57 protein-coding genes, 1 pseudogene and 2 riboswitches are annotated in these 55,700 nt (G+C 36.4%); of the genes and pseudogenes, 44 read left to right on the forward strand and 14 right to left on the reverse strand.

Features of this window, described 5'->3' with window-relative positions; genetic code table 11:
- Positions 1 to 83: 83 nt before the first annotated feature.
- Positions 84 to 430, reverse strand: a pseudogene (locus WKT09_RS07100) (transposase); the annotation flags it as partial.
- A gap of 351 nt (positions 431 to 781) precedes the next feature.
- Here WKT09_RS07100 and WKT09_RS07105 point away from each other — a divergent pair.
- The 19 genes from WKT09_RS07105 (at position 782) to WKT09_RS07190 (ending at position 14,415) form a co-directional block, all read left to right on the forward strand.
- On the forward strand, positions 782 to 1,300 hold the full coding sequence (locus tag WKT09_RS07105; protein WP_340415381.1) for a hypothetical protein: 519 nt from the start codon (positions 782 to 784) through the stop codon (positions 1,298 to 1,300).
- Positions 1,301 to 1,500: 200 nt separating this feature from the next.
- Positions 1,501 to 1,692, forward strand: coding sequence for a helix-turn-helix transcriptional regulator (locus WKT09_RS07110; protein ID WP_340415382.1), 192 nt, complete (start codon positions 1,501 to 1,503; stop codon positions 1,690 to 1,692).
- Positions 1,685 to 2,266, forward strand: a complete 582-nt coding sequence (gene def / locus WKT09_RS07115; protein ID WP_061184386.1) for a peptide deformylase — start codon at positions 1,685 to 1,687, stop codon at positions 2,264 to 2,266. Before WKT09_RS07110 ends, def begins: the two co-directional genes overlap by 8 nt.
- 282 nt (positions 2,267 to 2,548) lie before the next feature.
- The gene (locus tag WKT09_RS07120) at positions 2,549 to 2,914 is read left to right on the forward strand and encodes an ArsR/SmtB family transcription factor (RefSeq protein WP_340415383.1); all 366 of its coding nucleotides are present in this window, start codon (positions 2,549 to 2,551) and stop codon (positions 2,912 to 2,914) included.
- Positions 2,907 to 5,087: a heavy metal translocating P-type ATPase gene (locus WKT09_RS07125; protein ID WP_340415384.1), complete on the forward strand. Its 2,181-nt coding sequence runs from the start codon at positions 2,907 to 2,909 to the stop codon at positions 5,085 to 5,087. The genes WKT09_RS07120 and WKT09_RS07125 overlap by 8 nt, the downstream gene beginning before the upstream one ends.
- 306 nt (positions 5,088 to 5,393) lie before the next feature.
- The gene (locus WKT09_RS13805; RefSeq protein WP_445324002.1) at positions 5,394 to 5,531 is read left to right on the forward strand and encodes an LPXTG cell wall anchor domain-containing protein; all 138 of its coding nucleotides are present in this window, start codon (positions 5,394 to 5,396) and stop codon (positions 5,529 to 5,531) included.
- A gap of 158 nt (positions 5,532 to 5,689) precedes the next feature.
- Complete coding sequence (locus WKT09_RS07130; protein ID WP_340415385.1) at positions 5,690 to 6,532, forward strand: tyrosine-type recombinase/integrase; 843 nt, start codon at positions 5,690 to 5,692, stop codon at positions 6,530 to 6,532.
- 88 nt (positions 6,533 to 6,620) lie between these two features.
- Positions 6,621 to 6,791, forward strand: a complete 171-nt coding sequence (locus WKT09_RS07135; protein WP_336268295.1) for a hypothetical protein — start codon at positions 6,621 to 6,623, stop codon at positions 6,789 to 6,791.
- A complete protein-coding gene (locus tag WKT09_RS07140) occupies positions 6,781 to 7,110 on the forward strand; it encodes a type II toxin-antitoxin system PemK/MazF family toxin (RefSeq protein ID WP_340415386.1) in 330 nt (109 codons plus the stop codon). Before WKT09_RS07135 ends, WKT09_RS07140 begins: the two co-directional genes overlap by 11 nt.
- Positions 7,111 to 7,218: 108 nt before the next feature.
- Positions 7,219 to 8,001: a class I SAM-dependent methyltransferase gene (locus WKT09_RS07145; RefSeq protein ID WP_146938713.1), complete on the forward strand. Its 783-nt coding sequence runs from the start codon at positions 7,219 to 7,221 to the stop codon at positions 7,999 to 8,001.
- Positions 8,002 to 8,112: 111 nt separating this feature from the next.
- Positions 8,113 to 8,991, forward strand: a complete 879-nt coding sequence (locus tag WKT09_RS07150; protein WP_122910653.1) for a putative RNA methyltransferase — start codon at positions 8,113 to 8,115, stop codon at positions 8,989 to 8,991.
- An 88-nt stretch (positions 8,992 to 9,079) separates the two neighbouring features.
- Complete coding sequence (locus WKT09_RS07155) at positions 9,080 to 9,688, forward strand: transglutaminase-like domain-containing protein (RefSeq protein WP_340415387.1); 609 nt, start codon at positions 9,080 to 9,082, stop codon at positions 9,686 to 9,688.
- Between the two features lie 104 nt (positions 9,689 to 9,792).
- Positions 9,793 to 10,056: a hypothetical protein gene (locus tag WKT09_RS07160; protein WP_245301612.1), complete on the forward strand. Its 264-nt coding sequence runs from the start codon at positions 9,793 to 9,795 to the stop codon at positions 10,054 to 10,056.
- 130 nt (positions 10,057 to 10,186) lie between these two features.
- Positions 10,187 to 10,387: a hypothetical protein gene (locus tag WKT09_RS07165; protein ID WP_340415388.1), complete on the forward strand. Its 201-nt coding sequence runs from the start codon at positions 10,187 to 10,189 to the stop codon at positions 10,385 to 10,387.
- Between the two features lie 344 nt (positions 10,388 to 10,731).
- Complete coding sequence (locus WKT09_RS07170; RefSeq protein WP_340415389.1) at positions 10,732 to 12,585, forward strand: heavy metal translocating P-type ATPase; 1,854 nt, start codon at positions 10,732 to 10,734, stop codon at positions 12,583 to 12,585.
- A 192-nt stretch (positions 12,586 to 12,777) separates the two neighbouring features.
- Positions 12,778 to 13,011: a heavy-metal-associated domain-containing protein gene (locus WKT09_RS07175; protein ID WP_340415390.1), complete on the forward strand. Its 234-nt coding sequence runs from the start codon at positions 12,778 to 12,780 to the stop codon at positions 13,009 to 13,011.
- 33 nt (positions 13,012 to 13,044) lie between these two features.
- Positions 13,045 to 13,344, forward strand: coding sequence for an iron-sulfur cluster repair di-iron protein, ric (locus WKT09_RS07180; protein ID WP_340415391.1), 300 nt, complete (start codon positions 13,045 to 13,047; stop codon positions 13,342 to 13,344).
- A gap of 65 nt (positions 13,345 to 13,409) precedes the next feature.
- Entirely contained in the window at positions 13,410 to 13,643 is a 234-nt protein-coding gene (locus WKT09_RS07185) for a heavy-metal-associated domain-containing protein (protein WP_026907428.1), read from the forward strand.
- Positions 13,644 to 13,707: 64 nt separating this feature from the next.
- Positions 13,708 to 14,415: a Crp/Fnr family transcriptional regulator gene (locus WKT09_RS07190; RefSeq protein WP_340415392.1), complete on the forward strand. Its 708-nt coding sequence runs from the start codon at positions 13,708 to 13,710 to the stop codon at positions 14,413 to 14,415.
- A 482-nt stretch (positions 14,416 to 14,897) separates the two neighbouring features.
- On the opposite strand, the gene WKT09_RS07195 is transcribed toward WKT09_RS07190, so the two are convergent.
- Both WKT09_RS07195 and WKT09_RS07200 read right to left on the reverse strand, forming a co-directional pair.
- Positions 14,898 to 16,100 carry an IS110 family transposase gene (locus tag WKT09_RS07195; RefSeq protein ID WP_340415393.1) on the reverse strand — a complete coding sequence of 401 codons (1,203 nt, stop codon included), beginning with the start codon at positions 16,098 to 16,100 and terminating at the stop codon, positions 14,898 to 14,900.
- Positions 16,101 to 17,021: 921 nt separating this feature from the next.
- The gene (locus WKT09_RS07200) at positions 17,022 to 17,564 is read right to left on the reverse strand and encodes a thioredoxin family protein (protein ID WP_340415394.1); all 543 of its coding nucleotides are present in this window, start codon (positions 17,562 to 17,564) and stop codon (positions 17,022 to 17,024) included.
- 131 nt (positions 17,565 to 17,695) lie between these two features.
- On the opposite strand from WKT09_RS07200, the gene WKT09_RS07205 reads away from it, so the two are divergent.
- Both WKT09_RS07205 and WKT09_RS07210 read left to right on the forward strand, forming a co-directional pair.
- Positions 17,696 to 18,157 carry a GNAT family N-acetyltransferase gene (locus tag WKT09_RS07205; protein WP_340415395.1) on the forward strand — a complete coding sequence of 154 codons (462 nt, stop codon included), beginning with the start codon at positions 17,696 to 17,698 and terminating at the stop codon, positions 18,155 to 18,157.
- A gap of 73 nt (positions 18,158 to 18,230) precedes the next feature.
- Positions 18,231 to 18,376, forward strand: a riboswitch (FMN riboswitch).
- Between the two features lie 172 nt (positions 18,377 to 18,548).
- On the forward strand, positions 18,549 to 19,136 hold the full coding sequence (locus WKT09_RS07210) for an ECF transporter S component (protein WP_340415396.1): 588 nt from the start codon (positions 18,549 to 18,551) through the stop codon (positions 19,134 to 19,136).
- Positions 19,137 to 19,268: 132 nt separating this feature from the next.
- Here WKT09_RS07210 and WKT09_RS07215 read toward each other — a convergent pair whose 3' ends face one another.
- From WKT09_RS07215 to WKT09_RS07225, 3 genes are all read right to left on the reverse strand, one after another.
- Positions 19,269 to 20,036 (reverse strand): NRDE family protein, encoded by a 768-nt coding sequence (locus WKT09_RS07215; protein ID WP_340415397.1) that lies wholly within the window; start codon positions 20,034 to 20,036, stop codon positions 19,269 to 19,271.
- Between the two features lie 8 nt (positions 20,037 to 20,044).
- Positions 20,045 to 20,431, reverse strand: a complete 387-nt coding sequence (locus WKT09_RS07220; RefSeq protein ID WP_340415398.1) for a hotdog fold thioesterase — start codon at positions 20,429 to 20,431, stop codon at positions 20,045 to 20,047.
- 87 nt (positions 20,432 to 20,518) lie between these two features.
- The gene (locus tag WKT09_RS07225; RefSeq protein ID WP_340415399.1) at positions 20,519 to 21,454 is read right to left on the reverse strand and encodes a 1,4-dihydroxy-2-naphthoate polyprenyltransferase; all 936 of its coding nucleotides are present in this window, start codon (positions 21,452 to 21,454) and stop codon (positions 20,519 to 20,521) included.
- A gap of 187 nt (positions 21,455 to 21,641) precedes the next feature.
- Between WKT09_RS07225 and WKT09_RS07230 the strand changes: the two genes are divergently transcribed.
- The 19 genes from WKT09_RS07230 (at position 21,642) to hxlA (ending at position 40,321) form a co-directional block, all read left to right on the forward strand.
- Positions 21,642 to 23,036: an isochorismate synthase gene (locus WKT09_RS07230; protein ID WP_340415400.1), complete on the forward strand. Its 1,395-nt coding sequence runs from the start codon at positions 21,642 to 21,644 to the stop codon at positions 23,034 to 23,036.
- Entirely contained in the window at positions 23,033 to 24,766 is a 1,734-nt protein-coding gene (menD, locus tag WKT09_RS07235) for a 2-succinyl-5-enolpyruvyl-6-hydroxy-3-cyclohexene-1-carboxylic-acid synthase (protein WP_340415401.1), read from the forward strand. The genes WKT09_RS07230 and menD overlap by 4 nt, the downstream gene beginning before the upstream one ends.
- Positions 24,756 to 25,580 carry a 2-succinyl-6-hydroxy-2,4-cyclohexadiene-1-carboxylate synthase gene (gene menH, locus WKT09_RS07240; protein ID WP_340415402.1) on the forward strand — a complete coding sequence of 275 codons (825 nt, stop codon included), beginning with the start codon at positions 24,756 to 24,758 and terminating at the stop codon, positions 25,578 to 25,580. The genes menD and menH overlap by 11 nt, the downstream gene beginning before the upstream one ends.
- A gap of 124 nt (positions 25,581 to 25,704) precedes the next feature.
- On the forward strand, positions 25,705 to 26,520 hold the full coding sequence (gene menB, locus WKT09_RS07245) for a 1,4-dihydroxy-2-naphthoyl-CoA synthase (RefSeq protein ID WP_340415403.1): 816 nt from the start codon (positions 25,705 to 25,707) through the stop codon (positions 26,518 to 26,520).
- A 589-nt stretch (positions 26,521 to 27,109) separates the two neighbouring features.
- Complete coding sequence (locus WKT09_RS07250; RefSeq protein ID WP_340415404.1) at positions 27,110 to 28,552, forward strand: o-succinylbenzoate--CoA ligase; 1,443 nt, start codon at positions 27,110 to 27,112, stop codon at positions 28,550 to 28,552.
- A 56-nt stretch (positions 28,553 to 28,608) separates the two neighbouring features.
- Positions 28,609 to 28,935, forward strand: coding sequence for a hypothetical protein (locus tag WKT09_RS07255; protein WP_340415405.1), 327 nt, complete (start codon positions 28,609 to 28,611; stop codon positions 28,933 to 28,935).
- Positions 28,936 to 29,005: 70 nt separating this feature from the next.
- Positions 29,006 to 29,500 (forward strand): RNA deprotection pyrophosphohydrolase, encoded by a 495-nt coding sequence (gene ytkD / locus WKT09_RS07260; RefSeq protein ID WP_340415406.1) that lies wholly within the window; start codon positions 29,006 to 29,008, stop codon positions 29,498 to 29,500.
- 170 nt (positions 29,501 to 29,670) lie between these two features.
- Entirely contained in the window at positions 29,671 to 30,672 is a 1,002-nt protein-coding gene (locus tag WKT09_RS07265) for a LacI family DNA-binding transcriptional regulator (protein WP_340415407.1), read from the forward strand.
- 18 nt (positions 30,673 to 30,690) lie between these two features.
- The gene (locus tag WKT09_RS07270) at positions 30,691 to 31,647 is read left to right on the forward strand and encodes a sugar kinase (protein ID WP_340415408.1); all 957 of its coding nucleotides are present in this window, start codon (positions 30,691 to 30,693) and stop codon (positions 31,645 to 31,647) included.
- A gap of 12 nt (positions 31,648 to 31,659) precedes the next feature.
- Positions 31,660 to 32,196 carry an SIS domain-containing protein gene (locus WKT09_RS07275; protein WP_340415409.1) on the forward strand — a complete coding sequence of 179 codons (537 nt, stop codon included), beginning with the start codon at positions 31,660 to 31,662 and terminating at the stop codon, positions 32,194 to 32,196.
- Positions 32,197 to 32,204: 8 nt separating this feature from the next.
- Positions 32,205 to 33,215 carry an ureidoglycolate dehydrogenase gene (gene allD / locus WKT09_RS07280; protein WP_340415410.1) on the forward strand — a complete coding sequence of 337 codons (1,011 nt, stop codon included), beginning with the start codon at positions 32,205 to 32,207 and terminating at the stop codon, positions 33,213 to 33,215.
- A gap of 25 nt (positions 33,216 to 33,240) precedes the next feature.
- Entirely contained in the window at positions 33,241 to 34,245 is a 1,005-nt protein-coding gene (locus WKT09_RS07285; protein ID WP_445324005.1) for a TRAP transporter substrate-binding protein, read from the forward strand.
- 70 nt (positions 34,246 to 34,315) lie between these two features.
- A complete protein-coding gene (locus tag WKT09_RS07290) occupies positions 34,316 to 34,813 on the forward strand; it encodes a TRAP transporter small permease (RefSeq protein WP_340415412.1) in 498 nt (165 codons plus the stop codon).
- Positions 34,810 to 36,084 carry a TRAP transporter large permease gene (locus WKT09_RS07295; protein ID WP_340415413.1) on the forward strand — a complete coding sequence of 425 codons (1,275 nt, stop codon included), beginning with the start codon at positions 34,810 to 34,812 and terminating at the stop codon, positions 36,082 to 36,084. Before WKT09_RS07290 ends, WKT09_RS07295 begins: the two co-directional genes overlap by 4 nt.
- A 12-nt stretch (positions 36,085 to 36,096) precedes the next feature.
- Positions 36,097 to 37,116 carry a zinc-binding alcohol dehydrogenase family protein gene (locus tag WKT09_RS07300; RefSeq protein ID WP_340415414.1) on the forward strand — a complete coding sequence of 340 codons (1,020 nt, stop codon included), beginning with the start codon at positions 36,097 to 36,099 and terminating at the stop codon, positions 37,114 to 37,116.
- A gap of 10 nt (positions 37,117 to 37,126) precedes the next feature.
- Entirely contained in the window at positions 37,127 to 37,744 is a 618-nt protein-coding gene (locus WKT09_RS07305) for a bifunctional 2-keto-4-hydroxyglutarate aldolase/2-keto-3-deoxy-6-phosphogluconate aldolase (RefSeq protein WP_340415415.1), read from the forward strand.
- 14 nt (positions 37,745 to 37,758) lie between these two features.
- A complete protein-coding gene (gene uxuA, locus WKT09_RS07310; protein WP_340415416.1) occupies positions 37,759 to 38,832 on the forward strand; it encodes a mannonate dehydratase in 1,074 nt (357 codons plus the stop codon).
- On the forward strand, positions 38,832 to 39,668 hold the full coding sequence (locus tag WKT09_RS07315) for an SDR family oxidoreductase (protein WP_340415417.1): 837 nt from the start codon (positions 38,832 to 38,834) through the stop codon (positions 39,666 to 39,668). The genes uxuA and WKT09_RS07315 overlap by 1 nt, the downstream gene beginning before the upstream one ends.
- A 26-nt stretch (positions 39,669 to 39,694) precedes the next feature.
- A complete protein-coding gene (hxlA, locus tag WKT09_RS07320) occupies positions 39,695 to 40,321 on the forward strand; it encodes a 3-hexulose-6-phosphate synthase (protein ID WP_340415418.1) in 627 nt (208 codons plus the stop codon).
- A gap of 55 nt (positions 40,322 to 40,376) precedes the next feature.
- Here the strand turns inward: hxlA and WKT09_RS07325 are convergent, their stop codons facing one another.
- The 4 genes from WKT09_RS07325 to pckA form a co-directional block, all read right to left on the reverse strand.
- Positions 40,377 to 41,186 (reverse strand): ABC transporter permease, encoded by an 810-nt coding sequence (locus tag WKT09_RS07325; RefSeq protein ID WP_340415419.1) that lies wholly within the window; start codon positions 41,184 to 41,186, stop codon positions 40,377 to 40,379.
- The gene (locus tag WKT09_RS07330) at positions 41,170 to 41,961 is read right to left on the reverse strand and encodes an ABC transporter ATP-binding protein (protein ID WP_340415420.1); all 792 of its coding nucleotides are present in this window, start codon (positions 41,959 to 41,961) and stop codon (positions 41,170 to 41,172) included. Before WKT09_RS07330 ends, WKT09_RS07325 begins: the two co-directional genes overlap by 17 nt.
- Positions 41,962 to 41,973: 12 nt before the next feature.
- Positions 41,974 to 42,963 carry an ABC transporter substrate-binding protein gene (locus tag WKT09_RS07335; RefSeq protein WP_340415421.1) on the reverse strand — a complete coding sequence of 330 codons (990 nt, stop codon included), beginning with the start codon at positions 42,961 to 42,963 and terminating at the stop codon, positions 41,974 to 41,976.
- A gap of 635 nt (positions 42,964 to 43,598) precedes the next feature.
- On the reverse strand, positions 43,599 to 45,188 hold the full coding sequence (pckA, locus tag WKT09_RS07340; RefSeq protein WP_340415422.1) for a phosphoenolpyruvate carboxykinase (ATP): 1,590 nt from the start codon (positions 45,186 to 45,188) through the stop codon (positions 43,599 to 43,601).
- Between the two features lie 414 nt (positions 45,189 to 45,602).
- Here pckA and WKT09_RS07345 point away from each other — a divergent pair, with 414 nt between their 5' ends.
- From WKT09_RS07345 to asnB, 3 genes are all read left to right on the forward strand, one after another.
- Positions 45,603 to 45,899: a hypothetical protein gene (locus tag WKT09_RS07345; protein WP_340415423.1), complete on the forward strand. Its 297-nt coding sequence runs from the start codon at positions 45,603 to 45,605 to the stop codon at positions 45,897 to 45,899.
- Between the two features lie 155 nt (positions 45,900 to 46,054).
- Positions 46,055 to 46,161, forward strand: a riboswitch (SAM riboswitch).
- A 152-nt stretch (positions 46,162 to 46,313) separates the two neighbouring features.
- Entirely contained in the window at positions 46,314 to 47,516 is a 1,203-nt protein-coding gene (metK, locus tag WKT09_RS07350) for a methionine adenosyltransferase (protein ID WP_340415424.1), read from the forward strand.
- Positions 47,517 to 47,765: 249 nt separating this feature from the next.
- Complete coding sequence (gene asnB / locus WKT09_RS07355) at positions 47,766 to 49,577, forward strand: asparagine synthase (glutamine-hydrolyzing) (protein ID WP_340415425.1); 1,812 nt, start codon at positions 47,766 to 47,768, stop codon at positions 49,575 to 49,577.
- 33 nt (positions 49,578 to 49,610) lie between these two features.
- On the opposite strand, the gene WKT09_RS07360 is transcribed toward asnB, so the two are convergent.
- The 3 genes from WKT09_RS07360 to WKT09_RS07370 form a co-directional block, all read right to left on the reverse strand.
- A complete protein-coding gene (locus WKT09_RS07360) occupies positions 49,611 to 50,495 on the reverse strand; it encodes a C39 family peptidase (RefSeq protein WP_340415426.1) in 885 nt (294 codons plus the stop codon).
- A gap of 18 nt (positions 50,496 to 50,513) precedes the next feature.
- The gene (locus tag WKT09_RS07365) at positions 50,514 to 51,032 is read right to left on the reverse strand and encodes a gamma carbonic anhydrase (RefSeq protein ID WP_340415427.1); all 519 of its coding nucleotides are present in this window, start codon (positions 51,030 to 51,032) and stop codon (positions 50,514 to 50,516) included.
- Between the two features lie 64 nt (positions 51,033 to 51,096).
- Positions 51,097 to 51,666, reverse strand: a complete 570-nt coding sequence (locus WKT09_RS07370) for a class I SAM-dependent methyltransferase (protein ID WP_445324003.1) — start codon at positions 51,664 to 51,666, stop codon at positions 51,097 to 51,099.
- 268 nt (positions 51,667 to 51,934) lie between these two features.
- Here WKT09_RS07370 and leuS point away from each other — a divergent pair, with 268 nt between their 5' ends.
- Positions 51,935 to 54,346: a leucine--tRNA ligase gene (gene leuS / locus WKT09_RS07375; protein WP_340415428.1), complete on the forward strand. Its 2,412-nt coding sequence runs from the start codon at positions 51,935 to 51,937 to the stop codon at positions 54,344 to 54,346.
- Between the two features lie 266 nt (positions 54,347 to 54,612).
- On the opposite strand, the gene WKT09_RS07380 is transcribed toward leuS, so the two are convergent.
- Positions 54,613 to 55,359 (reverse strand): hypothetical protein, encoded by a 747-nt coding sequence (locus WKT09_RS07380; protein ID WP_340415429.1) that lies wholly within the window; start codon positions 55,357 to 55,359, stop codon positions 54,613 to 54,615.
- Positions 55,360 to 55,700 lie beyond the last annotated feature (341 nt).

Raw genomic sequence — 55,700 nt, forward strand, 5'->3', positions numbered from 1 at the left:
ATTTCTCCCGCAAATCAATGCTTTTTAATGCGGTTAAATGCATAGTAGTATTTTAAAGGCTCTGTTAAAGTCTGTTGTTGTTAGAGTTGAAGGACTTCGCACATTGCTGATATAGAGTATTTGTGAGCGTTATTTCGAATCACATCTACTTTCGTCCCATTATCAGCGCGGCTTGCTTTAAAATATCATTTTCCATTGCTAAACGTTGGTTTTCTTTGCGAAGCTTAATTAGTTCTTCCTGTTCTGGTGTGCGATTGTCCCTCTCTTCAAACGAACCAGATCCATTATGCTGGCGAACCCATTTATCAAAAGCAGAAGGCGTTAGATCATATTCTTTGATAATTTCATTTCTTGGCTTTCCAGTAGCGTGTAGTTTGACAACCTGTTCTTTAAACTCTTTCGTAAACGTTCTTCTTTTTCTTTTAGTCATTATTGATTCTCCTCCGATTTCTGTTGAATCAAGTTTATATGACCTTAATGAAACTGTCTAATTAAGTGTAGCCTATCCATATTTTCCTTAAATAGAACTATAAGAAGACAAATGTATGATAAGGGTATTGAAAACACCAAGAGTGAAGAAGATATGGTTACTTTAGAAGTCTTAGCAATTTATCAGTAAGAAACTTTTAAAGTACCTTCAAAATTATATTCGATAAGGGCGTAATTGTTGAATAAGCACTGTATCTGAATCAGGCCATTTAATCGAATAACCTGTGTTGAAACTTGGTTATGTATTATCTTACTAAATTAAGTTGGGATTTTTAAAGGGAGAAGGAACATTATGATTGGTGTTATTTTTATAGCTATTTCAATAATAGGTTATTTTTTGATACTTAATAGCCAAGTAAAAAATAAAGGTGCTATTCTCTTGGAAAAAGCCATTACAGCGTTGCTTTCTGCCCTGTTGTTTTCTCTACTATTAGCGTATTTGCAATATACACCAGTTGAAGAACAAGAAGTCAATGTTGGATACTTCTCTTTTGGAAGTCTATTTGTGGTATATTTTATGTATTCGTTGCCTGTATTTTTAATTTGTGGAGGGCTCTATTCCTTTTTTGCAGACATATATCTAAATAATGTTCATTATTGTAGCATACTTCTAAAGTACATTATTGGATTCCTAACATATTTGGTGGGTGGCTTATTAATTGTTGGATTGTTTTTTGGAATTATATTACTAATTGATGGAAGTATTAACGAATGGTTTATATTAAGTATTTTCAAAGTTAGTGCCCTACCATCTTTATTGTTTTACCACATTTCTTTGCTCTACAAAAAGACATTAAATTTCGTTAAATAGAAAAGTTTCATCTTCCGTTAACGGACGCAGTTGTTGAAGAATCGCTGTGCCAGAATTGGGCCATATTACGGAAGATAGGGTAGGGTCAAATTTGTATAATTTTAATAAGAATGTTAATTAAAATGTCCAATATACTGGACATTTTTTATTATTATTATACAATATATATGTCCAATACTTTAGACAAATGTGGTGATAATTTGAAAAATAAAATTAAAGTATTACGAAAAAAATTAGGAATTACACAAGAAACTCTTGCTAAGGAATGTGGAGTGGTAAGACAAACGATTAATTGTATTGAAAATGATAAGTATGACCCTACTCTAGAATTAGCTTTTAAAATTGCAAAAGTTTTAAATAAGAAAGTAGATGAGGTGTTTATTTATGAGTAAATATCATTCAAATTACATGATTACGATGAAAGATATAGTAAAAGAAGGGGCTGAAGTATTACAAATAAAGACGCTCGAAGTTAATACTCCTGTATCTGAGGAAGATAAAGAAGCATTATTATGTATGCTTCAATATTTAAAAAATAGCCAAAACCCAACTATCTCAAGGAAATACAAATTACGTCCTGGTTCAGGATTATCTGCTAATCAAATTGGCCTTGATAAATGTATGTTTGCTGCACTTTTTAAGGATGACAAGAATGAAGATCATGAATATATGTTGATTAACCCAAAAATAATTAGTCATTCTGTTAATATGGTTTATCTACCTGAAGGTGAAGGTTGCCTTTCAGTGGATAGAGAAGTTAAGGGATATGTACCGAGATATGAACGAATTAAGGTAAAAGCGTATGACATAACGGGGAAAGAAGTAGTATACAAATTTAAGGGATATGGTTCAATAGTTATCCAACATGAAATAGATCATTTAAACGGTGTTATGTTTTATGATCGTATGAACAAAGAAAATCCATTTAAACTACCGGATCATGTTCCTGTAGAAAGTTTGTATTAATTGGTTAAAAATACACTAAAATAGGACTCTCATTTCAAGACCTAGGATTTCATTTAGATAAATGATATTTAAGTTCTTCCAGAAAAGGGCGCGATAATTGCATAATGGTGTTCCAGAATCGGGCCATTTTGTCGAGGAGAGTTTTTACGTATTTATGTAGAAGAATCGGATTACGTACCCCGATTCTTCTTTTTATTTTCATTCAACTATTCGCTTGAATGATAAACGTAAAATGGTTACACTATATTCAAGTGTAAGCTTGAATGAAAAAGGAGTGAGAAAATGAATAAAGATTCTTGTGAAATTTATTGTTATGACGAAGAAAAAGTTAATCGAATACAAGGAGAACTAGAAAAAGAAGACATTTTTAGTGTTGCCCAATTATTTAAGGCTATTGCTGATGAAAATAGGGCAAAAATTACCTTTGCTTTGTATAAAGGTGAAGAGTTATGTGTTTGTGATATAGCAAATATTATTGGTGTCACGGTTGCAAATGCTTCCCACCACTTACGCACACTCCATAAGCAAGGAGTTGTGAAATTTAGAAAAGAAGGTAAATTGTCATTTTATTCGCTTGATGATGAGCATGTTGAACAGTTATTTGTTATCGGATTAACGCATATGAAAGAGGTGCAAGTAAATGTCTGATCAACAAGCTAAATTATCTGAACAAGAAATGAAAACATATCGCGTTCAAGGATTTACCTGTGCAAACTGTGCAGGGAAATTTGAAAATAATGTAAAACAGCTTTCTGGCGTTGAGGATGCAACAGTAAATTTTGGTGCGTCTAAAATTTCTGTCTACGGTCATGCAACAATTGAAGAACTAGAAAAAGCCGGTGCATTTGAGAATCTTAAAGTAACTCCTGAAAAGTCTGCCCACAATGTTTCGCAAGAGGCAACTGATGATACGAAAGAAGAAAAAGTTCCATTTTATAAAAAGTATAGTACACTGCTTTATTCAACTTCGTTCCTTGTTTTCGGTTATCTCTCTTACTTTGTAAATGGAGAAGAGAATCTTCTTACAACCCTATTATTTTTAGCATCAATGGTGGTAGGTGGATTGTCGCTTTTTAAAGTAGGTTTGCAAAACTTATTACGCTTTGAATTTGACATGAGAACCCTTATGACAGTAGCTGTTATAGGTGGAGCCATTATTGGTGAATGGGGTGAAGTTGCTCTTGTTGTCATTCTCTTTGCTATCAGTGAAGAGCTTGAACGATTCTCCATGGATCGGGCAAGAAATTCGATTCGTTCTCTTATGGGTATCGCCCCTAAAGAAGCACTCGTTAGACGTAATGGGCAAGAAATGATGATTCATGTCGATGATATTGCTGTTGGGGATATCATGATTGTAAAGCCTGGTGAAAAGATTGCGATGGATGGTGTAGTCGTAAATGGCTACTCTGCTGTCAACCAAGCAGCGATTACAGGTGAATCAGTACCCGTTGGAAAAACGGTTGATGATGAAGTATTTGCAGGTACTTTAAACGAAGAAGGATTACTTGAAGTAAAAATAACAAAACTTGTAGAAGATACAACAATTTCTAAAATTATTCATCTTGTAGAGGAAGCACAAGGAGAACGTGCTCCAGCGCAAGCATTTGTCGATAAATTCGCGAAATATTACACACCGATCATTATGATCATTGCAGCATTAGTCGTTGTAGCCCCTCCTTTACTCTTTGGTGGCAGTTGGGAAACATGGATCTATCAAGGATTAGCTGTTCTAGTTGTTGGTTGTCCTTGTGCGTTGGTCATATCGACTCCGATTTCTATCGTTTCAGCAATTGGGAATGCTGCGAAAAAAGGCGTTCTTATTAAAGGTGGGGTGTATTTAGAAGAAATGGGTGCCTTAAAGGCAATCGCATTCGATAAAACAGGGACATTAACAAAAGGTGTTCCAGTTGTAACTGATTTTACTGTATTCAATAATCAAATGAATGAAAAAGAATTATTGGCAATCATCACTGCATTAGAATATCGTTCCCAGCATCCTCTTGCTTCGGCCATCATGAAAAAAGCAGAAGAAGAAGAAAATATTTCATATTCTGATATGCTTGTTGAGGATTTCTCTTCTATTACAGGTAAGGGAATCAAAGGTATTGTAAACGGAATGACTTATTACATCGGTAGCCCGAAACTCTTTAAAGAATTGTTGACTACTGATTTCGATAAAGACCTAGAACAAAACGTTACTACTCTTCAAAACCAAGGTAAAACAGCCATGATTATTGGAACTGAAAAAGAAATTCTTGGAATTATTGCAGTTGCTGATGAAGTTCGTGAATCAAGTAAGGAAATTATTCAAAAGTTACATCAACTTGGCATTAAAAAGACTATTATGCTCACAGGTGATAACAAAGGTACTGCGAATGCAATAGGCAGTGATGTTGGGGTATCTGATATCCGAGCTAATCTGATGCCTCAGGACAAATTAGACTATATAAAACAATTAAGATCCGAATACGGAAACGTAGCTATGGTAGGAGATGGTGTCAATGATGCACCTGCATTGGCGGCCTCAACAGTGGGTATTGCAATGGGTGGAGCTGGTACAGACACGGCTTTGGAAACAGCAGACGTCGCTTTAATGGGAGACGATTTGAGAAAACTTCCGTTCACTGTAAAACTTAGTCGAAAAGCTTTAAATATAATTAAAGCTAACATTACTTTTGCAATTGCTATTAAATTTATTGCCTTATTACTAGTCATTCCGGGCTGGTTAACACTTTGGATTGCTATTCTCTCGGATATGGGTGCAACTCTTTTAGTAGCACTAAATGGTTTAAGGCTTATGCGCGTGGATGAAGATGAATAGGTTTAAGAGGTTTAAAACAGAACAATAAAATCACGCTTGCGAATAACTTTTTAGTATATCTATATAGGGGTGCATAATTTAAGGGCTTTTCAATTTGAAGAAAAAGTCCTTATCCCAAAACAAATCATGTAAGATAAACAATCGGTCTTCCGCAATCGGGCGCAAGAATGGAATAAAAACTGCACCGATTCTTGCTTAACTGGTCCGTTTTGATGGTTATATGGAGCACTACTTTGAAAGAATTGCAGAACCCAACTGATTGGGCAGAAAATAATAGATGGATAAGACAAGGGGGGGACGGAAACGATGGGTACAAGCGTCTGGGTTGCTATAGGTATTGCCATAGCAGCTGCATTAGGCTTATTTGGGAAATCAAAAAAGAAAAATAACATCTCTAGGATAATTTTTTATAAAGTTAACGGGCGCAGATTGTTTAGCAAGTAGCTGACAAACAGGCACCATTCTTTAATTAGGGTTGTGCCTATTTCTGTTATAGAGCGTTTGCCACTACATAACTTTACATTTCGATTGTTGAATAAACGTTTTTCATTGTGTCTATACTGGAATCAAGATAATTGATTCATAATATGGAGCGTGAAATTATGTTGTTATCGGAAGCATGGGAGAGGTACCAGTCTGATAAAAAGATCGAGGGCTATTCCCCTCTCACTTTGAAGATGTATAGTTTTCAATACAAACTACTAAAGCGTTATTTAGGTGATATTAAAATAGATGAATTTACAACTGAAAAATTAAAGCAGTATCTAATTGAGTCAGGCGGACATTTGAAACCTTCTAGTTTGGGTCATCGCATCCGTTTCATTAAATCGCTTTTTAAGTCGATACATGAAGAAGGATATATTCTGAAAAATCCAGCAGCGAAGTTAAAAGAACCTAAGTTAGGACAGCGTATTCTGAAATTTCTTTCCAAGTATGAAATTGAACATCTACGTGAAGGGTGTCATACACCGATGGAGAATGCTTTGTTTGAGTTTTTTTATTCAACTGGCTGCAGAATTGGAGAAGTTGCAAAGTTAAACAGAGAAGATATTAATTTCATGGAGAACTCCGTCATCGTGCACGGGAAAGGTGATAAGGAAAGGGAAGTTTATTTTAATATTCGCTGTGCAATTTGGTTACAAAGATATTTGGAAAAGCGTGATGATGATGAGCCCTGTTTATTTGTCACAGAACGTAACCCTAAAAGACGAATGAGCATAGATTCGCTTAGATACATTATTAAACGTATTTCTAATCGAGCTGGAATCAAAAAAACAATTCATCCTCACCAATTACGTCACAGTTATGCAACGCATATGGTTGATAATGGCGCTCCACTTGACATAATTCAAAGTCTTCTTGGTCATGAAAAAAGTGAAATAACAAGGATCTATGCGCATCTTAGTGGGAAATTAAGACATGACTTTTATAGTAAATATTTTTAACGTATTTTTTAGGTTAAATCAAATTGAACATTTATGTTACCGAAAAAATAAGGTATAATAAGTAGATAGAGTAACGGAGGTGACTTATATGTCTATTCCTGATAAAATCATAAAAGAAATTGACATGTTAAGTGAACAAGAACGTAAAAAGGTACTTGATAAAATTAAAGAAAAATATATGACCGAGGACGTTATTTTATTGGGGGAAAACTATACTTGGTGGGATAACGAAGAGGATGATATATACAATGAGCAGTAAAAAGAAGCAGGGTGAAGTTTGGTTGGCAGATGTTGTATTTAAAGGTACACGGCAAACTAAACAGCGCCCTGTTGTTATTGTTGGAAACGAATTAGCTTTGGATATAGATGTTATTGTTGCACCAGTTACTAGTCAGAAACCAAGAAATCAATTTGACATTGTCTTAGAGTATTGGGAAGAGGCTGGATTATTAAAACCGTCTGTTGTACATACTTCCAAAATTACTTCCATTCATGGCACAGAATTGAAACGTTATTTGGGAGAATTACATAACCATGATCTTGAAAACGTATTAAATATGTGTAGAAAGTTATTTTAATGTTTAGTTATTAATTCAACAATAGGGCCAAATGATTGTTGAGAAGAACTTAAACTAAAACAGATATGTTAAGAAGGTTAGTTTCTTTACTATTGGGGGAGAAAAATAATGGATTTAATAAAACATAATAGTGATGCTTGGGATAAGAAAGTTGATGAAGGTTCTAGATATACTCAACGAGTGAGTAGTGAAACTATTGAAAAAAGCAAAACTGGTAAATGGGAGATTTCTGTTACAACAGAAAAGTCAGTACCAAGAGATTGGTTTCCAGAAGTTATAGATGGATTAAAGATATTATGCTTGGCATCTGGTGGTGGTCAACAAGGACCTATTTTGGCTGCTGCTGGAGCAGATGTAACCGTTACCGATATTTCTAAAAAGCAATTAGAACAAGATGAAATCGTGGCAGAACGTGATGGATTAACTTTAAGAACGGTACAGGGTGATATGTCAGACCTAAGTGATTTCGGGGATGAATATTTTGATGTTGTTGTTAATCCAGTTTCCAATTTGTTTGTCAAGGACGTTAAACCTGTATGGAATGAAATATCGAGGGTATTAAAAAATAAAGGTATTTTAATTGCTGGATTTACTAATCCATTACTATGGATTTTTGATGATAATCAGGAAAGAAAAGGCATCCTTGATGTTAAAAATTCCATACCTTCATCGACATTAGATTATTTGCCCAAGGATGAAATTCAAGATTATATCAAATCAAACAACACCATAGAATATGCTCATACTTTAGAAGACCAAATCCAAGGGCAGATTGATGCTGGCTTTGTGATTTCAGGTTTTTATGAAGATGATTTTGGCGGCACAAGAATTTTAGATAAGTACATTAAAACATTTATTGCTACAAGAGCAATAAAACTAAAGAATATTTGAAGCTGTGTTCCATTAACGGGCGCGATAATTGCATAATGATGTTCCAGAATCGGGCCATTTAACGGAATAAGGTTCAAAGGATGTATTGATTTGTAGAAAGGGAAAGATGGTATGACCAATAAAGAAAAAAGTGCAAAAGTGGTAAGTGAGATAGTGGACATATTTAGATGTCCGATTTGTCATCGTTCAATGAAAGTCGTTGATTTTAAAAGCCTCATCTGTTCGAATAACCATACATTTGACTTTGCAAAACAGGGCTATGTCAATATGTTAACTCGCCCCTCCAATCAACATTATGATAAAAATTTATTTGAAGCTAGACAAAAAATAATTATGGAAAGTAACTTATACTCCTCATTACACAAGAAAGTTTCAGAAATAATTGGTAAGCATTTAGACGAATTCCATTACCCAACTATTATTTTCGACGCAGGAAGTGGCGAGGGTTCACATTTACAAAAAATTATAAATGAATGTCGCGATAGGGCAATCACTGGGATTGGATTAGATATTGCAAAAGAAGGCATTATAATGGCTTCTAAAAATTATCATAATCCGATTTGGCTTGTTGGTGATTTGGCGAATATTCCTCTAACTGATCAGTCAAGTCACGTGGTTTTGAATATCCTATCACCTGCTAATTATATGGAGTTCAAAAGAGTTCTGGCTCCTGAAGGTATCATAGTGAAAATTGTACCTCGTCCTAATTATCTCAAAGAATTGCGAGAGGTAATTTTTACGAACAGTGATAAAAAAGCCTACACCAATGGAGAAACCATATCGCTATTTAAACAAAACTTCCAGTTAGTAAATAATTTCAGGTTTAGTTATTTTAAGGAATTAGAGCAAACAGAATTATTGAACCTTATTCAAATGTCTCCACTAGCTTGGAATGCAGAAAAAGAACAGATTGATTCATTTTTAAATTTAGATTCTACTGGAATAACTGTTGATTTGGATATTTTGATTGGTGTAAAAAGTACGTCTTAATTTACCTCAATCGGGCGCATTTCTGGAATAAGAGTTATTGATGAATAGGGCCAGATAATTGAATTAAGGTAGGAAGGAGATATAGGATATGGAATTGATTTGTGAGAGCAATGATTTGAATGAATACCTAACTGAACTAGATGCAGTTGATTTCTCTAATTCAGTGATTCAAGCAAAAGTATATGAACTCTTTAATTCATCGCAAACAGATATTGAAAAGGCAAAAGTAGCTTTTGAATTTGTAAGAGATGAAATACATCATTCGTGGGACATTCAAAGCACACAAGTTACATGCAATGCATCTGAAGTTTTATCTAAGGGAGAAGGTATTTGCTATGCAAAATCAAATGTTTTAGCTGCTCTTCTACGTTCAGAAGGAATCCCAACAGGGTTTTGTTATCAACGATTGATGTTATTTGATACTCCTGAAAAAGGTTATTGTATTCACGCATTAAATGCAGTTTTTTTGGAATCGATTAATAAATGGATTCGGTTTGATGCTCGTGGTAATAAACTTGGTATTGACGCTCAATTCTCAACTGATGAAGAGAAGTTAGCTTTTACAGTTCAGGAGGAACTCGATGAAAAAGATTATCCAATCATTTATGTGGAACCTCACTCCAAAACAATTTCAACTTTGGAAGCACATACTAATGCACTTGAAATGTATAAATATCACTTACCAGAGTACTTATAAGGATCGTATTAATTATTATACTAACGGGCGTGATAATTGCATAATGGTGTTCCAGAATCGGGCCAGATTGTTGAAAAATTACTAATGGAATGGAGGGTTCAATTTTGAACAAAAGAACAAAAAGTATATTAGGATTCTTATCTATATTGACCGTAATAATAAGTGTAATCTTTTTCTTTATAATTAGAGGACCTAACGCGAATTTGACATTGGGCATTAGCGTGTTTACGGTGCTTTCCGTACTTGGAATTATTTTTGCCATAGTATCTAGAAAACTATGGTTTGTTATAACAGGAATTGTTCTGAATGGTGCAGTGTTGGTTTTCGCATATTTCCTGTTGCTTGCTGTAGGAATTAGTGAACCGTAAAAGATTGTTCCTGAATCGGGCGCGATAATTGCATAATGGTGTTCCAGAATCGGGCCAGATTGTGGAGGAGTTGATACTAAATCTAAATTAGATTAAGGGGCAAAAGACTTTAAAACGAGGAGAGGTTATTATGGCGAAAAAGATACACGTATACAACATTACAGTATCAACTGGAGAGCAGTTTAAAAATGTAAGAATCGAAGGGGCAATTAGCAGTAGATACTCAGGTATTACAACGGATTTTATTCCTGTAGAAAATGAAGATGGTCAAACGGTTGAATTAACGAAATATCAAATAGTTAAAGCGGAATTAATAAATATCGAAGAATAAGATAGCTTTTGCTCACAAATCGGGCAGTTTAGTTGAGGAAGAAAAATTAAATATTAAGATAAAAACGCTCAGAATATTTTCCGAGCGGTTTAGTTTGCTGTTTATAATGCTTTTCTAAAGCCTGCTGAATAAAGAATGTACAATATAATGAATTTTTGTGATTGTATGTTCGATAATATATAAGAGTTATTCCGTAAAACAGTTGGTTTTGTTATGCTCTTCTTTTATAATTTTTCACTTTTACAATAGAACTTGATTCGAATCAATTTTTATTTCATAGAAACATCCTATACTAGAGTCATCAACAAGGAATACAAATGAAAATGAAATTGGAGGGAATCAACATGCAAAGATATATATTAAGTAAAAAGAATTCCATTACACTGATCAGTGCAATTTTGATTGCACTTGCATTCTTCGGACGATTTTCCTTAGACAACATGGCCATTTTCAATTGGTCGCTCATCATTGCATCTATTCTTGGTGTAGCACCAATTGCGATTCAAGCCTATCAGGCATTAAAAGTAAAAGTTGTCAGTATTGATGTTTTAGTTACCATTGCAGTTATTGGGGCAGTATTGATTAAAAATTATGAGGAATCAGCCATCGTTACTTTCTTATTCTTATTTGGTTCTTACTTGGAGCAACGTACCTTGAACAAAACACGTTCTGCCATTAAAGAATTAACAGAGCTGGCACCAGAAAGTGCTTTAAAGCAAATGGAAAACGGAGAATTTGAAGAAGTAGATGTCGATGATGTAGACGAAGGTGATATTTTATTAGTTAAAACGGGTGCAAAAGTTCCGGTAGATGGAACAGTGTTAATTGGTGAAGGTCACATTAATGAAGCAAGTATTACTGGAGAATCTCTACCTGTAAGTAAAAAGGTTGATTCTGAAGTATTTGCAGGATCTATCTTAGAAAATGGAACAATCCAAATTCGAGCTGATCGTGTTGGAGAAGATACAACATTTGGTAGAATTATCGAATTAGTGGAAGAGGCACAGGATTCCAAATCAGAAGCAGAACGTTTCATTGACCGATTCTCAAAATACTATACACCAGCTGTGTTAGTCCTTGGTTTTATTGTTTGGTTTTTCTCAAAAGATATTGAACTAGCTATCACGATTCTTGTTTTAGGATGTCCAGGTGCATTAGTTATCGGGGTACCTGTATCCAACGTTGCCGGTATCGGAAACGGTGCACGTAATGGTGTCCTCCTAAAAGGTAGTGAAGTTATCAATGACTTTAGCAGAGTAGATACTATCGTTTTTGATAAAACAGGAACATTGACAGTAGGAAACCCTGAAGTTGCCGAAAAAGAATTTTACGGAAAAAATACTGAAGAGGTTCTAGGATATTTAGCAAGTGTGGAGCGTGAATCGGACCACCCACTAGCGAAAGCTGTCCTACAGGATATTGGCGAGACAACTTTCTCTACTGTTGAAGAAACCGAAGTCGTTAAAGGTGGCGGAATTGTAGCAAAAATAGGTGTTCATCGTATAGCCGTTGGTAACGTAGCTTTAATGGAAAAGGAAAATGTGAAATTAAGCGAAAAAGCTAAAAAAGACGTCGAACGCTTTGAGAAAAATGGGAATTCTCTTGTGTTAACTGCGGTCGACGGAGAATTAAACGTTCTGATGGGTATTCGGGATCAAATCCGTCCAGGTGTTAAAAAAGATCTTCAAAAACTGAAAAAACTAGGGGTCAAAAACCTTGTCGTTCTTTCTGGGGACAACCAAGGAACCGTAGATTTAGTTGCTCGAGAACTTGGGTTAACAGAAGCACATGGTCATATGCTACCGGAAGGAAAATCTGCTTATATCGAAAAAATGCAAGCAGAAGGCGGGATCATTGCCTTTGTCGGTGACGGAGTGAATGATAGTCCTTCACTAGCCTTAGCAGATATCGGAATCGCCATGGGAAGTGGAACAGATGTTGCAATTGAAACATCAGATGTTGTTTTAATGAATTCTGACTTTAGTCGTTTACCACACGCATTAGGCTTAACAAAATCAACTTCAAGAAACATGAAACAGAACATTATCATAGCAGTTGGTGTGGTATTAGTCTTACTTGCCAGCCTACTATTTAGTGAATGGATGAATATGTCAATCGGGATGTTGGTTCATGAAGCAAGTATCTTAGTAGTCATCTTGAATGGTATGAGATTGCTTCGATACCGTTTGAGAGAATAATTTTAATAGAAACCAGTCTTGATGAATGATAAAGGGGAAGTATTCAGGTAGGAAGAACAAAATACTCCCCTACTTTTTCTTAAAACTTGATTTGCATCAATTTCATTTCGTTGAACCTGAACTATACTTAAATTGTAAAAAAGAAGAGGGAAAACAAAAAAATCAAAGATAAGATGAAAGGAGAAATAATTCATGAAAAAAGGAGTTATTCAATTAGAAACATTATCTTGTCCATCTTGTATGCAAAAGATTGAAAATGCGGTGAAAGGATTAAACGGGGTTAATCAAGATAGCTTAAAAGTATTATTTAATGCTAGTAAAGTAAAAGTAGATTTTGATTCAGAAACGATCACCATTAACGATATCGAAAAAGCTATTGAAGACTTAGGATATCCAGTCGTCAAATCAAAAGTAAAATCGGCCTAAGACCAAAAAATCACAAGAAAGAGGGAACGAATAATGTCTGAACAAACATTTAACGAAGTAATAACAAACCATTTTGAAAAACTGGATTTATACACCACTGCAATTACACGGGCCCATGGTAAGAATCACCCAGAAGCCTTTGAAGTACGTGAATTGTTTGAAACAATTAGTGGAAAAGTAAAAGACGCAGGTACGAACAAACCTGACTTAGATGCTGAATTTGCTCAATTACGAAAAATCACAGACAACTACACCATTCCTGGAGATGTATGTGAAACGTATGCAGGCACATTCGAGATGTTATCAGAAGTAGATAAAGCATATCATGCTTAAAGTAACTCAAAAACAAAAGAATAGATTGGTTTACGGTCGTTAAAAAATGAAGGGGGAAATGATTTATGCAAAAAGCAACGATTCAATTAGAAACCTTATCTTGCCCATCTTGTCTCCAAAAGATTGAAAATGCGGTGAAAGGAATAAACGGTGTGAATCAAGATAGCTTGAAAGTAATGTTCAATGCAAGTAAAGTAAAAGTAGATTTTGATTCAGAAGCAGTCGCTATTAACGATATCGAAAAGGCAATTGAAGACTTAGGATATCCTGTTGTCAAATCAAAGGTAAAACCTGCTTAATCGAGTGAATAGAAAGGAAGCCTAGGATGCCCTCTTAGGCTTTTTATAAAAGGGAGAGGTTATTTTGGAACAAAACCAATGTTGTCATCACCAACATGGACATGCAGAATGTATTCGTATTGTTCCCATTTTCAACCATTTGGAAGACTCACAAATGGATTTGATTGCGGAATCTGCCAAGATACTTCATCTTAAAAAAGAGGAAATGTTATTCCGTGCAGATGAGGAAGATGATACCTTATATATTATCAATTCAGGTAAGGCTCGGATTTACCGCTTATCGGATTCTGGAAAAGAACAACTTGTTCGCATTTTAAATCCTGGTGATTTTACAGGTGAAGTCGCCATTTTCCAACCTGGAAGTATTCATGAGAATTATGCGGAAGCACTACAAAATACATCTATTTGTTTAATTAAACGAGGTGATTTACAGAAGTATTTGGTGGAATATCCGCAGATCTCATTAAAAATACTGTCAGAAGTAACGATGCGTTTAAAGGCTTCTGAAAAACAAACCACACAAGTAGCGATTGAAAATGTAGAAACCCGCATTATATCCTTTTTAGCTGAGAATGTTGAAAAGGGAAGTGGCGATAGTCCAACGATTATCTTACCAATGTCCAAAAAGGATTTAGCCTCGTATCTTGGTACCACACCAGAAACAATCAGCCGTAAATTTACTACTCTAGAAGAACTTGGATTGATTAAACAGTTACCGAAAAAGAAAATTAAAATAATGGATTTAGATCAATTGTTACTTCATACTGAATAAATATAAGCAGAGTAGCGTGCCATCATCTAACGTGTTAAGTTTAATAGTACAAAACATAAAATAACAAACCTTTTAGCAATCCAATTAGCATATAAAATGGATTGCTAATTTTTGTTGATTTAACAATGTTTATCTACAAAAAGAAAGAGAAATGGCTACTTATTTGGCACTTATTTTACCAAGACGACATAAACTTGTGTCAACTGCATAATTCATTAGCAAAACACCCCCTAATAACTAAGCTAATTCCTCTGATAAATAACTAAGTAATTGGAAATTTATGTTAAAATTATAATTTGGATTGTGAATTAGTGTACTTAAAGTAACGGGGGCTTTAGTTAAATAACCATCTTCCACAATACCAGCTAATAGCTGTCAAGAATTAAGGCTTAAAAAGTTCTTTAAAGCATGTTACACTAAAATTAGGCATACTAAATAAGCCTTTTCATTTAAAGGAAAAAAACGTAAAGAGATAAAGTTAATTACACTTGATCTACAAAGACTTCTTGACGTTTTAACATGGCATATAGCCAATGAACAAGCTTGTTCGCACAAGCGATAATAGCAACTTTGTGTGGTTTACCTTCGTTTCTTTTACGTTCATAAAAAGCCATGAGCTTTTTATTTCGATCTTTGGCTAAACCACATTGGACAGCCGTGTAAAGCGTTTGTCTTAATCTTGATGAACCTCTTTTCGTAATCCGATTAATAGAGGCTTTAAACTTACCAGATTCAAAAACAGATGGATCCAAACCTGCATAGGCTACTACCTTTTTAGGGTTCTCAAATTGGTTAATATCGCCAATTTCAGAGAGGATTGTTGCTGCAATCTTATCTCCGATACCAGGCACGGATTGGATCAATCTATATTCCTCAAATGACTTGGCTAAAACGCTGATTTCTTTTAATAATTTTGATAGATGCTCTTGATATTGAAAAAGCATCTGAATATACATACGCAAACTGATAAGTTGTCCATGGCTAATTTGAGACTGGAAAGGATTGCGTTTTGCCGCCAGTTTTAACTGTTGTGCTTTGTCTAAAAACCATTCATGTGAACGCTTAGCACCAAATTGACGCATCCCTTCAGCCAGCTTCTCATCAGTGATTTTATGGACGTCCAAAGCCGTAGGATAATTCAATAAAGTGTTTAAGGATAGCTTGCCATATAAATCACTAAAAACAGTGTGGTACTCTGGGAATACTTGATCCAGGGCCACTTGAAATTGAAGTTTTATCTGGACATAACTATCAGTTAAAGCACTGTGCTGCCTTGTTAAAAGACGCAAATTAAGGGCCTTTTCAGTTTTCTTTTGATAGATTTCTAGATCTTCTTTGTAGTAAAGCTCGCCTAAATGATACGCATCAGCTTTATCCGTTTTTACTTGACGTAAATTAGTTTTCCTAGCTTCGAAGGAAATCACTGGATTAACCAAATAATACGCTATATCATTATCCTCAAGGAAATGAAGAACTGGCTCATGATAGTGTCCAGTAGATTCAAAGATAATAGCCGGAGGCTGACCTGAAATCTGTTCTAACTCTTGATAAAAGCTATGAAATGATTGAAGCCCTGGTAAATCGTGTGTAAATTTAAAACTTTGCTTATAAGTCTCTTTCCTTTGTAAAAAAGCTTGAACTTGGCTTTCGCCTTTCGCAACATCCAAGCCAATTACAGGGTCCATATACAAACACACTCCTTTTAATATATTTGCCGGTTCGCCTCTTTATCACTCGTAGTGTCATAGCTTCGCTTGTTATACGGGATCTGTGTCCCAACCAGCCTCAAACATGTTTCTACAAGGAGAGGGTGGACAGTATAGCGGACGGGATCGATGTCCCACGGGCGCGAACGTCCTACCCCGGCTACCTTAATCATAAAACCTATAAAAAATAGGTCAACCAGAAATGACTGGCTAACCTTATAATACGATCGGGCGCGATTGTTGCATAAGGAAACATATATAACAAAGGAACTTCCGATAAATGGAAGTTCCTAGTTTTTTTATAATAAAACAACATTGAACTTTAACAGAGCCATTTTAAAAGAAACGCTAAATCTATTGATATAACAGTATTCCTAGTTACTTAATACAACTTATTTCTTTCTATCCATAAACGGCCACCAGTTATAGTTCTAATCGAGATTGATTTCCATGATGACTTTTATTATTTTTTCATAATTAGTTCGGGTTTGCTTATGTATCCTAAAGCTCATAATAGGTATCACATAATATAAAAGGTATAATAAGAAAGCAAAAAAAACATTTCAGATAAATTTAATGCATACATCAATTGAAACAACAATAGTGATTGTGAATATTTTTTCCTTTTACAAAAAAGCAATTACCTACTAAGGTAACAGCCTTTATCCCCTAACATATACTTGCCCCAATCTTGCCCCAAATTAATATATTTTAAAGTGTTTAAATAAAAAAGACAAAAAAAGAATTATGCTTACAACCGTTGATACATCAACGATTAACAGATTTTAAAACCCGTTAAAGGTAAGCATAATTTTACAGGGGGAATACGAGAAAGTCTTACATTCATAAGTATACCCCCCCTAAACATTTATAAACATATTTTTTGAAAAAAATTACATTTTATTTCATCGCATGAACAATGTCTTCGTAAACAGTATGCCATAAGTCCTCGTCCGTAGTGAATCTTTTACGTGATTCTGTCGCGTATTCCTTAAATGCAGCCTCATATGCAGGGTCTTCTTTTGGTGGAAAATTTTTCTTAAAACTATTTGCATATTTCTCAACTTCTGGTGCCATTGGACCCCATGTGCCTAATTCATTTCCAGCTTCATCTAAGAAAATAAAAATAGGGATAATTCGTTTTTCGTTTGTTAAATATTGATCCATTAATTCTAAGTGAGAATCACGTGGCAATACACGAACTGGAATATTCGCTTTTTCTAAAGTACGGAATAAAATTGGAATATCTAACATACAATGGCCACACCACACTTCCCCAAGTACGATTACACGTGTTGTTTGTTTTGCTTGAAGTGCTTCGATATCTTTTTCGGGTACTTGAAAGTTTTCATAAATTTGCATGAAGCCATCTTTTAAATCTGCTAAGTCTGCCATATATTGTGCTGTTGTTTGTCCTTTTTCAAACCAATTATTTAAATTCATTACTGTTCGCTCCTTTTTATATGATTAATGCTAGTGTACTGTAAATAGATACAAACGTAAAGATGTGTCGTGTTTGCTTGTGCACCATTTTTTTCGTATGATAAAAGAAAAAATATTCGGGGGAAGTCGACATGGAAGTTGCAACAGTAGCCGATGCAAAAGATGTACATGCCATCATGACGGCAGCATTTTCACGCTATAAGCATGATCCATTTCCAACAAGTGCGCTACAGGAAACAGTAGCATCTGTACGGAAGGATTTACAAAACGGGGAATTAGCCTTTTTTTATGTTGAAAAGAATGAGCGTGTTGGAATGGTGCGTTGTGTATTAAAAAAGGACTATTTATATTTTAGACGTCTCAGTGTGTTGCCAAAGATGCAAGGGAAGGGCATTGCAAAAAAGATTTTAGCGTTTTTAGAAAAGGAAGCAAAACGGTTACACCTTCCAGCAATTCGTTGTAAAGTAAGAAAATCAGAACCGAAAAACATTGCATTGTATGAAAGTGTTGGCTACGTCATCATCGGGGAAGAAGATGTAGAAAAAGAACATGGTGCATTGCCGATCGTCGTGATGGAAAAACAATTAAATTAGTCCATCATGTATTTGAGTGTTTGTCTGTTGCAATTTTTAAACAATTGTTTTATGATAGATATACAATTACATATCGATTCTTCGGGGCAGGGTGAAATTCCCGACCGACGGTAAAAAGTTTGTATAAACTTTAAGCCCGTGACCTGCTATATATAATATAGTGGCTGATCTGGTGTAATTCCAGAGCCGACAGTACAGTCTGGATGGGAGAAGATGAAGCTATGATTTGTGCAATATACGTTAATTGTATATGCGCTTATTTCCCTATATATTAATGCCCTAAAACGACAGCTGTTTTAGGGTTTTTTATTTGCAAAAGGGAAGTGAAATATAGCTTCTTCCTTCATTAAAGTTTTGAATCGATAGAAAAATGAAGGGGAGAAGAAAGCAGATGCAAAAGTCACAAAGTTCATCAAAGTTATTGAAATTAGTTGTTTTGTCGTTGTTAGCTACGATGTCACTCGTATTATTTTTTATTAGTTTTCCATTACCACTATTACCACCTTATTTAAAGGTTGATTTTAGTGATATTCCAGCATTAATTGCAGGGATGATTTTCTCACCAGCTGCAGGGGTACTCGTTGTATTTTTGAAAAACCTTATGTATTTCGTTGCAAAAGGGGCAACAGATCCTATTGGTGTCGTGGCAAACTTTATCGCTGGTACGTTATACGTATTCCCAGTTGCTTATTTATACCGTAAATATAGTGGCATCAACTCGATTATCCTCGGATTAACTATCGGGACAGTAGTCATGGCAGTTGTGATGACGATTTTAAATTACTTCATCATTTTACCTGCATACGGCATGTTTGTCGGTGTTGGATTTACAGATACTGCTAAATGGATTGCTGTGATTGGTGGGGTATTACCATTCAACTTCATTAAAGGGGTTATCGTAAGTATTTTATTCGTCCCTTTATTCTTTAAGTTGAAAGAATGGATTGAAAAGAAAAAAGTGCCAACGAGCGCTGCTTAATATAAAAAATGTACACGATATGGTGTTAGTAGTGAGATGCTACTGACACCATTTTTATATGGGTTTCAATCGTCCCAACAGACAACCCTACGGCACATCTATTAGACATGCCGTAGGGTGAATCATTCCAACTTAATGTTCCAATTTAAACGTAAAGGTTACTTCATTTTTGTATATTCCACGCTCAAACGTTCGTTCGATCCATGTGACATCATGCTGATGTGTGACGAGAAGAACAGTAGAAGCCCTCGTACCATAACCATCTGTTTTAATAAAGATAGAAGAGAGGGCACGCTCCAATTCTAGCGGAATCCCCGTATGTGGCAACGCATCATCTGGTGCTCGTTCCATCATAGCGAGTTGCTCGAATAAGACTTCTACATCGATAATGTCCACCGAATGTACATATTCCTCTAACATCGTGCGAGCACGCTCCACTTTTGGCCACGGTGTGTTTAAAAACGCATTGCTTACGGTATGGGTGCCAGGAGCAACCGATGTGATTTCACCTTGGCGGTTCGCATAATACATCAGCTTGTCTACAGATCCAACGAGGACATTAAAACCGTTATATTGCGCGCGATCTTGATGCAATTTTTCTAAAAAGTCTTCCGGTGAATCATCACCTAATACAAAGGATGGGACGATTTCGCCACGTGTTTTTCGGTCTGGATGTTCATTCGCCATATCTCGGTAGTTCGTTAGGGCGGCAAACCTGCCGTCTTTCGTCAACGCCATCCACGTACCACCTGCACGTAAATCACGACCAGCGAGTAATTGGGGATGGTCCTCCCACCAATTAGCGGCAGCTGTTGGCCGATTATAAAATTCATCTCGGTTTGCGATGACGATCAGTTTGTAGGTTGGATGATTTCCTTGATGAAAACTAATAATACACATAGAACATCCTACTTTCTTCTTTTGACGACGCCAATGGTACAACGGGAAATACAAACTTTGGCATTCTGTTCATCGCGAATGTCGATGTTCCATACTTGTGTCGTACGCCCAATATGTATCGGTGTGGCAGTTGCTGTTACAACTCCTTCCCGTTTGCTTTTTAAATGATTCGCATTAATTTCGACACCAAAAACACCTTCTTCTTCTTGGTCGACATTTAAAAAGCCACCAATACTTGCCGCAGTTTCGGCTAATAATACACTTGCACCACCGTGTAAATACCCCATTGGTTGATGTGTTCGTTCATCGACAGGCATCGTCATGACGACACGGTCTTTTTCTGTTGTTACTACTTCAATCCCTAATGCTTCCATTAATTTATTTTCCTTAAACATTGTACCATCCCCCAATGAAATTAATATAAAAATAGAGAAGCTTTCATGCTATTATATCATGAAAGCCTCTCCGTTTGGATTAATGTATTACACAAAAATAGAAATAAAAATGGAAATGCCTAATAAAAATCCATACATCGTATTCGTTTTTCCAGTATTTGCCATGGCGGGCATCATTTCTAGCGGTGTAGTATTTTCAGCGAATCCTTTAATTACTTGTACAGCTTTCGGAACACTTAATAAAACGATGAGCGACCAAATCGGCAATGTCCCAACGATGATTAACAACATCGTAATGACATATGCACTAAGGAAGAAAATTGCTTGCATCGTAATCGCACCTTTTCTTCCGAGTAAAATCGCTAATGTTTTTCGTCCACTAATTTTATCATTTTCAAGGTCACGAATATTGTTTGCCATTAAAATCGCTCCGATTAAAATCGCAACAGGAAGGGAAACAAAAATCATCTCTTTTGTCACTGTACCAGCTTGGATAAAATAACTGATCGCGATCATGACAGTACCCATCAGTCCACCGGCAAAAAATTCCCCAAACGGAGTGTACGCAATGGGAATAGGCCCACCTGTATATAAATAACCGATCACCATCGACACTGCCCCGATTAACGCAATCCACCAGCTTGAAGCATAACAAATATAGATACCTAATATAAATGCAATTCCATAAAAGGTGAACGCTAAACGTAAGACCGTTTTTGGTTGTACCCCATCCCGGACGATGGTCCCACCAATCCCGACCGATTTTTCATTATCTAATCCACGAACGAAATCATAATATTCATTGAACATATTTGTCGCCGCTTGTATTAAAATTGATGCGAGTAACATCGCTAAAAATAATAATAGGTGAAACGTTTCTTGTTCCACATAGGCAAAAACCGTTCCGACAAAGACAGGAATAAACGAGGCTGTTAAGGTGTGGGGACGTAATAAACGCCACCAAACTTGAAATCCATCTCGTTCATTTAACACTTCTTTGATCATCGTTTTATCATGTGCCATTTGAATAAATCTCCTTCTTTTTCTCCATAAAAAAACATACTCCTTATTTATCTTATGGAATGGACAACGACATGTCAATTTTATGGAATGAAAACAATGAAAAACAGTCCATTTTCTTGAGAATCTATCAAAATAAGCATAAAATAGAAGAGTAGCGAAAATGCTACGTATTATTGGAGGTATCGTAATGATTGATTTACAGGAAAAAACGTTACAGTCCTTTTTATATAAAACGAAAGAAAAAGCAGTACAAGCAAGTAAAAGATTGTTCATTAGCTGGTCTGAAAAAATTGCGCCAGTCGTCATGATCGATGTGTTTAATGCTGCAAAAAATAAAGGAAAACAACGTCAATTTTGGACGAATGGAAAAAAAGATTTTTCCATCGTAGGAATTGGAACGACAAAGACGATTATCGCATCAGATGATCAAATTCATGCATTGCAACAACAGTGGGAGACTTTTGTACAAGAGGCCATTATTTACGATCCTTATGAAACAGTTGGAACAGGGGCAATTGCACTTGGTGGGATGGATTTTGACCCAAAGAAAAACCGAACGACTTTATGGGAAAAGTACGAAACGAGTGCGCTAATGGTTCCTGAAATGACGGTCGTACATCATGAAAATAACTACTATGTAACATTTCAAATAGAAATGAATGAAACGACAGATATTGCAGAAGTGTTACTTCGAATAGAGGAAATGAAGCAATATTTACAACCGGCATCCTTAAAGAAAGTGTCAGGACAAAAAATCGTTGCCGAAAAAGAGATTGCACCGAATGAGTGGAAACAGTCTGTGCAAGAAGCAGTCGATGCAATTAAAAGCGGCGAAGCGAAAAAAATTGTGCTCGCTCGTGAAATGCGCGTGCAGTTAAATCAACGTGCAAATATCGCATGGATGTTACATCGTTTAATGGAAACACAGCCGAATAGTTATGTGTTTGCATTTGAAAAAGAGGAAGACAATTGCTTCATTGGTGCCACACCAGAAAGACTCGTTCAAGTAGAAGGGGACGAGCTTTTATCGACATGTCTTGCAGGAACGGCACCACGTGGCAAAACAGAAGCAGAAGATAAACAAATTGCACAAGATTTATTAGAAGACCCGAAAAACCGTGAAGAACATCATTATGTCGTCCAAATGATTCGTGATAGTATCGAGGATGATTGTGAAACGGTACATATTCCGAATGAACCGACTGTATGGACATTACGGAATTTACACCATTTGTTTACACCAGTGACAGCAACATTAAAAGCGAACAAATCGATTTTTAATACGGTAGCAAAATTGCACCCGACACCAGCGCTCGGAGGTTTACCGAAAGAAGCGGCATTAACGTATATTCGGGAACATGAACGATTAGACCGTGGTTGGTATGGTGCCCCAGTCGGTTGGGTCGATTCGAATCATAATGGGGAATTTGCGGTCGCCATTCGTTCAGGACTTGCGCAAGGGGAGGAAATTTCGTTGTTTGCTGGATGTGGGGTCATGCGTGATTCAGACCCACAGATGGAATATGAAGAAACAGGGGTAAAATTTTTACCAATGTATAATGTGTTGGAGGATAACGAATGAATCATATAGAAAATGTAACCCGCTATGTTGGTAACTTTGTCGATGAGTTATTCCGTAGCGGGCTAACGCATGTCGTCATTTCGCCAGGGTCAAGATCGACGCCACTAGCGATGATGTTATGCGAACATAAAAAAATAAAAGAATATGTCGTCATCGATGAACGTTCTGCTGCATTTTTTGCATTAGGGATTGCGAAGAAGACGAAAAAACCTGTTGCGATCGTTTGTACATCTGGTACAGCGGCGGCAAATTATATGCCAGCCATCGTGGAGGCGAAGTATGCACGTGTACCACTCATCGTCTTAACAGCTGATCGACCACATGAATTACGGCATATCGGTGCATCCCAGACGATTAATCAAGTTGGGATGTATGGCGATTTTGTAAAAATGTTTGAAGAAATGGCCTTACCAGAAGGGTCCGATATGATGCTTGATTACGTAAGACAACGAGCAGGGCGTGCATATCGTATTGCAGAAGGACCTGTGGCGGGACCTGTCCATTTAAATTTCCCGTTTCGTGAACCACTCGTTCCTGATTTTTCTTTAGACAATATTTGGGGCAAACGAAAAGAACGTTTTAATGTGTTACATACTGGTAAAAAACGTTTGGAGCCGACACAATTAATGCAATTAGCAAAAGTGATGCAAGAAAAAGAGCGTGGGCTCATCGTTTGTGGGCCACAATTTGATATGACGTTAGCAGATGCAGTCGTCGCATTAAGTGAACTGTTAAACATTCCGATTTTGGCCGATCCATTGTCACAACTTCGTGCAGGTGCACATGAGAAAGCTACCATCATGACAACCTATGATGCTGTTTTACGTACCGAAAAAATCCGAGCCGATTTTCAACCTGATTATATTCTTCGTTTTGGTGCGATGCCGATTTCAAAGAATTTTATGTTTTATACGACAGAACATCGTCATGTGCCACAGTTTGTCGTCGAAGAAGGCGAAGAAGTGCGCGAGCCGACGAATGATGATACACAATATATTATCGCTAATAGTGTCCGCTTTTGTGAAGATATGATGCACTATTTGGAAGCAAAAGAAGATCGTACATGGTTGCATAAATGGCAAGTGACGGAACAATTGGCGAAAGATTTTTTACAAGCGGAAGATACGACGTTAACAGAAGGAATTACCGCACGTACATTAGCGACTTGTATCCCGAATAATAGTATTTTATTTACAGCAAACAGTATGCCAGTCCGAGATATCGATACATTTTTCTTCCAAACAGATAAAAATATTATCGTACAAGCGAATCGTGGCGTTAGTGGCATTGATGGAACAATCGCAACCGCGTTAGGGATGGCGGCTGTCACGAAAAAACGTGTCACTTTGTTGATCGGGGATTTAAGTTTTTATCATGATTTAAATAGTTTATGGATGGCGAAACATTATAACATTGACATTACAATCGTCGTCATCAATAATAATGGTGGAGGTATCTTCTCGTTTCTTCCTCAGTCCAGAGAGGAGAAACATTTTGAAACATTATTCGGAACGCCGTTACACATTGACTTCTCTTATGCGGTCAATATGTATGAAGGTATTTACAGCATTGTCGAAGATGTCGATGCATTCATTCAACAGTATGAGCAAAGTTTACAAATAAAGGGCTTATCTGTCATTGAAGTCCAGACAGATCGTGCTGAAAATGTCGCATGGCACCGGGATGTTTGGGGAAAAATTGTTCAAAAGGTGGAGCAAGATGCCGAATAAGCAGGAGGATCAATTTTTTACCGTTGGGGATGCAACTTATCGCTATCGTATCGAAGGGACAGGTGATATGCTCGTCTTATTGCACGGTTTTACCGGGACCATGCATACGTGGGATTTGCTCACTGAAACATTACGCGACCAGTTTACCGTCCTCCGAATCGATTTGCCTGGACATGGAAAAACAAATTGCCCGACAGGTCGAACGATGGAGCAATTTTCTAATGACTTACATGCATTGCTGGAGGAACTGAACGTACATAGGTGTATCTTGCTCGGTTATTCTTTAGGAGGAAGAACGGCATTGTCGTTTGCACAATTTTTTCCTGAAAAAGTGCGTGCCCTCCTCTTAGAAAGTGCATCACCTGGACTTGCGACAGAAGCAGAAAGAACGGCACGAGTTGAAAGGGATGAAGTTTTAGCAAAGAAAATTGAAACGAATGGGGTGGAAGCTTTTGTCGATGCGTGGGAAAATATCCCATTATTTGCGACGCAAAAAGCGTTACCGGAAGCGGTACGAGCAACCATTCGCGCGGAACGTTTATCACAATCAAAAGCAGGACTCGCGATGTCGTTACGAACGATGGGAACTGGTGTGCAAGAACCTTGGTGGGACATGCTAGAGGCGATGGCCATGCCAGTGACGCTCATTGTTGGCGCACAAGATGAAAAATTCGTCCATATAAATGAAAAAATGAAGCGTTCCCTTTCTTGTGGAGAACTTTTTGTCGTAGCACAGGCAGGACATTGTGTGCATGTTGAACAAGTTGAAAAATTTGCTAAAATAGTATGGAAGCAGTTAACAAAAATAGAATGAATACGTTTTGTTTGAAAAGGTGAGATAGCTGCTGAGACCGTCCTCTATTATTTACGTTTAGGCGAGATTGGCATTCGAATGAGGCAATTTATTCTATTAAAAAATATATAAAGAGGTGTCCATAATGGTACAATGGGAAAAAGTAAGAGATTATGAAGAAATTATATATGAAAAAGCAAACGGCATCGCAAAAGTTACGATGAACCGTCCAGAAAAACATAATGCGTTCACACCACTTACAGTAAGTGAAATGATCGATGCATTTGCAGATGCTCGCGATGATGCAAGTGTTGGCGTCATCATTTTAACAGGTGAAGGGGACAAAGCATTTTGTTCAGGTGGAGACCAATCTGTCCGTGGACATGGTGGATACGTTGGAACAGATCAAATCCCTCGTCTAAACGTATTAGACTTACAACGTTTAATCCGTACGATTCCTAAACCAGTTATCGCGATGGTAAATGGGTACGCAATCGGTGGCGGACACGTGTTACACGTTGTATGTGATTTAACAATCGCTTCCGAAAATGCAACATTCGGACAAACTGGACCAAAAGTTGGTAGCTTTGATGCTGGATATGGTGCAGGTCTATTAGCGGAAATGGTTGGCCAAAAACGTGCTCGTGAAATTTGGTACTTATGTCGCCAGTACACTGCTGCAGAGGCATATGAAATGGGCTTAGTTAACAAAGTCGTTCCATTAGAACAATTAGAGGCAACGACAGTAGAATGGTGTGAGGAAATTTTAGCGAAATCACCTACTGCACTTCGTTTCTTAAAAGCTTCATTCAACGCTGCAACAGACGGTTTAGCAGGATTGCAACAAATGGGTGGAGACGCAACATTATTATATTACACATCAGACGAGGCAAAAGAAGGACGCGACGCGTTTAAAGAAAAACGCACTCCAGACTTCGATCAATTCCCTCGTTTCCCTTAATAAGTAAGCATCGTAGAAAAAATGAAACACGACCATTCGCTGGTACGTGTTTCATTTTGTTTCTAAGATGTTGGGATTGGGAGCGGGGGCTGTTTTATCGTCCCTGAAATCGGGAAAAATGGAAACTCGGGGACGCTGGACTGCTCTACCGTCCTTGAAATCAGAAAAATTGGAAACTCAGGGACGCTGGGTCGTTCTACCGTCCTTGAAATCGCGAAAATCGGAATCTCAGGGACGCTGGGTCGTTCTACCGTCCTTGAAATCGCGAAAATCGGAATCTCAGGGACGCTGGGTCGTTCTACCGTCCTTGAAATCGCGAAAATCGGAATCTCAGGGACGCTGGGCTGCTCTATCGTCCTTGAAATCAGGAAAATTGAAATCTCAGGGACGCTGGGCCGCTCTACCGTCCTTGAAATCGCGAAAATTAGAATCTCAGGGACGCAAGGCGCCACCTCGCCACCCGTGCATTTGCAATAACTGTATTGAAAGTGCGCCAGAATGTAGACATAACAAAGATGCTATGTCCAATTGCTACAATCATGCAATTTTAATGAATCATTGTAAATAAAATTTAAAAGGAGGGATTGGAATGGGAGAAAAAATGCCTCTATGGCTGGACCGTCAAGCATATTTGCAACCGGAGGGCATTGCGCTGGAAAAGGTAGATGGAACGACGTGGACATTCAAGCAAATGCAACGCCAAAGTAAACAAATCGCCAAACAAATGGCTGCACTCCATATAAAGGAAGGCGAAAAAGTTGCACTCCTCGCACAAAATAGTGAAAATATCGCCTTTATCGCACATGCATGCACATATATCGGGGCCGTCCTTGTTTTATTGAATACGAAATTGACGAACCGTGAATTGACATATCAATTAAAAACGGCGGATGTCCAACTATTAATTGGAGAAGAAGAGTTGCTTACAGAAAAGGGATTAGATTTTTCAAACATGCACACATTCGAAACCATTTTTTCCTTACAAGAAGCAAATATTTCGTTAAAAAAGGAAATGGATATGACGCAACCTTATACGATGATGTTTACGTCTGGAACGACGGGCTACCCGAAAGCAGTTGTTCATACATATAGCAATCATTGGTGGAGTGCGGTTAGTTCGGCATTGAATTTAGGGCTTCATAAAGATGACAAGTGGTTACTAACATTGCCGATGTTCCATATTGGTGGCTTTTCGACGTTAGTAAAAAGTGTTATATATGGGATGACCGTTTTTCTGATGGAAAAATATGACCGAGAAATCGTGTATGAAGCGATGAAAAATCGCAAAATAACGATCGTATCTTTTGTAACTTTAATGTTGAAAAATTACATAGAAGACAATAAAGGGGAAAGTTTTCCGAGTAATGTACGTTGCATTCTACTTGGTGGTGGCTCTGTGCCAAGTGTTTTACTCGATGAAGTGGAGAAAAAATCTATCCCATTGTTCCAGTCATATGGCATGACAGAGACGACATCGCAAATCGTCACACTTAGTGAACAAGATGCACACCGGAAATTAGGTGCATCTGGGAAAGCCCTTTTCCCGGCTGACATACAAATTGATGCTCCGAATGAAGATGGCATCGGGGAAATTCTCGTACGGGGACCGATGGTAATGGAAGGTTATTATAAAAATGACATGGCAAATGAAAAAAGTTTCCATGACGGCTGGTTCCATACTGGAGATGTAGGACGATTCGATGAGGAAGGATTTTTATATGTCGTGGATCGTCGTAATGATTTAATCATTTCTGGAGGAGAAAATATTTATCCGACAGAAATTGAACAAGTTTTGCTAAAAAATTCGAACATCCTTGATGCTGCTGTCGTTGGGAAACGTGATGATGTATGGGGGGAAGTACCTGTTGCATTTATCGTGACGGACGAAAAGGTTGATGAAGCGTCCCTTCGAGCATCATTGCGCGAATCTCTTGCATCGTATAAAATTCCGAAACAATTTTTTATCGTAGATGTTTTACCGAGAAATGCTTCTAATAAAATTATGCGACATAAATTAGCGGAACAGTTGTAAAAAATATGTATGAATTTCCTATAATTGGTACAACCTATTAATGGAGGTTGATACGGATGGAGAAAAAACGCTATGAGGTCGATGTGCAAGCAAAGCAGTTAACAGAAGTGACTAATGGAAAAGCACGTGGTTTAGTCATCACTGCATCACAACAAGAAGCAGATATGTTGGAGTTGAAATTTACCGAATTAGGAAAATATGAATTTGATTCATATGTGAGGGCACATATTCCAATTATGCCGTATTCGAATGATGTGTCGAATGATAGGTACAATGAAACATTGCGTGATATTTATGAAAATGTTTATCGCCTTGCGGATCAGGAGACGAAAGATCGCATGATGGAGGAAGGAATTTTAACAGAAGTGAAAAGATTGAAATAGTTTCTGGTAGATTCGTTTCTATTTTTCCTAATAAATGGTATCATTTAAAATAGAAATAGAAGCGGGAAGGTTGACTGGAAGGTTGAAATTTACATTCAAAGATTTTTACAAAAATAAAGTACAATTGTCGTTTGAAGAAGAACCATTTTCAAAAGACCCGAAACATGTGTGGGTTATTGCACGTTATCATGATAAATGGTTGATGACGAAACATAAAAGCCGTGGAGTCGAGTTTCCCGGCGGAAAAGTGGAACCTGGTGAAACAGCTGATGTCGCCGCAATTCGTGAAGTAATGGAAGAAACGGGTGCAACCGTACAACAGTTGCATTATATCGCACAATATCATGTAGCTGGGAAAAGTGATTCTATCATTAAAAATGTTTATTTTGCGATGATTGAACAGATAGAAGAACAGGTGACATATTATGAAACAGAAGGACCACGTTTATTCGATGATATTCCTTCGAATATAAAAGAAAATGATCTATTCAGTTTTATGATGAAAGATGATGTATTGACACATTGTCTTGCATATATTGAACGACATTTTGACATAAAAAACTAAGCCGATAAAAGGCTTAGTTTTTTTGTGTTCATGTAGAACATAAAAAGCTGATAGTTATGATTTTAAAAATATTTCAATTAATTAACTGAAAACGATTGCAAATATGATATAACTATATTATAATTTTACTAAATCGATTTAGTAAACCGGTTTAGTAAAGGAAGAGATAAATGAAAAAGGTAACGATGCAAGATGTGGCAGAAAAAGCAGGTGTATCGAAAAGCACTGTTTCACAGTTTATAAATAAACGATATGAGTATATGGCAGAAGAAACAAAAATTCGAATTGAGCGATCGATAGAAGAATTAGGGTATGTTCCTAATTATATTGCGAAAAGTTTAAAACAAAGAAAAACATATACAATTGGAGTCATTGTTGCTAATATCATTCACTCATTTTCTAATGAGATTATTCGTTCAATTGAAGATGTATGTGAAGAAGTGAATGTGCAAGTATTTGTATGCAATGCAGATGACCAACCTGAAAAAGAAAGACGTTATATGGAAATGTTAATTGCAAAACAAGTTGATGGGCTTATTATTTTACCAACTGGTGGAAATATGTCCTATTATGAAACTTTAAAGAAAAGTAATTTTCCAATTGTCTTTATTGACCGAAAGATTGAGCCATTAATTTATCCTGCTTTTATGTTAGATAATGAAAAGGCAGCTATAATGGCGATTAGTTTACTAATGGAAAAACATACGAAAATTGGTGTTGTTAGTACATCGTTAGAAAACCTTGTTACACCTAGAATTGAACGATTAAATGGATTTAAAAAAGCAATCCATAAATTAAATTTGCCATACAATGATGAATGGATTATTGCGACTGATAAAAATAATATTAAAAATAAATTAGAACATCTTTATGTAACAAAAAATTTACCAGACGCATTTTTTGCAACAAATGATATTTCATTAATTGAACTATTAAAGTTTTTAAAAGAGAAAAATATTTCCGTCCCAAATGAAATAGCTATTATTTCAATTGACGATTCTGATTATTTGGAAATAGCTTCTACACCAATTACAACGATTAAACAACCAACATTTGAAATTGGAAAAGATGCTGCAAAAAAATTACTTGATTTAATGGATGAAGAAAAATTAAAGGACATATATCAGGTAAAACGTTATATGCCGACAGTAATTAAAAGAGAATCAATATAGTTATAGGAGATAGATAAAATGAAAAAACAAAAAAAGGTGCTGACAATTGGTGATGCGCTTGTGACGATGAATCCAATTTCAAAAGGTCCTTTAAGGTATGTTACACATTTTGAAAGAAGAGCGGGTGGGGCAGAATTAAATTTTGCCATTGGTATGGCGAGATTGGGCGTGGATTGTAAATGGATTAGTAGATTAGGAAAAGATGAGTTTGGTAGAGCGATTTTTAATTTTGCGCGTGGCGAAGGAGTCGATATGTCAGAGGTGGAGTTTACCGATGAATATCCAACATCTATAAATTTCAAACAAATTAATGAAGATGGTTCTGGAAGCACGTTTTATTATCGTCATCCATCACCGACTCTAACGATGACAAAACATTTAATAACAGATGAATTATTAAATGACATTGATTTAATTCATATTACAGGTGTTTTTTTATCCATAAATAAAAAAAATATCGATATGATTGAAACATTATTAAAAAAAGCAAAAGAATATAAAATTCCAGTTTCATTTGACCCAAATATTCGTCTGAAAATGTGGACAATTGAAGAAGCACGTGCTACCTTTGAAAGAATTTTTCCATACGTTGATATTATGTTAACAGGGTTAGATGAATTAAAAATGATTACCAATAAAATAGACGAAATTGATTTTATTCAATTTGTAAACGATTATGACATAAAAGAATTGGTAATCAAAGATGGGGAAAATGGCTCGAAATTATATTGCAACAATACTTGGTATGAGCAGGAAGCATTTAATGTCAACGTTGTTGATACAGTAGGTGCTGGTGATGGTTTTGATGCGGGTTATATATATGGATACTTGCATGAAAAAGACTATGAATCTAGGTTGTGTTTTGCAAATGGAGTAGGTGCACTAGTTACAACAGTAAGTGGAGATAATGAGGGACTTCCTTATATTGAAGAAGTAGAAGCCTTTATTAATAATATACAATTAATTGAAAGGTAATGATATACGTTTATGAAAACGGTTCATTCAATTTTAAGTGAATTGCAATTTTGCATACAACAAATAAATAAACAAGAATACGAATCTATCGTTCAGTTACTACGAAAAGATGTAACATTCCATTTTTTCGGAGAAGGTCGTTCGGGATTAGTAGCAAAAATGATTGCGATGAGATGTATGCACAGTGGTAAAAAAGTATATGTCATTGGTGAAACCATAAGCCCAGCAATTCGTGAAAATGACGTCTGTATTTTAATTTCTGGATCTGCTAAAACCAATGCGATTCGTCATATTAGAAAACTAGCTGAAAATATTGGCGCGACGACTTTTTTAGTGACAGCAAATAAGGAAGCGTTAACAGGCGATTCTTTGTTAAGTGGTTTATGGATAAATGCAGCGACAAAGCATACATTACAAAGTGATATGAAAACCATTCAACCTTTAGGGAATCAATTTGATCAAATGGCACATATCATTCTTGATGCAGCAATAATCGATAGTACTAACGATATAACAACAATGATTGAGAATCATACAAACATGGAGTAGGTGTATAAATGGATACTGTAACTTTGTCACATGAACAGTTAAAGAAACTGTCATACAAAAAATTAAAGGAAGTTGGATTAAGTGAAGCTCATGCACAAAAGGTAGCGACAATTTTAATACATGCAGATTTAAGAAATGTGAATTCCCATGGAGTGTTACGAACGGAACATTATGTAAATAGGATTGCTGCTGGCGGTATTGATACAGCTCCAACAATTTCATTTGAACAGACCGGAAAAGTTACTGGTATTGTAAATGGTGGTGATGGAATTGGTCATGTGGTCGCAGATGAAGCAACAAATAAGGCAATTCATTTGGCGAAAGAAAATGGAGTAGGAATGGTAACTGCTATAAATAGTAGTCATTGTGGTGCGTTAAGTTATTACGTTCAAAAAATTGCGAATCAAGGTTTAATTGGAATTGCCATGTCACAGACTGATAAAATTGTTGTCCCTTATGGAGGAACCGAATCGTTTTTAGGTACAAATCCTATCGCATATGGTGTCCCTGCTAAAAGAAATAAACCATTTATTTTAGATATGGCAACATCTAACGTTGCGTTAGGTAAGGTGCTTAATCATAAAGAAAAAAATGAACCTATTCCAATAGGATGGGGGGTGGACGAAAAAGGAGAATCGGTAACAGATCCAAATAAAGTTGTGTCTTTATTACCATTTGGTGGAGTGAAAGGGTACGGCTTAGCAATTGTAGTAGATATTTTTTCTGGTTTATTAACGGGGTCAAAATTTGGTCCTCATATTTCCAAAATGTATGATGATTTAGATCAAAAAAGGAAGTTAGGACATTATTTTTGTGCAATTGATCCAGAAATGTTTACGAATAAAGAACAATTTTTAGAGCAAATGGATCAAATGATGGAAGAGTTACGGAATGTACCACCGAAAAAAGGTGTTAAACAAGTATATGTTCCAGGTGATATAGAGCATGCCATAGAAGCAAGGAATAAAGAGAAAGGTGTTACTATTCCAACAAGTGTATATAATTACTTAAATAGTTAATTGGAGGGAAATTGAAATGAAGAATATGAAATGGTTTATTACATTAATAGTTGCGATTTTTGTTTTAGCGGCTTGTGGTTCTAATAACAATAGTGGAAATAACGGAGAGAATAGTGGTTCTAAAGGGGATACGGTGAAGTGGAAGTTAGGACATTTAGCAGATGAAAATCATATTTGGCATGCTACAGCGGAAAAATTTGCTGAATTAGTAAATGAAAAAACTGATGGTGGAATTGAAATTACAATTTATCCTAGTAATACATTAGGTGGAGAAACAGATACAATTAATGCAATTCATGCAGGAACTGCAGATTTAGTATTCTCTGGTGAAACATTAGAAAATTGGGCACCGAAAGCAGCACTTTTAGCAACTCCTTATGCGTTTAGAGATGGTGACCATGTGAAAAGCGTTGTAGAAGGTGACATCGGAGCAGAAATCGAGAAACAAATTATTGAAGAAGCGGAATTAACACCGTTATTTTATTTAACTAGAGCTCCGAGAAATTTAACGTCAAATAAACCGATTGAAAAAGTAGAGGACATAAAAGGCTTTAAAATGCGTGTACCAAATGTGCCATTGTTTTTAGATGCTTGGGATTCAGTTGGAGCAAAGCCTCAAGTAATGGATTTTAACGAAGTGTTTACAGGATTACAACAAAATGTGATTGATGGACAAGAAAACCCGGTTGATTTAATTCAAAGTGGTGCATTATACGAAGTTCAGGATTATGTGAATAGAACTGAACATGTTTATTCATGGATTTATGTACTTGTAGGGAATGAGCAATTTAATGCTTTAACAGAAGAACAACAAGAAGCGGTTCGTGAAGCTGCTGCAGAAGCACAAGAGTTTGGTGCGAAATTGTTTGAAGATGAAATCGATCAGATTGAATCAGAACTAGAAGAAGCTGGGATGGAATTTATAGATGTAGATCAAGATTCATTTAGAGAGAAAATGGAACCTGCATTAAAAGAGACATTATCTGAAGAACAGTATGAATTATACGAAAAGATTTTAGAAGTTGAGTAATTAGTATGAAAGGCACAACTTATTATAGTCGTGCCTTTCGCATTATAAATTTGAAAGGAAGTGAATAATCATGAAGTTCACTTTTCGAATGATAACGAATATATTAAGTATTTTAGCTATCATAGCCTTTACAGGAATTATCGTTATTGTTTGTATACAGATCTTATCTAGGTTTTTACCATTTTCATATGTTTGGACGGAAGAGTTGACAAGATATTTCTTTTTATTTGCAATAAGTTGTGGTGCACCTCTTGCTTTATTAAAAAATGAATATATTAATGTGGATTTGATTATTGGTAGATTAAGTGACAAGGTTAGAAGAATATATGAAATTGTTATTTACACAATCATTTTAGTTTTTAGCATTATTATGAGTAAAGAATCGTATTATTTTATGATTTTAGGACATAAACAAAAATCTGCTACCATGCCATTTAAAATGTCATTAATTCATTCTTCCATGTTAATAATGTCTGTTTTCTTATCATTTTATTGTTTAGTAAGATTATGGTATTTATTTAAACATAAACAAAATAAATACGAAGTGTCTGGCGGTGGAGAAATATGATGGCCTTAATGTTATTTATATCATTTTTAGTATTAATTTTCTTAGGATTTCCGATTGCATTTAGTCTGGGATTGTCATCAGTTCTTTATTTAGTAGTTGCAGATATATCGTTAAGTATTATCCCACAAAAAATGTTTGAAGGATTAAATTCATTTGTATTATTATGTATTCCAGGCTTTATTTTAGCAGGTAATTTAATGAATGTTGGGGGTATTACGAATCGTTTAATTGATTTTGCAAATAGTATATTAGGGCGTGTACGTGGTGGTTTAGGATTAGCAAACGTAGGTGCGTCTATGGGATTCGGTGGAATTTCTGGTACAGCATTAGCAGATACGGCTAGTATTGGTGGAATATTAATTCCTGCCATGAAAAAAGAAGGTTATGGTGCCGGATTTTCCGTGGCAGTAACAGCCTCATCCTCTACAGTTGGACCTATTATCCCACCATCATTACCGATGATTATTGTCGGTACATTAGCATCTTTATCAATTGGTGATTTATTCGTTGCAGGTATTATTCCCGGGATAATGATTGGTCTTGGATTAATGATTCCAACTTACATTATTTCTGTAAAACGTAATTATCCAAAGGGAGAAGCTAAATCATTTAAAGAAATTGTAAAAAGCTTTTTTGGTGCTTTTTGGGCGCTATTAATGACATTGATTATTTTATATGGAATTTTGGGAGGAATATTTACACCAACAGAAGCATCTATTGTTGCAGTAATTTATGCACTTATCATTGGTATTTTTGTATATCGAGAATTACCAGTTATAGAAATTCCTAAAATAATGTTAAACACGATGACGACAACAGCATCTATTATGTTATTAGTTGGCTTTGCAAATCTTTTTGGGTGGATTTTAATAAGTGAGCAAATCCCACAAATGGTTGCAGATGTTATTTTAGGAATCTCAACAAATAAATATATCGTTATTTTATTAATTTTAGCGTTAGTCCTTTTTGTAGGTACATTTATGGAAACGATTGCTGGTTTAGTAATTTTATTTCCAGTATTATTACCAGTTGCAACATCAATCGGGATGGATCCAATACATTTTGGTGTAACGATGGTGTTAGCAATGATTATTGGAGTTGTAACACCACCGGTCGGTGTATGTCTCTTTGTCGCCTCGCAAATAGGGAAGGTATCTATGGGGACAGCAACGAGGGAATTACTACCATTTTTGCTTGTTAGTGTGATTGTACTTTTACTCGTTGCATTTATACCGGCATTAACGTTGTATTTACCGAGTTTATTTAATTAGGGGATGACAAAAATGAAATGTGTTCAAGTGGTAGGACCAAATGAGTTAGTGATTCAAGACACTAACAAACCGAAAATTAATGATGATTATGATGTCTTAGTGAAAACGAAACGTGTAGGTATTTGTGGTTCAGACATGCATATTTATCATGGTACAAATCCATTAGCAACATACCCACGTGTTATTGGACATGAGGTAACTGGTGAAGTATTAGAAATTGGTTCGAAAGTTACGAATGTTCGAGTTGGTGACCATGTTGTGGTGGAACCGATCTCATATTGTGGAGAATGTTATGCGTGCCGAAAAGGACGCCAAAATGTATGTAAACAATTATCTGTCTTTGGTGTTCATGAAGATGGTGGAATGCGTGAGTTTTTTGTATTGCCGGAAAAGCAGTTGCATATCGTTGACTCTACATTAGATTGGGAAGATGCAGTTTTAGCAGAACCGATGACAATTGGCGCACAATCTGTTTGGCGTGGAAATGTAGAAGAAGGAGATTCTGTTCTTATTCAGGGTTGTGGACCAGTTGGAATATGTGCTTTGAAGATGGCAAAGTTAAAAGGTGCCTTTGTTTATATGACAGATTTGGATGAATCCCGTTTACAGTTTGCTAAAGAAAATGGAGCGGATGTTATTTTACAAGCTAATGATAAAAATTTAGTTAATAACATAATGGAAAAAACAAAAGGGGAAGGAATTAATGTAGTTATTGATGCGGTTTGTATTCCACAAACATTTGAATTAGGCGTGAGTATTGCTTCTCCTGCTGGAACAGTCGTTTGTTTAGGTTTTACAGATATACCTTCAAATATTCAGCAATTGCCAATTACAAAAAATGAATTAACCATTGTCGGTTCTAGATTACAAACAAATCAATTTCCAGAAGTAATTTCCTTATTGAATGACAGAAGATTACAAGTTGATGATTTTATCACTCAAACTTATAGTATGGAAGATATTAAAGAGGCGTTCGATTTTATTGAAAAAAATCCAGATAAAGTTAGGAAAGCACTTATCACCTTTGAATAGGAGGGAAAATATGTTACCAAAATATGAGGTGTTACAACAATTACAACAATCGAAAGTTGTTGCGGTTATTCGTGGAAATAATCAGGCGGAAGCTGTAGCGATTTCAGAAGCGGCAATTAAAGGTGGGTTCCATGCAATTGAAGTAACATATACGACACCGAATGCAAGCGATGTAATAAAAATTTTGAACAAAGAAAATGCCTTGGTTGGAGCAGGAACAGTATTAGATGCTGAAACAGCTCGTGATGCATTGTTACATGGTGCAAAATTTATCGTTAGCCCACATTTTAGTGAAGAAATTAGTAAAGTATGTAATCGGTATGCTGTACCTTATTTACCAGGTTGTCTAACTATAAAAGAAATGGTTACAGCTTATGAATATGGTTGTGACGTTATTAAACTATTCCCTGCAAATAACTTTGAGTCTTCCTTTATAAAAGCAGTTAATGGACCATTGCCACATGTACGAATTATGCCTACAGGTGGCATCCATGTGAATAACTTTACACAGTGGTTAGATGATGGAGCTTTCGCTGTCGGAATAGGTAGTGATTTAACGAAGGCATTTAAAGAAGATGGTGCACAAGGTGTTATGGAACAGTGTAAAAAATACTTGTCAAAAATATAAAGGAGCTGTTTTTAATGGATATGACATTTCGTTGGTATGGACGTGATAATGATACAGTCACATTAGATCAAATAAAACAAATTCCTAATGTGAAAGGAATTGTATGGGCACTTCATAAAAAAGAAGTGGGGCAAGTATGGACGAAGGAAGAAATAAAGTCCGAAGTTGATTACATTACATCTTTCGGTTTTCATGCGGATGTAGTTGAAAGTGTAAACATACATGAATCCATTAAGATAGGTGATGAAGATCGGGATGTATATATTGATAATTACATTGAAACGATTAAAAATTTAGGTGAGTTCGGTGTAAAAGTTATTTGTTATAATTTTATGCCTATTTTTGATTGGACTCGTTCAGATTTATTTCACCCATTACCAGATGGTTCAACAGCATTATTTTATGAAAAAGCAAAAATAGAAGAAGTGGATCCATTTGATTTATTCAAATCTGTTTCAGATGCAACAGATTTATCATTACCGGGATGGGAACCAGAGAAATTAGATAGAATTCAAGAGTTATTCAAAGCATATGAAACTATTGATGAGGAAAAATTATGGGATAATTTAGCATATTTTTTAGAACGAATTTTACCTATATGTGAAGAACATAATATAAAAATGGCCATACATCCTGATGATCCACCATGGTCGATTTTTGGCTTGCCAAGAATCATGACGGGAGAAGCGAGCATAAAAAAATTATTTTCTATTTCAGATTCTCCATCAAATTGTTTAACATTCTGTACAGGATCGTTAGGAGCAAATCCTAATAATGATATGAAGGATTTAGCAAATAAATATGCACATCGTTCTCCATTTGCTCATATTAGAAACGTAAAAATATATGAAAATGGTGATTTTATCGAGACTTCTCATTTAACAGAAGATGGATCCATTGATATTGCAGGAGTTATAAAGGAACTAGCATCACAAAATTATACAGGGTATGTTCGTCCAGACCATGGTCGTCATATTTGGGACGAGAAATGCCGACCTGGATATGGATTGTATGATCGTGCATTAGGAATAATGTATTTATTAGGATTATGGGATGCTTATCATTATAAAGAGAAGGAGCTTTCATAATGAATCCAATACATGAAAATTTACGAGGTAGAGTTGCAGTTGTAACTGGTGGTAGTGGTGTACTTTGTTCAGAAATGGCAATGGAATTAGCAAGACACGGTGTAAATATTGCCATATTAAATCGAACGATTGAAAAAGGGGATTCCGTAGCAAAATCGATTGTTGATAATGGGGGCAATGCTTTTGCGTTTGCAGCTGATGTGTTAGATAAAACTTCATTAGAAGAAGCGAAGAAAGCGATTCTCCATACATTTGGAAGGGTAGATATTCTTGTTAATGGTGCAGGTGGAAATCATCCAGATGCGATTACAGATGATGAAATATTTGAACCGAATGGATTAGGAAAAAGTTTTTTTGATTTAGAAACAGATGGTTTTTCTCGAGTATTTGCAACAAATTTTACTGGTACTTTTTTAACAAGTCAAGTTTTTGGGAAAGAATTATTAAAAAGTCCATCTCCGACAATTGTTAATATATCATCTATGAGCGCATACGCTCCGATGACAAAAGTACCTGCATATAGTGCTGCGAAGGCTGGTATTAATAATTTTACTATGTGGATGGCAACGCATTTTGCACAAAGTAATTTACGTGTAAATGCAATTGCACCTGGTTTCTTTTTAACAGAACAAAACCGTGATTTATTAACGGAAGCAGATGGTTCTTATACAACAAGGGCAAATAAAATCATTGCAAGCACACCAATGGAACGTTTTGGTGAAGCAAAAGAGTTAGTTGGAACACTTTTATGGTTAGTAGATGAAAATTATTCGGGATTTGTTACAGGTGTAACGGTTCCTGTTGATGGTGGATTTATGGCTTATTCTGGTGTGTAATGAGAGTAGTGAAAGGATGAAGCAGGATGCTCATTCAATTAGCTTTAGACAGAATGACAGAAAAAGAAATTTTTGCTTTACTTGATAAGGTGATAGAAGAAATTGATGTGATAGAAGTCGGTACAGGAGTTATAAAACAATATGGTATGAGTATTGTAAGAAAGATTAAAAATCAATATTCGAATACTTTAGTTTTTGCAGATATGAAAACATGTGACGCAGGTGAAAGTGAAGCAATTCAAGCATTTCAAGCAGGGGCCGACATTACATCTTGTATGGCATTTTCTCCTAGGTCAACAATTGAAAAGGTACTACAAACTGCGACAAAGTACGATAAGGAAGTAATGATTGATTTATTAGGAGTTCAGGATGTAGAGAAAATTAATGATTTATATCGGATGGGCTGTCGTTATTTCTGTTTACATATAGGAATAGATGAACAAAAAGAAAGTATAAACCCTCTATCCGATTTATATGAAACTATGACTAACTTGCAATCTTGTAAAATTGCTGTTGCAGGTGGTATTACTCCTTCATCACTTTCTAATTTAGACTTATCGTTGATTAATATCGTCATTGTTGGTAAAGCAGTTACTAAAAGTGTTCATCCATTAGATGTAGTACGATGTATAAAAAGAAAAATAAGTAATTAGAGACTAGCAGATATTATGTTAGTCTCTAATTTTTATTGAATGATGAATAGAATGTTCATGACCGCGCCCGTTCCAAGTATTTTTTTTCGATAAATTCAACGACTTTATACATAAGTGCTGCGAAAATAGCAATGAGGACGAGACTTGCCATGACGAGTGTGAAGTCGAACACTTGGAAACCATAAATAATTAAGTAGCCGAGCCCTTGATTTGCGACGAGAAATTCCCCGACGATGATACCGACCCAACTTAGACCGACATTTACTTTTAAAGTAGAAATAATCGTCGGAAAGGAGGCGGGGAAGATTGCTTCTGTAAAAATTTGTTTTCTCGTTGCGCCAAACGTTTTTAATACGGTAATATAATGTTCATCCACTTCGCTAAATGCGGTGAAAACGACGATTGTTGTAATGATGATAGAAATAATCGCTCCCATCATAATGATAGAAATATAACCTGGACCTAGAGCAACAATGAAAATGGGACCGAGGGCGACTTTTGGCATCGCATTTAAGACAACCAAATATGGGTCAGCGATATTCGATAATCGACGGGAACTCCATAGAATCGTTGCAAGAATAACGCCGAGCAATGTACCGAGTAAAAAGCCGATAATCGTTTCTATTAATGTGACAGCTAAGTGATGTGTCATCGTACCATCGATCAATTTTTCAACCATAAGTAGCGTCACGTTTGTTGGGGAGCTAAAAATTAATGGATCAAGTAAGTGAAGACGACTGCCAAGTTCCCAACCGACGATAAAAAGGACGAATATAATGAGTTGTACGGTCAGGACGAATTTCTTTTCACGTTTCACTTTCTTTTTAAAATTGTCATGCAATATATTTTCAATCGTCTGTTTCATCTACTTGCTCCTCCTTTTTCCCTCGTACATCTTGCCATATTTCATCAAACAAAGCTTGATATGCTTCATGACGTCTTACGTAGAAAGGTTTGGTTACGCGAAGAGCGCTCGGTATCGTGAATATTTTTTTAATCGTACCAGGCTGACCATCCATTAATAAAATTCGGTCACTCATGGAAATTGCCTCACTAATATCATGTGTCACTAAAATCGCGCTCTTTTTATATGTTTTAATCATGGAGGCGACGAGATTTTCGAGGGTCAATTTTGTTACATAATCAAGAGCAGAAAAAGGTTCATCTAATAAAAAAATGGTCGGATCATTGATAAGGGTTCGGACGAGGGCGGCTCTTTGACGCATGCCACCGGATAGTTCTTGTGGAAATTTTTCTTCGACATTCACTAATCCGACTTCGTGTAAAAGTGTACGTGCTTCTTCCACTGTAGCGTTCGATAATGTACCGTTCATTTTTGGCCCAATTAAGACATTGTCGAGAATTGTCCGCCATGGAAATAAATAATCTTGCTGTAACATGTAACCGACTGTTATATCGCTCATGGCAATTGCTTTTCCGTTGATGAAAATATGCCCTTCTGTCTGTTTAGTTAGTTGGGCGATGATGGAAAGGATCGTTGATTTTCCACAACCACTAGGGCCGATGATCGATATAAATTCTCCGTCCTTCATCGTAAAATCGACATGTTCGATTGCTTTCGTATAATTTTTTTCGGAAAAATAATAATGTGAAACTTCGTGAAAAGTTAAAAAGTCCATCCGACTCCCTCCTTATTGTTGCATCACTTTTTTCGCGATTGATGTATCGACGAGCTCATTGTATGGTGCATGTGCCGGGAGTTCACCAGCTTCTTCCATTATGGTTTGCAAATGGTTCCAGCCATCTTCAGATAGAATGGGGGACGTTGCAAATGATTCTTGTTGTTTATACCGTTCGACGGAAGCGGTAAGTAGTTCGAGTTCAGTATCTTCAAAATATGGCTGAATAATTTTAGCGATTTCTTCCGAGTCAGTTTTATCTATCCATTGTTGCGCTTTGTAAATGGCTTTCGTAAATTGTTCTATCATTTCTTCGTCTTCCTGCATCGTACTCGTTTTTGTCATGAAGACGGTGTACGGCAATTTTCCAGAATGTTCCCCAAACGATGCAACAACATGGCCCTTTCCTTCCATTTCAAATGTACTGGCAGTTGGTTCGAATAATTGGACATATTGTGCGTCTGTCGTTAAAAAAGCACTCGGAATGTTTGCGAAATCAATGTTTTGTTCTAATTCAAGGTCTTCGTGCGGGTCAATGCCGTTTTGTTTGAGTACATACTCACCAACCATTTGTGGCATGCCACCGACGCGCTGACCGAGAAAGTTTGTTTCTTTTACATCGTTCCATTGGAAATTTTCATTTGGTTCTTTTGCAACGAGGAATGTACCGTCTGTTTGGGTCAGTTGTGCAAAATTAATGATAGGGTCATTCGGGTTTTGGTGTTTCACATAGATGGAAGTTTCAGCCCCAACTAGTGCGATATCTGCTTTGTTAGAGAGGAGAGCAGTCATCGCCTTGTCACCACCCCAAGCGGTTTGTAGTTCAATATCAATCCCTTCCTCCTCAAAATACCCAAGTTCAATTGCCGCGTATTGTGGCGCATAAAAAACCGATCGGGTCACTTCAGATAATGTAATTTCTTTCTGTTTCGTTGTTGTATTACAAGCAGTGAAAATGGTCGCGAGTAGTAGCACGGTTATGCATAGCATCATTTTTTTCATTGCACAAAACTCCTTTATGTTCATATCAACATTAATGTATGTGAAAATGCTGAAAATGTGCATGGAAGGAGGATGGTGTGGAGGGGAGGGAAGCTGTATGAAAATATATCCGCAAGTTCATTGAGAAAAGTGGTTGAACTTGCGGAAATAGTTGATATATCCGCAAGTTAATTGAAAAAAGTGCTTGAACTTACGGAAATAGTTGATATATCCGCAAGTTTATTGAAAAAAGTGCTTCCACTTGCGGAATTAGTTGATATATCCGCAAGTTCATGAAGAAAAGTGCTCTAACTTGCGTAATTAGTTGATATATCCGCAAGTTAATTGAAAAAAGTGCTCCCACTTGCGGAAATAATGAATATATCCGCAAGTTATCAAAGAAAAGCGCTTCCACTTGCGTAATTAAATGATATATCCGCAAGTTCCCAGCAAAAAGCGCTCCCACTTGCGAAATTAACGAAAATCGAGAAGGAGGTTGACTTGAAAAACACCACCCCCCCTCATGATGCAATCAGCAAGCCGTCACCCGCCGCTCCACAAAGCAAGGCCCGACGACAAGGAGCGTCTATCAAACAAAAAACCCCGGCCACCATTCTTATGAATGATGACCGGGGTTCATATGTTGTGATAGTTTGTTAGCCTCTGTATGTTGGGCCAGCGTTTTTGATTGCTTCGCTTGCGTTTGTGAACTTATCGAAGTTCGCATGGAATTCTTTTGCTAAATTTTTAGCTGTTTCATCGTATGCTTCTTTATCTTCCCAAGTTAAACGCGGAACTAATACTTCATCTGGTACTCCAGGTACATGAGCTGGAATATTTAGACCGAATACTTCATCTTTTACGGTTTCTACAGTGTTTAGCTCACCTTCTAGTGCAGCATGAATCATTGCACGAGTGTATGAAAGTTTCATACGTTTACCGACTCCATAAGGGCCTCCAGTCCAACCAGTGTTAACTAAAAATACATTTGTGTTGAACTGATCGATTTTTTCTCCAAGCATTTCTGCATATTGATCTGGAGAAAGTGGTAAGAATGGTGATCCAAAGCAAGCTGAGAAAGTTGCTTCTGGTTCTGTAATTCCACGCTCTGTTCCAGCTAATTTAGACGTATATCCACTTAAAAAGTGATACATTGCTTGTTCTTTCGTTAACTTACTGATTGGAGGTAATGTTCCTGACGCATCAGCAGTTAAGAAAATAATTGTATTTGGATGACCTGCAACACTTGGAACGATAATGTTGTCAATGTTCTCTATCGGGTATGCAGCTCTTGTGTTTTCTGTTAATGAAACGTCTGAGTAATCTGGTTCACGAGTTTGATCATCGAGTACGACGTTTTCTAATACAGAACCGAAACGAATAGCATCAAAAATTTGTGGTTCTTTTTCACGTGTTAAATCAACACATTTTGCGTAACAACCACCTTCAATGTTGAATACACCGTTTGGACTCCATCCATGTTCATCATCACCGATTAATTTACGGTAAGGGTCAGCTGATAATGTTGTTTTTCCTGTTCCTGATAAACCGAAGAATAAAGCAACATCCCCTTCCTCCCCAACGTTTGCAGAACAGTGCATAGATAACACATTTTGTTGTGGTAATAAGTAGTTCATCACAGAGAAAATAGATTTTTTAATTTCCCCAGCATATTCCGTTCCACCGATTAATACGACACGCTCTTTGAATGAAATAACGATAAATGTTTCAGAATTCGTCCCATCTTCTTGAGGGTCTGCTTCTAATGTCGGTGCAGAGAGAACTGTAAAGCCAGCCTCATGTGCTGCTAACTCATCTTTCGTCGGTGTAATGAATAACTGACGTGCAAAAAGGTTATGCCATGCATATTCGTTTACTACTTCCACTGGTAAACGATATTTTTCGTCTGCTCCAGCGAATCCTTTAAAAGAGAAAACTTCATCTTTATTTTTTAAGTGATTTACAACTTTATCGAATAATTTTTGGAATGATGCCTCATCGATTGGTTTGTTTACTTCTCCCCAATCTACTAAGTTATCAGAAACGTCATCACGAACGATGAAACGGTCTTTTGGTGAACGGCCAGTGTATTTTCCAGTAGTTGCTTGAACTGATCCAGTTGCAGTTAATACACCTTCATTACGTGATAAAATCTTTTCTACCAATCCTGGTACAGATAAATTGTTATGAACATTGTCATTTTGTAAAATTTCTTGTGATACAGTTGACCTAGCTGTCGTATTCATTGAATTAATCCATCCTTTTTTCTCGTGTACTTTAAAATCTGAATATAGTATAACACATTAAACGAATTAGTCCATACTAATGTAATAAAACAAATAGAAAATGTTAATTTATTATAATGAAACAAAAGCTAAAACGTCTAAAAACGTTGGTGCAATAACGTTTTTTAAATGTATTACAATTTTGTGAAAAAAATCACAAAAGCTTTGTCTCACTACAGTAAATCTATTTTAACATAATCATATCAATACTTGAACTACCATTTTAGCGTTGGATAATGGGCGAAAAAAACAAAATAATAGGGAAAAAATGGAAATGTTTCATACTATACGTGTTCGGGTAAAAGATATTAAGTTTCGTTGCTGAAGATGCATAGGAAAAAAGTAAGATACATAAAAGAAGGGGTGGGGTTCATATTGGGGAAAAGTAATAAAACGGCTCGAGTTTTTGTTGGACTAGGAGTGGCAATTATGATAGTAAGTGTTTTAATTGGTACTGCGATTGCACCAACGGAAATAAGGATAGGGGCTATAGATCGAACAGAATTTTCTTGGGGAGTTTTTTTCACTACCGCGTTCAGTGGATTTATATCAGGGATGTTTTTTATTGGGATGGCTGAAATCATTGAGTTATTAGATGGATTGAACTGGTATGGATCCAAAGTGTCCTCTGACTTGAGAAAACTTTTGAACGAAAAAAATCGGAATTCGTAATTTTTTCAGAAGTTCGGGTTATCGCATGCATATAGAAGGTTGTATTTCTTCTTTAATCGATTGACATTTCACTTATTATCATATAGACTAGCCATTATAGTATACATATAGAGGTGTTTTTCAGGAAATATTTCATATGTAATAAACAACGGACTCTCTTATTAGGAGTTGGTGGAGGGACAGACCCTGTGAAGCCCAGCAACCTCACAAGTATGTGAAAAGGTGCTAACCTGATGCAAGGATTTTCCTTGAACAATAAGAGTGAAAGGCAGAAACAATATCCTTTCCTCATTTTATATAGGAAAGGATTTTTTCATGAATTCCATTATTTATGAAAAATGAACGAGTCATCTCGTTCCCTATGATCTCTATCGAGTAGAGCTCCGTGTAATATTTATAGGAGGCTTAATTATAATGACAAAGAATCGCCGTTTATTCACATCAGAATCAGTAACGGAAGGACATCCGGATAAAATGAGTGACCAAATCTCGGATGCAATTTTAGATGAAATTTTAAAAGGGGACCCGTATGCACGTGTTGCATGTGAAACGACTGTTACAACAGGACTCGTGTTAGTTTCCGGTGAAATTACGACGAATGTATATGTTGATATCCCTTCCATCGTTCGTAAAACAGTAAAAGAAATTGGATACACGGATTCACGTTACGGATTTGATGCAGAAACATGTGCCGTATTAACGGCTATCGATGAGCAGTCACCTGATATTGCAGGTGGAGTAGATGTTGCATTAGAAACACGGGAAGGAGAGGCAGATGAATCGGAAATTGGTGCGGGAGACCAAGGGTTAATGTTTGGGTATGCATGTGATGAAACAGAAGATCTAATGCCATTACCGATTTATTTAGCGCACCGTATTGCAAAACGATTAACAGATGTTCGTAAAGACCATACATTACCGTATTTACTGCCTGACGGTAAAACACAAGTAACGGTAGAATATGATGAACATGATAAACCTGTTCGGGTAGATGCAATCGTTGTGTCTACTCAACATACGGAAGATGTTACATTAGAACAAATTAAAAAAGATATACAGGAATATATTATTAAACCAATTGTTCCGAGTTTCTTATTAGATGAAAACACGAAATATTATATTAACCCATCTGGTCGTTTCGTGATCGGTGGACCACAAGGAGATGCGGGATTAACAGGCCGTAAAATTATCGTCGATACGTACGGTGGATATGCTCGTCATGGTGGGGGAGCATTTTCTGGTAAAGATGCGACAAAAGTGGACCGATCTGCAGCATATGCCGCACGTTATGTCGCGAAAAATATCGTGGCAGCACATTTAGCGGAAAAATGTGAAGTTCAATTAGCGTATGCTATTGGAGTGGCACAACCTGTATCGATTGCGATTGATACATTTGGAACTGGAAAAGTGTCAGAAGAAATTTTAGTCGAAGTGGTACGTGAAAACTTCAACTTAAGCCCACGTGGCATTATTCAGATGTTAGATTTACGTCGTCCGATTTATCGTGACACTGCAGCATATGGACATTTCGGCCGTCGTGATGTTACACTTCCTTGGGAAAATTTAGATAAAGCGGAAGCATTAAGACAATCGGTTGTCGCAATTGCGAATAAATAAAAGGAAAAAATGGATGATATACATGTCATCCATTTTTTGTTTATATGGACAACAGCTGTATAATAGGAAGAGAAAGTAGGGTGAAAAGTTCCTGTGATATGGATGAAAACCTATTCATAAATAAGATGAAACAATCTAGTGAACAATTGCAAAATATTGATGTTTACGACGGATGTAATGCTTGTCGTAACAGAAAAAAATATGGTATTATTTTTTAGAAAATAGATTTCATAAAGGTAGGTTACAAACATGGGCCATTTTATTGGAAGTTTACATCATGGAACGACTTCATCTATCATCGATGTAAACAATGTCGAGCAACATGAACAAACATATGAACATGGAAATTTTTCTTTTTTATATGAAGCAAGTGAATTAGATCAAGTATTTGAAAATGAACAATATTATGTACATTATTTTGGTGAATGCTATAACAAGGAAACATTAGCGGAAAAAGCGGGGATTTCATCCACGAATATTGCAGAAATTATTGCAGTGTTATTTCCACAAGGACAAAAGGAATTATTCGCGCAAATTAGCGGGAAATTTATTATTACCATTTTAGATAAACATAGTGAAACATTATATGGAGCGAGAGATCATTTTGGTGTGAAGCCACTTTTTTATGTAGAAAGGGATGGAGCGTTCACCTTTTCTTCTTCAAAAACGGAAATTACGAACCGTTATCATATAGATAAAATGAATGAAACAGCGTTACAACATTATTTTAGTTTCCAATATGTACCTGAACCATATACATTGCATGACGATGTCGTTATTATGGACCCGGCAACTTATTTTGTGAAAGAAAAAGCAGGGGAAGTGACATTCCATAAATATTGGAAGCCATCCTTTGACCCTATCCAAACAGAGAAGTCTGTATGGATCAATAAAATTCGTGAAGTCATGTATGAAAACATTGAAAAACGGATGGATGGTATTGCAGATATTGGGGCCTTTTTATCTGGAGGAATTGATTCGACCTTAGTCGTGTCGATGGCGAAAGAGATGAACCCAAATATAAAAACATTCTCTGTCGGTTTTGAGCGAGAAGGATTCTCTGAAGTGGACGTTGCTAAGGAGACAGCAGATAAAGTAGGCGTTGAAAATATCGCGAAATTTATTACGGCAGATGAATATGTAAACCAAATTCCGGAAATAATGTGGAATTTAGAAGAGCCATTAGCAGACCCATCTTGTATTCCGCTATATTTCGTTTCTAAAGAAGCGAGCAGTTATGTGAATTTTGCATTATCTGGCGAAGGTTCGGATGAGTTATTCGGCGGGTATAATATTTATCGTGAACCAGATTCTTTACGGATGTTTAACTATATTCCTGGATTATTCAAAACATTAATTCGAAAAGTTGCGATGACTTTACCGGAGAATATGAGTGGGAAAAGTTTCTTATTAAGAGGGACAACCCCATTAAGAGAACGTTATATCGGTAATGCGAAAATGTTTGAGGAAAAAGAAAAAGAAGCCTTTTTAAAAACATTTAACCGCACGATTTCCTATGAAGATATTACGGGACCATATTATGATATTATAAGCCATGAACCACTCGTCGCTCAAATGCAATATATCGATATTCATACGTGGATGCGTGGGGATATTTTATTAAAAGCAGGTAAAATGTCGAAAGCAAATGGAATTGAAATTAGAATGCCGTTTGTCGATAAAGATGTGTTTGAATTAGCGAGCAAAATTCCAATCGATTTAAAAATTGCGAACAACACGACGAAATCGATTTTACGTGAAGCATCACGTGGAATTATTCCAGATCACGTATTAGATCGGAAAAAATTAGGATTCCCTGTACCGATGAGACATTGGCTGAAAAAAGAATTAAACGGTTGGGCGAAACGTACGATTGATGAAGCGGAAGTAGATGCATACGTCCATAAACAATTTGTCCGTGATTTATTAGAGGCACATTGTGCAGGAAAAGCGGATTATAGCCGAAAAATTTGGACCTTCTTAATGTTCATGGTATGGCATCAAGTGTTTATGGAAGGAAAATATGATTTTGCGCAAGGGCAATCAACGTTAAGAGGATAACCTCATTACATGAAAGAACAAAAAAACAGTCTATTACTCATACATCGTAATAGACTGTTTTCCCATTTGTTCCCAAGCAGCAATGAAATCTTTTATTGGTGCACTACTTCGGTAATTTAATGGGTCATTGAAATATACTTTTTCTTCGTCATATCCAGTTATTAAGACAGCGTGTTGTCGGTACGTAATGTCGATTGGTCCATCTTCTGTTTGCCATGTTTCAAATTGTTCTTTTGGCAAATGTGTATAGTGGGAATTAATGATGACCCATACTGGATGGCCTTCACTTATATGTCTTTTTACTTCTTTAAAATCTTCTCCCGTAAAGTCAATTACTTGTAAATTTGCCGCATGTTTTTTGGCGAGTGATGCGATAGGTCCGTGGTAAACACCGAGGCCTGGTTCATCGAATGTATACATACTCCCGACAAATCCATTGTCCGGATTGCCGAAATGAACTTGTCCATTTTTATATTGATACGCTTGTGTACTACGTTTCACTTCTTCAGCTAACGTCATTTTATCGACATCGATCCCATGGAAAGAAAGAAGCATGCTAAGTGCGGTTACTTCACAACCGCGTGGCAATTCTGGCAACTGTTCTATAAGTGGTGCTTCTAATTGTACGGCTTTTTTAATTTTTCCTTTCGCTTCTTTTCCTTCATGTTTGATCGTTTCAGCATGGACTTTTTTATCTTTTGTTACGTCTTCTTGTTCAAATGTATCAATGATGGCATGTTTCACATGCAGAAACTCACCATTCGTATAAGCTAAATAACCGATAAAAAGGGTCGTCGAAGCAAAAATCGTCATATAAAATATCGATAGTATGTAAGAAGCTCTCTTTTTAAAAAAGAAAATCGATATGACAGATACACCATATAAAACTAAAGAAAGGATGAATAGTAGAAGGAGCAAATATGTCACCTCATTATATTAATCAGTAAAAACATTTTCTTTATAGTATTGGCCTTTTTCTACATAAGATGCTCGAATTCTGTCCATATCTTGTCTATCTTTATCTGTTAATGTACGAACAACCTTTGCAGGGCGACCAAATGCTAATGTATTCGGTGGAATTTTGGTGCCAGGAGATAGTAAACTTCCTGCACCGATAAATGCATTTTCTCCGATTTCCACTCCGTCTAATAAAATGGAACCCATCCCGATTAAGGCATTTTTTCGAACGGTACAACTATGTAAGGTTACTTGATGCCCAATACTTACACCGTCTTCTAAAATAACAGGCATGTTTGGGCTTTGGTGAATCAGTGATAAATCTTGAATGTTGACGTTGTTTCCAATAATCGTTGGTGCCACATCGCCACGGATCACAGTTTGGAACCATACACTACATTTTTCGCCCATTTTTACATCGCCAACAATTGTAGCGTTTGGAGCGACATAGGTCGTTTCATCAATTTGTGGATATTTTCCTTTATATTGGTCAATCATTGTACACACCTCATTTCATTTATCTATCCATTATCATACCATGAATGCTCGCAAATCTCTTACCTTACTGCCTTTTTTCCATCGCGATCACAAATGGCGGATCATTCCGTTGGTTCACGAATCCATACTGGAGGACACCGTAATATTGTTGGTCTAAATTTGTGACAAATTGAAGGACAGCATCTTTTTCCTCTTTCCCTCCAACATGCCCATGGTAGACAACGAGCACAACACGGCCACCTTTTTCTAGGTTGTGAAGCAATGCTTGAATGGCAGCGATGGTCGATGGTGCTTCTGTAATCACTTTTTTATCGCTTCGTGGTAAATAACCTAAATTAAATACGGCTGCACGAATTTTTTTCTTATGTTCTTCTTGTAAGTATGTTTCGAGCTTTGCATGGCTATCATGAATATAATGAACATTGTTCCATCCATGTTGGTTTATTAATTGTTTCGTCGTTTCGATCGCTTGTTGTTGCACGTCAAAACTGTATACATGTCCAGTTTCACCGACGAGTGTTGCAAGTAATAATGTATCGTTCCCATTACCACAGGTTGCATCTACAACGATATCTCCTTCATTTGTCACCTCTTTTAATAAATGATGTGCAAATGGAATGATCCCTTTAAACATATGATTTAAATTCCTTTCCTTATGTAAAATAAAACTTATTCATAATATAACATCAAACATCATCTTCACGCATGAAAAATGCTGTCATGAGGGGACGAATCTTGACAATTATCGTCGTTTTCACTACAATTCGTATAGTTAGGGTATTTAATTTTTAGCGAAATGAAGTTTTTAGCAAGCTCCTCATTTATGTATAAGATGAGTAGCTTTTTTACGTAACATATACATATTATTTTTTGGAAAAAAGTTGAACTGAGGAGGAACTTTTGTGAATTATAACCATCGCGAAATCGAGAAAAAATGGCAAGATTATTGGTTAGAAAACAAAACATTTAAAACAGATACTTATTCGAATAAAGAGAAATTTTATGCACTTGATATGTTCCCATATCCATCTGGATCCGGTTTACACGTTGGACACCCAGAAGGATATACGGCGACAGATATTTTATCTCGTATGCGCCGTATGCAAGGATATGAAGTATTACACCCGATGGGATGGGATGCTTTTGGACTTCCAGCAGAGCAATATGCGTTAGATACAGGGAATAGTCCGGCTGCATTTACAGAAAAAAATATTGCGACATTTAAACGACAAATTCAAGAGTTAGGTTTCTCTTATGATTGGGATCGTGAAATTAATACGACAGATCCAAAATATTATAAATGGACACAGTGGATATTTACGAAGCTATACGAAAAAGGGCTCGCTTATATGGATGAAATTGAAGTGAATTGGTGTGAAGCGCTTGGAACCGTGTTAGCGAATGAGGAAGTAATTGATGGAAAAAGTGAGCGTGGCGATCATCCTGTAGTGAAAAAGCCAATGAAACAATGGGTATTAAAAATTACAAAGTATGCAGATCGTTTATTAGAAGATTTAGAAGAACTCGATTGGCCTGAAAGCATTAAAGAAATGCAACGTAATTGGATTGGTCGTTCAGAAGGAGCGGACGTTACATTTCAAATTAAAGGGCATGACAAATCATATGATGTGTTCACGACACGTCCTGACACCTTATTCGGTGCGACTTATAGTGTCTTATCACCAGAGCATCCGTATGTGTTAGACATTACGACAGAAGAACAGCGTGAAGCGGTGGAAGCATATATAGAAGAAGTTAAAAACAAATCCGAAATCGAACGAACAGATACATCGAAAGAAAAAACAGGTGTATTCACTGGAGCATATGCGATTAATCCGGTTTCTGGTGCAGAAATTCCAATTTGGATTTCAGACTATGTATTAATGTCGTATGGAACGGGAGCAATTATGGCAGTTCCAGCACATGACGAGCGTGACTTTGAATTTGCGACAAAATTTGATTTACCGATTGTCGAAGTCGTTAGCGGTGGCGATGTTTCAAAAGAGGCGTACACTGGCGACGGAGTACATGTAAATTCAGACTTTTTAAATGGATTAGAAAAAGAAGCGGCAATTACGAAAATGATTGATTGGTTAGAGGAACATCATGTAGGGAAAAAGCAAATAACGTATCGTTTACGTGATTGGTTATTCTCTCGCCAACGTTATTGGGGAGAGCCAATTCCTGTCATTCATTGGGAAGACGGTACCATGACGACTGTTCCAGAAGAAGAATTACCACTTACATTACCTGAAATGGATGAAATTAAACCTTCAGGCACAGGGGAATCGCCACTTGCAAATAGTGATTGGATCCATGTAGTCGATCCAAAAACAGGCATGAAAGGTCGCCGAGAAACAAACACAATGCCACAGTGGGCTGGAAGTTGTTGGTATTACTTACGTTATATCGACCCTGACAATGATGACATGCTCATCGATCCAAAACTTGTGGATAAATGGTTACCGGTTGACATTTATATCGGTGGAGCAGAACATGCGGTTTTACACTTACTATATGCTCGTTTCTGGCATAAATTTTTATATGATCTTGGGGTTGTACCGACAAAAGAACCATTCCAAAAATTATTCAACCAAGGGATGATTCTAGGTACGAACAATGAAAAAATGAGTAAATCAAAAGGGAATGTCATCAATCCGGATGACATCGTTCAAAGCCATGGTGCAGATACATTACGTTTATACGAAATGTTCATGGGACCATTAGATGCGGATGTCGCATGGTCTACAACTGGATTAGATGGAGCACGTCGTTTCTTAGATCGTACGTGGAGATTAGTCGTTGCTGAAGATGGAACTTTAGCAGATCGTATCGTCGAGGAACATGATGAAGCAATGGAGAAAACATACCATGAAACAGTCAAGAAAGTAACAGAAGATTATGAGCAGTTACATTTCAACACGGCGATTTCACAAATGATGGTCTTTATAAATGAAGCATACAAAGTAGATAAAATAAGTAAAACGTTTGTAGAAGGATTCGTAAAATTACTACATCCAATCGCTCCTCATTTAGGGGAGGAATTATGGAATCGACTTGGTCATGAAGACACGATTGCATATGAACCTTGGCCGACATATGATGAAGCGAAATTAGTAGAAGATGAAGTAGAGGTCGTTCTACAAGTAATGGGGAAAGTGCGTTCAAAATTACATGTAGCAAAAGATATTTCGAAAGAAGAGTTAGAAACACTTGCATTAAACGATGAAAAAATTAAACAGTGGATTGATGGGAAAACCGTACGTAAAGTCATCGTCATCCCTGGAAAATTAGTCAATATCGTTGCCAATTAAATAATAAAAGAGCTTAGACAAAAACGATGATGCATGACAAGTAATGAATGTTTATAGGCACATCAAACGAATGCTTACGGAATGAACACACACCGATAGTAGCGCAATTTCTTGATAGAAATGTTGACTCGTCGGTGAGTGATTTAGTTCGAATCTTTCGTTCGTGTAGACAAACATCTCTTGTTCATCCTTTTTCTAAGCTCTTTTTCTGTTTATAATCGAATGTTTTATAAAAAGGAACCCATTTTTTGTGTTTTTGTATACCTCTACATAGGTTCTATATTTTGTTTGATTAACGTCCATTTCCCGTTTTGATAATGATAAATAGAGTCAATTTTGGCGAGTAGATCGTATTTATCGATTCCAGCGACAAACTGTGTTGTTTTTATACTATACCCATTTGCGGTATGAATCGTTACAGTTTCTGTATTGATAATAGGACTAATGTGTACTTTTTGTTTTTTTAATAACGTCCCGTTCGTATCATATATATTTGCTTTCGTGTATTGATCTTCCTTTCCATCTAATGCAATGTTGAATGTATCATTTTGAATGGGATCTCGTAGGATGACTGTAAATCCATGTTGAAATTTGCCATCCAATTGTACTGGATGGGGGAGGGGGATTTTTTTAAAAGAACCGTGTTGAAATTCGTATATTTGTGTATCGTACATCGTTCTTTCTTTATTTAATGCTACTTTATATAAAATATTCATTGTTCCATTGTTCGTAATATCGATGAACGAAACCGTTGGATCATATCCTTCCTTTAATGCAATATGCCATTTTTTATTCGTTTCATTTGTAATGGAAATAGAAACATTTTTTAAAAAGGTTGTTGTTTCCGATAAATATGTTCCATATAGTTCTATTTTTTCTTTACGGCCATCTTTTGTTACATCTTCTTCCATAGTGGAAATGGTTGTCTGATGTTGATCTTCTTGGAGAGATGTTTCTTCTATCATAGGGACTTCTGTTAATAATAATTGCATGATCGTTAGGAGAAGGAGCATTTTTTATTCATCCTTTCTACTTATTTTGTTAGTTTGGATCAAACGGAATAAAATATGTATAAAAAATTAGGTTATGTGTTGACATTTTACCTAAAACATTATAATATTAATCTTGCTGCTTGAGAGGCAGGAAATTTTCAAAAAACATATTGACGAAATATGTAGAAAATGATATAATATAATTCCCTTCGAAAGATGATTAAATATTGACAAGTTCTTGCTGAACATGTTATATTAATAAAGTCGCTTTCTAAGTGGGAGATAAAAGAACTTCAACAAAACTGTTGACAAAGAAATGTCAGCATGATATAGTATAGAAGTTGTCTCAAGAGAGACGAACA

This window comes from Pseudogracilibacillus sp. ICA-222130, from assembly GCF_037892545.1.
Lineage (GTDB): Bacteria > Bacillota > Bacilli > Bacillales > Amphibacillaceae > Pseudogracilibacillus.

Excerpts from the sequence above, each read along its gene's own strand:
- menH (WP_340415402.1), top strand. The coding sequence starts at position 24,756 with ATGCCGAATAAGCAGGAGGATCAATTTTTTACCGTTGGGGATGCAACT.
- WKT09_RS07195 (WP_340415393.1), bottom strand. The coding sequence starts at position 16,100 with ATGGACCCTGTAATTGGCTTGGATGTTGCGAAAGGCGAAAGCCAAGTT.
- WKT09_RS07215 (WP_340415397.1), bottom strand. The coding sequence starts at position 20,036 with ATGTGTATTATTAGTTTTCATCAAGGAAATCATCCAACCTACAAACTG.
- WKT09_RS07200 (WP_340415394.1), bottom strand. The coding sequence starts at position 17,564 with ATGAATTTAAATAATTGGTTTGAAAAAGGACAAACAACAGCACAATAT.
- WKT09_RS07300 (WP_340415414.1), top strand. The coding sequence starts at position 36,097 with ATGAAATGTGTTCAAGTGGTAGGACCAAATGAGTTAGTGATTCAAGAC.
- WKT09_RS07120 (WP_340415383.1), top strand. The coding sequence starts at position 2,549 with ATGAATAAAGATTCTTGTGAAATTTATTGTTATGACGAAGAAAAAGTT.
- menB (WP_340415403.1), top strand. The coding sequence starts at position 25,705 with ATGGTACAATGGGAAAAAGTAAGAGATTATGAAGAAATTATATATGAA.
- WKT09_RS07305 (WP_340415415.1), top strand. The coding sequence starts at position 37,127 with ATGTTACCAAAATATGAGGTGTTACAACAATTACAACAATCGAAAGTT.
- WKT09_RS07255 (WP_340415405.1), top strand. The coding sequence starts at position 28,609 with ATGGAGAAAAAACGCTATGAGGTCGATGTGCAAGCAAAGCAGTTAACA.
- allD (WP_340415410.1), top strand. The coding sequence starts at position 32,205 with ATGGATACTGTAACTTTGTCACATGAACAGTTAAAGAAACTGTCATAC.
- WKT09_RS07265 (WP_340415407.1), top strand. The coding sequence starts at position 29,671 with ATGAAAAAGGTAACGATGCAAGATGTGGCAGAAAAAGCAGGTGTATCG.
- WKT09_RS07285 (WP_445324005.1), top strand. The coding sequence starts at position 33,241 with ATGAAATGGTTTATTACATTAATAGTTGCGATTTTTGTTTTAGCGGCT.
- WKT09_RS07125 (WP_340415384.1), top strand. The coding sequence starts at position 2,907 with ATGTCTGATCAACAAGCTAAATTATCTGAACAAGAAATGAAAACATAT.
- WKT09_RS07250 (WP_340415404.1), top strand. The coding sequence starts at position 27,110 with ATGGGAGAAAAAATGCCTCTATGGCTGGACCGTCAAGCATATTTGCAA.
- WKT09_RS13805 (WP_445324002.1), top strand. The coding sequence starts at position 5,394 with ATGGGTACAAGCGTCTGGGTTGCTATAGGTATTGCCATAGCAGCTGCA.
- WKT09_RS07140 (WP_340415386.1), top strand. The coding sequence starts at position 6,781 with ATGAGCAGTAAAAAGAAGCAGGGTGAAGTTTGGTTGGCAGATGTTGTA.
- WKT09_RS07275 (WP_340415409.1), top strand. The coding sequence starts at position 31,660 with ATGAAAACGGTTCATTCAATTTTAAGTGAATTGCAATTTTGCATACAA.
- WKT09_RS07295 (WP_340415413.1), top strand. The coding sequence starts at position 34,810 with ATGATGGCCTTAATGTTATTTATATCATTTTTAGTATTAATTTTCTTA.
- hxlA (WP_340415418.1), top strand. The coding sequence starts at position 39,695 with ATGCTCATTCAATTAGCTTTAGACAGAATGACAGAAAAAGAAATTTTT.
- WKT09_RS07365 (WP_340415427.1), bottom strand. The coding sequence starts at position 51,032 with ATGATTGACCAATATAAAGGAAAATATCCACAAATTGATGAAACGACC.
- WKT09_RS07105 (WP_340415381.1), top strand. The coding sequence starts at position 782 with ATGATTGGTGTTATTTTTATAGCTATTTCAATAATAGGTTATTTTTTG.
- WKT09_RS07210 (WP_340415396.1), top strand. The coding sequence starts at position 18,549 with ATGCAAAAGTCACAAAGTTCATCAAAGTTATTGAAATTAGTTGTTTTG.
- WKT09_RS07315 (WP_340415417.1), top strand. The coding sequence starts at position 38,832 with ATGAATCCAATACATGAAAATTTACGAGGTAGAGTTGCAGTTGTAACT.
- WKT09_RS07150 (WP_122910653.1), top strand. The coding sequence starts at position 8,113 with ATGACCAATAAAGAAAAAAGTGCAAAAGTGGTAAGTGAGATAGTGGAC.
- WKT09_RS07325 (WP_340415419.1), bottom strand. The coding sequence starts at position 41,186 with ATGAAACAGACGATTGAAAATATATTGCATGACAATTTTAAAAAGAAA.
- asnB (WP_340415425.1), top strand. The coding sequence starts at position 47,766 with ATGGGCCATTTTATTGGAAGTTTACATCATGGAACGACTTCATCTATC.
- WKT09_RS07205 (WP_340415395.1), top strand. The coding sequence starts at position 17,696 with ATGGAAGTTGCAACAGTAGCCGATGCAAAAGATGTACATGCCATCATG.
- WKT09_RS07225 (WP_340415399.1), bottom strand. The coding sequence starts at position 21,454 with ATGGCACATGATAAAACGATGATCAAAGAAGTGTTAAATGAACGAGAT.
- WKT09_RS07175 (WP_340415390.1), top strand. The coding sequence starts at position 12,778 with ATGAAAAAAGGAGTTATTCAATTAGAAACATTATCTTGTCCATCTTGT.
- WKT09_RS07180 (WP_340415391.1), top strand. The coding sequence starts at position 13,045 with ATGTCTGAACAAACATTTAACGAAGTAATAACAAACCATTTTGAAAAA.
- WKT09_RS07290 (WP_340415412.1), top strand. The coding sequence starts at position 34,316 with ATGAAGTTCACTTTTCGAATGATAACGAATATATTAAGTATTTTAGCT.
- WKT09_RS07145 (WP_146938713.1), top strand. The coding sequence starts at position 7,219 with ATGGATTTAATAAAACATAATAGTGATGCTTGGGATAAGAAAGTTGAT.
- WKT09_RS07230 (WP_340415400.1), top strand. The coding sequence starts at position 21,642 with ATGATTGATTTACAGGAAAAAACGTTACAGTCCTTTTTATATAAAACG.
- menD (WP_340415401.1), top strand. The coding sequence starts at position 23,033 with ATGAATCATATAGAAAATGTAACCCGCTATGTTGGTAACTTTGTCGAT.
- WKT09_RS07185 (WP_026907428.1), top strand. The coding sequence starts at position 13,410 with ATGCAAAAAGCAACGATTCAATTAGAAACCTTATCTTGCCCATCTTGT.
- WKT09_RS07130 (WP_340415385.1), top strand. The coding sequence starts at position 5,690 with ATGTTGTTATCGGAAGCATGGGAGAGGTACCAGTCTGATAAAAAGATC.
- WKT09_RS07165 (WP_340415388.1), top strand. The coding sequence starts at position 10,187 with ATGGCGAAAAAGATACACGTATACAACATTACAGTATCAACTGGAGAG.
- WKT09_RS07370 (WP_445324003.1), bottom strand. The coding sequence starts at position 51,666 with ATGTTTAAAGGGATCATTCCATTTGCACATCATTTATTAAAAGAGGTG.
- uxuA (WP_340415416.1), top strand. The coding sequence starts at position 37,759 with ATGGATATGACATTTCGTTGGTATGGACGTGATAATGATACAGTCACA.
- WKT09_RS07335 (WP_340415421.1), bottom strand. The coding sequence starts at position 42,963 with ATGAAAAAAATGATGCTATGCATAACCGTGCTACTACTCGCGACCATT.
- WKT09_RS07155 (WP_340415387.1), top strand. The coding sequence starts at position 9,080 with ATGGAATTGATTTGTGAGAGCAATGATTTGAATGAATACCTAACTGAA.
- def (WP_061184386.1), top strand. The coding sequence starts at position 1,685 with ATGAGTAAATATCATTCAAATTACATGATTACGATGAAAGATATAGTA.
- WKT09_RS07270 (WP_340415408.1), top strand. The coding sequence starts at position 30,691 with ATGAAAAAACAAAAAAAGGTGCTGACAATTGGTGATGCGCTTGTGACG.
- WKT09_RS07135 (WP_336268295.1), top strand. The coding sequence starts at position 6,621 with ATGTCTATTCCTGATAAAATCATAAAAGAAATTGACATGTTAAGTGAA.
- WKT09_RS07380 (WP_340415429.1), bottom strand. The coding sequence starts at position 55,359 with ATGCTCCTTCTCCTAACGATCATGCAATTATTATTAACAGAAGTCCCT.
- pckA (WP_340415422.1), bottom strand. The coding sequence starts at position 45,188 with ATGAATACGACAGCTAGGTCAACTGTATCACAAGAAATTTTACAAAAT.
- WKT09_RS07220 (WP_340415398.1), bottom strand. The coding sequence starts at position 20,431 with ATGTTTAAGGAAAATAAATTAATGGAAGCATTAGGGATTGAAGTAGTA.
- WKT09_RS07330 (WP_340415420.1), bottom strand. The coding sequence starts at position 41,961 with ATGGACTTTTTAACTTTTCACGAAGTTTCACATTATTATTTTTCCGAA.
- WKT09_RS07170 (WP_340415389.1), top strand. The coding sequence starts at position 10,732 with ATGCAAAGATATATATTAAGTAAAAAGAATTCCATTACACTGATCAGT.
- metK (WP_340415424.1), top strand. The coding sequence starts at position 46,314 with ATGACAAAGAATCGCCGTTTATTCACATCAGAATCAGTAACGGAAGGA.